The following is a 57,671-nucleotide window of genomic DNA, read 5'->3' as shown; positions in this document are numbered from 1 at the left end:
TGCTAGCGGGAGTGCGGTGAAGAGGGGGTTTCGCCGCGGCCGAACTGGCCACTATGCTTAATGTTGCGTATAGGAACTGGCACGAAACGGAGACTTGCGTGCCGATCGAGAACACACCTGCCGGCGAGCTCGTGCTCATCGTGCCCAATCTGCACCGACGCTATTCGGGTGTCACTGCGACCAACCGCATGGTCGCGCCGAAGCTTGCCAAAATGTTTCGCGCAGGCTGGCTCGGCTCGCACCGGCCGGACGGCATCGACGCGATCGGATTTGTCGATCTGATGCGGCTGTGGCGGCGCGCCTCGCCGCTGATCTGGCATGCGCGGCGCAATGACGAGATGCTTGCCGGGCTTTTGCTGCGCGCGCTCGGCTGGCCGCTGAAGCTGCTGTTCACGTCTGCAGCGCAGCGTCATCACACCTGGCTGACGCGCTGGCTGATCCGCAACATGGACGCTATCATCGCCACCAGCCCGCTGTCGGCCTCCTATCTGAAGCGCGACGCCACCGTGGTGATGCATGGCGTCGACACCATCAGTTATGCGCCGCCGGCCGACCGTGCGAACGCCTTCGCGGAAAGCGGATTGCCGGGGCGCTATGCGATCGGCTGCTTCGGACGGGTGCGCGCGCAGAAGGGCAGCGACGTGTTCGTCGAGGCGATGTGCAGACTGCTGCCGCGCTATCCCGATTTCACCGCCGTCATCGTCGGCGCGGTGGTGCCGGAGCAACTGGCCTTTGCCAATGAGCTGAAGCGGAAGATCGAGGCCGCCGGGCTGCAATCGCGCATCATCATCACCGGTGAATTGCCGATCGAGGATGTCGTGCGCTGGTATCAGCGGCTGACGATCTACGCCTTCACCTCGCGCAATGAAGGTTTTGGCCTGACCTTGATCGAGGCGATGTCGGCAGGCGCGGCGCTGGTGGCCGCGCGCGCCGGCGCTGCCGAGTTCGTGGTCGAGGACGGCACGACCGGCGTGCTGACGCCTACAGGCGATGCCGACGCGCTGGTGGCGGCACTCGAGCCCCTGATGCGCGATCCGGCCGCGGCCGCGGCGATGGGCGCGCGGGCACGCCAACGAGTTGTGGATAAGTTCAGCCTCGATGCGGAGGCGAACGCGATCGCCGCGGTCTATCGCACGCTGATCTGAGCCAACACGCGCTCGGCGATCCCGACGACATCTTCAGCCGCGATGTCGCGCATGCAGCGATGGTCGTTCATGGTGCAGACCGTGCGCTGGCACGGCTGGCACGGCAGCTTGCTCCTGGTCTGCTGCACGGTGGCGGCGAGGCCGTTGAGGGGCGCCCAGAGATAGGGATCGGTCGGGCCGAAGATGCCCATCGTCGGGGTGCCGATCGCGGCTGCGATGTGCATCAGCCCGGAGTCGTTGGTCACAGCGACGCTGGCTGCGGCCATCGCCAGCACGCCGTTGCGCAGATCGGTGCCGGTGAGATCGCGGACCCGCGGACCGCCGACAGCGGCGATCTCCTGCGCCAGCGCCTTCTCGCCGGGGCCGCCGACCACCCAGACGTCGAAGCCGTGTTCGACGAACAGCCGCGCGGCTTCAGGATAATAGGTCCAGCGTTTCGAGACCCCGACCGAGCCGGGTCCGAGTGCGATCGCCGGACCGGTGCCGAGGCCGTTGGCCTGCCGCCATCGGCCGACCTCGTCGGTGGGAACCCGCAGCTGCGGCACCGGCCATTCGGGCGGGCGCGGAGTGCCATCGGGCAGCGCCAGGATGGCGTTCTTGTCGATGAAGCGCGGCTGCTTCTTCTCGCCCCATCGCATCGCGTTGATCAGGCCGAACCGTGCCTCACCGAAGAAGCCGACCCGCTCCGGGATGCCCGCCAGGGCCGGCGCGATGGCAGCCTTCCAGGTGCGCGGCAGCACCAGCGCGGTGGCGTAATTCCGGGCGCGAAACTCGGCTGCCAGCGCCCGCTGTCGGGCCAGCGCCAGCCGGCTGCGCGGCAGGTCGAACACGACACCGGCGCGGACCCCGGGCATATAATCCACCAAAGGGGCGCAAAGCCAGCTGGTCAGGAGGTCGACCGGCCGGTTGGGCCAGCGCTTGCGGAGCACCCTGACCACGGTGTGGCCGCGCACGAAATCGCCGATCCAAACATAGGGCACGACGAGGATCGGTCTGGTATCCTCGGTATCCTGGGTTTCGATGTCAGATATTGAATCAATATTCATTTCTAAACAGGCCAAAGCCGGATCGGCGCGGCCAAGTCGGTAACCGGTTCGCGAAGTGAGGTAAAGCCGTCGTTGCCTGTGGCGCGGGAGTGGGGCAAAGCTGGCGGCTGCAAAGGAATCTGGCGGGATTTCATCATGTTTCTGGTAACCGGGGGCGCCGGTTTTATCGGATCGAACGTCGTGGCCGCGTTGAATGACGCCGGGCGCAGCGACGTGGCGGTCTGCGACCTTCTTGGGGACGACGGCAAGTGGCGGAACCTGGCCAAGCGCCAGATCGCCGATTTCGTGCCGCCGGCCGAGTTGATGGCTTGGCTGCAGGGCCGGCGGCTGGATGCCGTCCTCCATCTCGGTGCGATCTCGGAGACCACCGCGACCGACGGCGATCTGGTGATCGAGACCAATTTCCGTCTCTCGAAGCGGCTGCTCGATTGGTGCACCGCGACCGGAACCCCGCTGATCTATGCCTCCTCGGCCGCCACCTACGGCGACGGCGACCAGGGTTTTGACGACGACGGTTCCGTTGAGGCGCTCAAGCGGCTGCGGCCGATGAACCTGTATGGCTGGAGCAAGAACCTGTTCGATCTCGTCGTCGCCGAGCGCGCTGCGAAAGGCGAACCTCTGCCGCCGCAATGGGCGGGGCTGAAATTCTTCAACGTGTTCGGCCCGAATGAATATCACAAGGGCACGATGATGAGCGTGCTGGCGCGCCGCTTCGACGACATCAAAGCGGGCCGCGTCGTGCAGCTGTTCAAGTCGCATCGCGAGGGCATCGCCGATGGCGATCAGCGCCGCGACTTCATCTATGTCGACGACGTCGTGCGGGTGATGATGTGGCTGGTCGCGACGCCGCGGGTCTCCGGCCTCTTCAACGTCGGCACCGGCAAGGCGCGCAGCTTCAAGGACCTGATCGTCTCGGCCTACGGCGCGCTCGGCCTGCAGCCGAACATTCAGTATGTCGACATGCCCGAGCAGATTCGCGGCAGTTACCAATATTTCACCCAGAGCGTCGTCGATCGTCTCGGGCGCGCCGGATACAATGGCGGTTTTACGCAGTTGGAAGACGCGGTCGGAGCCTATGTGAACGGCTTTCTCGATCGCGCGGATCGCTATCGCTAGAGCGGATGACGGTGACTGATGTTCGATTTTGAAGCGATCTCGCGTGCAATGTCCGGCCAGACCGTGCTCTGCGTCGGCGACCTCATGCTCGACGAGTTCGTCTATGGCGAGGTGTCGCGGATCTCGCCGGAGGCGCCGGCGCCGGTGATCGCGGTCAGGCGCAGCGAAATCAATATCGGCGGCGCCGGCAACGTCGCGCGCAATATCGCCGCGCTTGGCGGCCGCTGCATCTTCGTCGGCCTGATCGGCGAGGATGCCGCCGGGACGGTGTTGACCGAGGCGCTGGCGAAAGAGGCGGGGATCGAAACCGTGCTGGTGCGCGACGCCGCGCGCCCGACCACGCGCAAGGTGCGCTTCGTCTCCGAACAGTTCTCGACCCACATGCTGCGCTCCGATTGGGAGCTGGCCGCGCCGGCCGCGCCCGCCATCGAGCAGCAGCTGATCGACGCGATCCTGCCGCGCCTTGCGCGCGCCGACATCGTGCTGCTGTCCGACTATGCCAAGGGCGTGCTGACCGCGCGCGTGATCCGCAACGTGATCGAGGCTGCCCGCCAGGCGGGCAAGCGCGTGATCGTCGACCCGAAGAGCGCCAATCTCGCGATCTATCGCGGCGCGACCGTGTTGACGCCGAACCGCAAGGAATTCGCCGAGGCGACCCGCAGCCGTGCCGACAGCCAGGACAGCATCGCGCAGGCCGCGCCCGATGCGATGGTCCTCGCCGATTGCGAGGCGATGCTGGTGACGCAGGGCGAGCGCGGCATGACGCTGGTGACGCGGGACGGCGGTTCGATCCATGTGCCGGCGCTGCCGGTCAAGGTGCGCGACGTCTCCGGGGCCGGCGATACCGTCGCAGCGGCGCTCGCGCTGGCGCTGGCTGCTGGTGCCGACTGGGACGGCGCGCTGCGGATCGCGAGTGCCGCAGCCGCGGTCGCGGTCGGCAAGACCGGTACCGCGATCGTCAGATCCGCCGAGTTACGGCGAAAGATTCTGCCGCACGCCTCGCTGGCGGCCGAGGAGAAGATCGTCCCGGCCGGCGGCGATATCGACGCATATCTCGAGGAATGGCGCAGGCAGGATCTGCGGATCGGCTTCACCAATGGCTGTTTCGACATCCTGCATCCGGGCCACGTCAAGGTGCTGACGGCCGCGCGCAGCGCCTGTGATCGCCTGATCGTCGGATTGAACAGCGACGCCTCGGTGAAGCGGCTGAAGGGCGAGGGGCGTCCGGTGCAGGACGAGCGCGCCCGGGCCGAGGTGCTGGCGGCGCTGGAAGCCGTCGACCTCGTCGCAATTTTCGAGGAGGACACGCCGATCAACCTGATCACGAAGGTGCGGCCGAGCGTGCTGGTCAAGGGCGGCGACTATACCCGCGAGCAGGTGGTCGGCCACGAGATCGTCGAGGCCGCCGGCGGCGAGGTGGTGCTGGTCGAGATCCTGCAGGGCCACAGCACGACATCGCTGGTTGCCCGGGCTCGCGAGGGCAAGGCGTGAGCGCGAGCATGGCATCCCCGGCAGGCGCCGCGGCGTGCCCGGCCTGGCGCGATCCGGCGCGCTGGCAGATCACGACCGACGTGGTCGCGGTCCTGATTGCGCTGTCGCTGCCGTGGTCAACCTCGCTGGTCGGCATCTTCGGCGTGGTGCTGCTGATCTCGATTGCGCCGACCGTCGACCTGCGGGCGTTCTGGACGCTGCTGAAGCGGCCGATCTGCGTGGCGCCGATCGCGCTGTTTTGCCTCGCGCTCGCCGGCACGCTCTGGTCGGACGCCGCCTGGGGCGCGAGATTGTACGCGGTCGGGCCGACCGCAAAGCTGCTGGTGCTTCCGGTCCTGCTCTATCACTTCCAGCGCTCGGCCCGCGGGACATGGGTGTTCGTGGCTTTCCTCGTCTCCTGCACGCTGCTGATGCTGATGTCGTGGCTGGTGCTTGCCTGGCCCCACCTCGCGCTGCGGGCGCCAGCCCCCGGCGAGCAGGGCGTCTTCGTCAAGAACTACATCGACCAGAGCCAGGAATTCACGCTGTGCGCGGTCGCGCTGGCTTATCCGATCGTGATGCTGTTGCGGGCCAATCGCGTCCTGCCGGCCGCGTTGCTGGCCGGGATCGCGCTCAGCCTGCTTGCCAACATGGCGTTCGTGGTGGTGTCGCGGACCGCGCTGGTAACCATTCCGATCATGTTCGCGGTGTTTGCGCTGCTGCATCTGCGCTGGCGTAGCATTGCCCTGATCGCGTGTGCGGCCGGCGCGTTGTTCGTGGCGGCGTGGTACGCCTCGCCGCAACTGCGCGCGACGGCCGATTCATTCCAGCGCGACTACAAGCTCTACATGGAGCGTAACGAGCCGACGTCGCTTGGTTTGCGGCTCGAATTCTGGCGCAAGTCGCTCGGCTTCTTTGCCGAGGCTCCGGTCATCGGCCACGGCACCGGCGCGACGCGGGGCCTGTTCGAGCGCGTCGCGGCCGGCGGCGTGAACCAGGCTTCCGCCGAAGTGATCGGAAACCCCCACAATCAAACGTTGAACGTCGCCGTGCAGTGGGGCATTGTGGGTGTAGCGATACTGTACGCGATGTGGCTGCTGCACCTGTTGCTGTTCCGCGGCGACGGTCTCGTCAACTGGATCGGGCTTCTCGTCGTGGTACAGAATATTTCAAGTTCGTTGTTTAATTCACACATCTTCGACTTTCATGAAGGCTGGATGTACGTGCTGGGCGTCGGCGTTGCGGGCGGTATGGCGTTGAAGGGGCGATTGGGGACGGATATGGAACCCGAGCCTCCGATCCGTCCATGATCGCTGGCAAGGGCTCCGCAGATACGCTACAGCCTGCCAATGTCTCGTCGCCAACTCCCAGTTGCCAGCAACCCGTCCGTTAGATGACGCGCCTTTCACAATTCCACCTGCGCAACTTCCTGATTCTGGCACATGACGCACTCGCGACGACGTTTGCGTTGCTGGCGAGCTTTTATCTGCGCTTCGAGGGCAGCCTGCTTACCGATCGGCTGCCGCATTTGCTGCGCATTCTGCCCTGGTTCGTGCTGTTCAGCGTCGTGGTCAGCTATTTCTCCAATCTGACCACGGCGAAATGGCGCTTCACCTCGCTGCCGGACGCGGTGAACATCCTGCGGGTCGCCGCGGTGCTGACGCTGGCACTGGTCGTGGTGGATTACGTCTACTTCTTCACCGGAGCGAATTCGCCAAGTCCGGTGTTCCTCGGCCGCGTCACGATCATCCTGTTCTTCTTCCTTGAGGTGTTCGCGCTGAGCGCGCTGCGCCTCGGCTATCGCTACTTCCGCTATTCGCGCACGCGACTTCATGCCCGATCCGACAATGCCGCGTCGGCGCTGCTGGTCGGACGCACGGCCGACGCGGAAGTCGTGCTGCGCGGCATCGAGAACGGGGCCATCAAGCGGCTCTGGCCGGTCGGCGTGCTCTCGCCGTCGGCCGCGGACCGCGGCCAGATGATCCGCAACATTCCCGTGGTCGGCGGCGTCGATGATATCGAAGCCGTGATTCGGGATTTTGAGAGCCGCCAGCGGCCGATCAAGCGCGTGATCATGACGCCCTCGGCGTTCGAGCCGGATGCGCATCCGGAAAGCGTGCTGATGCGCGCCAAGCGGCTCGGTCTGATGGTCAGCCGCCTGCCGTCGCTGGAGGGCGGCGATACGCCCCGGCTCACCAATGTCGCGGTCGAGGACCTGCTGCTGCGCCCGAGCCAGAAGATCGACTATGCGCGGCTCGAGACGCTGGTGAAGGGCAAGTCCGTCATCGTGACCGGCGGCGGCGGCTCGATCGGTGCGGAAATCTGCGAGAGGGTCGCGACCTTCGGCGCGGCGCGTCTTTTGGTCGTCGAGAACTCGGAGCCGGCGCTCTATGCCGTCACCGAGGCGCTGTCCGCGCGCGACAGCGGCCCCGAGATCGAGGGCCGGATCGCGGACATCAGGGATCGCGAGCGCATCACGCGCCTGATGAGCGAGTTCAAGCCCGACATCGTGTTCCATGCCGCGGCGCTCAAGCATGTGCCGATCCTGGAGCGCGACTGGAGCGAAGGGGTCAAGACCAACATCTTCGGGTCCGTGAACGTCGCCGACGCGGCGCGTGCCGCGGGCGCGAGCGCCATGGTGATGATCTCGACCGACAAGGCGATCGAGCCGGTGTCGATGCTGGGCCTGACCAAGCGGTTCGCCGAGATGTACTGTCAGGCGATGGATCATGACCTGATGGCCGAGGCCAGGGGCAAGTCGCACATGCGGCTGATCTCGGTGCGGTTCGGCAACGTGCTGGCGTCCAACGGATCCGTGGTGCCGAAGTTCAAGGCCCAGATCGAGGCCGGCGGACCGATCACGGTGACCCATCCGGACATGGTCCGTTATTTCATGACGATCCGCGAAGCCTGCGATCTCGTGATCACCGCCGCGACGCACGCCATGACACCGGCGCGACCTGACGTCTCGGTCTATGTGCTGAACATGGGGCAGCCGGTGAAGATCGTCGATCTCGCCGAGCGGATGATCCGCCTGTCGGGCCTGCAACCGGGCGCCGACGTCGAGATCGTGTTCAGCGGCATCCGTCCCGGCGAGCGGCTGAACGAGATCCTGTTCGCAAGCCAGGAGCCGACGCTCGAAATCGGCGTTGCCGGCGTCATGGCCGCCAAGCCGAACCAGCCTCCGATGTCGACGCTGCGCAAGTGGCTCGCGGCGCTGGAAGATGCGATCGAGAGGGATGACCGCGTGACCATCCGTGCCGTCCTTCAGGACGCCGTGCCCGAGTTCGGGTCGAATGCCGCCTGACCGCGCCGTCCTGCGGGTGATCAGGCAGGACCGTTTCGAAAGCCATTGATGCCAAGTTCTCGAAAAGTCGTGGTCGCCAGCCAGCATTATCCGCCGGACCACAGCACGACCGCCGCGATCATGTCCGCGATCGCCGAACGGATCGCGCAGGAGGCCGACGTGGTGGTGGTCTCCGGGATGCCGGGCTCGGCGCGGGCGCCGGCGCCGGGGCGACCCGTCGTCGTCGAGATCAGGAACTGGCTGCCGGGAAAAGCGGCGCTGATCAAGCGCGCGCTGGCCGAGGCGCTGTTCACCGCACGTATGTTCTTTGCGTTGTTGTCGCGGCTGCAGCGCGGCGACGTGGCGCTGACGGTGACCGCTCCCTTCGCGCTGCCTTATGCGGTTGCCGCCGCGGCGCGGCTGAAGGGGGCCAAGTCGGCGTTGATCCTGCACGATTTGTTTCCGGATGTTCTCGTGATGGCCGGGCTGCTGCGGCCGTCCTCGCTGGTTGCGCGGGCGATGCGCGCGATCAACGCGCTGATGTTCCGTGCCTTGAACGCCGTCATCGTGATCGGCCGCGATGCCGAGAAGCTGCTGCTGCGCTATCGCGGAATGACACCGGACAGGATCAGGTTCATCCCGAACTGGGCCACGCTCGACCCCGGCAATCGTCCCGTCAGCCCCGATAATCCGTTTCGCAAGGCGATCGCCGCCCGCTTCGTCGTCGGCCTGTCCGGCAATCTCGGCTTCACCCACGATCCGGACATCGTCTTCGGGGCCGCGCGGCAGTTGCGTGACGAACGCGACATCCATTTCCTGCTGTCGGGATGGGGCATGGGCTTTGCGCGGCTGAAGGAGATGCAGGCCGAGGCGCAGCTCGCCAACGTCACACTGGTCGAGCGCGTCGCGGATGGCGAGCTCCACGCGCTGCTCTCCAGCGCGGACGTCTGGCTCATCCCCTATCGCAAGAACGTTGCCGGTGTATCGGTCCCGAGCCGGTTCTATAATCTGCTTGCAGCCGGCCGGCCCGTCATCCTGGTCTCCGAACCCGAAGCCGAGGCCGCGCTGACCGTCAGCGAGAATCGGCTGGGCTGGGTCGTCACGCCGGGACGGCCCGACCAACTCGCCGATGCGATCAGGATGGCGTCGCAATCGCAGGACGCCGCGATGGCCGAGCGCGCCGTGGCGACCGCGCGAACCTTCAGTCCCGAGCGGGCCCTGTCGAGCTACGCCGCGCTGGTTGCGGAGCTGTTATCCAAAGACGATGTGGAGCGGACAGCATGAATGATCACCGCCCGACGGTTCTTGTGACGGGTGCGAGCGGCTTTGTCGGTCGCCACGTGGTGCCCGAGCTGGAGCAGAATGGCTGGTTGGTGCGGCGCGCGGTGCGCACCCCGCTGCAGGATGCAAACGACGTGGCGATCGGCTCGCTCAGTCCGGCCACCGATTGGCGCGCCGCGCTCGATGGGGTGGACGCCGTCGTTCATCTTGCGGCTCGCGTTCACCAGCAGTCCGATGAACAGGCGATCGAGCTCTACCGCAACGTCAATATCGAAGGCACGCTGCACCTGGCGCGTTCGGCGGTCGCGGCGGGCGTTCGGGATTTCATTTTTGTCAGCACGATCCTGGTGCATGGGCGCAGCAACTACGGCCGCCCGCCGTTTCGCGAGGACGATGTGCTGACACCTCGCGGTCTCTACGGAAACTCGAAGGCGGCCGCCGAGGTCGGTCTGAAGGGGATTGTGCCGGGCAGCGGCATGAGGGTGACCGTGATCAGGCCGCCGCTGATCTACGGCGCCGGTGCGAAAGGAAATTTCGCCCTGCTCAAGCGCGCGGTGATCAATCGCATGCCGCTTCCGCTTGCCTTTGTGAAGAATCGCCGCGCGTTCCTGTCCGCGGAAAATCTGGCGTCGTTCATTCTGTATCGGTTGTCGCGACCGGGAAATGATTTCGACGTGTTTCTGGTGGCCGACCGCGAGCAGGTCTCGACGCGGGAGTTCGTCGAGCGCCTTGCCCGCGCGGCAGAAACCTCGCCGCGTCTGTTCTGGCTGCCGTCGCCGCTCCTGAAAGTGTCGCTCACGGTGGGCGGCCGCAAGGAAGCCTATGACAGCCTGTTCGCCTCGCTTGAACTCGATCTGTCCAAGGTCGCGAGCACCGGATGGCAGCAGCCGATCAGCCTCGACGAGGGGCTGAGACGCGCGCTGAGTCGAACGGACATCTAGATCTTATTTTGACGCGTTTTCTTCACGCGGACCGGTATCAACTTCGCTGGAAAACGCTCTGGCCCGATCAGAACGATCGCGAGAACCGGCGCAGTTGCCAGGCGACGGCGAGCGCGCCGGCCAGCAGCAGGACGATGTCTGCTGCGAGGGAATTGAGGGCGACCGAGGCGAATGCGAGCAGCGCCAACACCACGTTGAGTGCAAAGACCTCGCCGACGACGCGCCACACCACAAATCCGTTGTCGGTCGCGCGCTGATAGAAGTGCGAGCGGTGCGCGGACCAGAACGGCTCGCGCCGCGCGATGCGGCAAAACAGCGTGACGGTCGCATCGGTCAAATAATACAGCGGCAGCAGCAGCGCGGCGGCGAATTGCTGATGCAGGGCAAGCTCGAGCAGGCACCAGCCCAGCAGCAAGCCGATCGGCAGGCTGCCGACATCGCCAAGGAATATCTTTGCCACCGGCCGGTTGAACGGCGCGAAGCCGAGCAACGCGCCGCACAGCGCTGCCGCGACCAGCGCGCAAGCCGCGGGCACATGGCCGAAGCTGCCGAGCAGGGCGACGGCCACCGTGATCGGCACGGCCTCGGCCGCCGTCATCAGGTCGAGCCCGTCCATGAAGTTGACGAGGTTCACGAACCAGAGGCCGGCGATCAGCAGCAGGCCGCGTTCGAGCCAGAGCGGGCAGGCCGGAACGAGCCTGAGATCGACCGGCGCAGCAAACACCACGGCCGCAACGGCGGCCGCCTGCAGCAACAGCCGCGGGACGACGGGTAGCGACCGGATGTCGTCGGCAAAGCCCACCACCGCGATGAACAGGCAGGCCGCGAACACCGTGATCGGTATCGTGAGGTCCGGCGATCCCGCCAGCACGATGACGATCCCGCCCGCCAGCAGCGTGGCTGCGACGACCGCGATGCCGGCGCCCTGCGGCGTTGGAATGCGGTGCGACGAGCGCGCATTCGGCTTCGCCAGTGCCACGCGCAGCAGCAGAGGCCGCGTTGCCCGGATCAGGACGGCCGAGATCGATGCGGCCAGCACCGCTGCGATCAATGACAGGAGGGTCTCGAAACTGCTCATTCTGGTCCGGTCACTGCGATCCCGGGACTCGCGATTGCGATCCCGGGACTTCGATCGGCTCGGCGCCCTTGGCGGCCTTTTCCGGGCTCAGGATCCACACCAGGCCGCCGAACACGCCGACCACGAACGACACCGCACCGAACAGCAGCGAGATGTTGACGCCTTCATTCGCAATCAGGCCGGCATAGCCGAAGGCGAGCGCCATCGTGGCCTCGCGCACGCCCCAGCCCGCGATCGAGATCGGCATCATCGTGATCAGCATGACCGGGGGCAACAATTGGAATATCTCGCCGAAGGTGACCGGAGCCGCGATCGACTTCACCACGCACCAGCCGATCACGACGGTCACCACGTGAATGGCGATCGAAAGGGTCGCGACCCGCAATCCGTGCTTGCGGCTGAACAACACCCGGTTCGCGATGACCGCGCAGGCATGGATGTGGTGCGTTGCCCACCACTGCTTCAGCCACGGCCACGGCAACAGGCCGATCACGAGGAAACCAAATCCGGCCGCAAGCGCGGCGATGTCGAGCAGCAGCAACGCCATCCAGCCATGGGTATCGGAGATCAGCCGATAGCTCCAGGGCAGGGTGGCTGCGATGACGACGGCCAGGGCGATCAGTCCGACCGCGCGATCGACGAAGATCGAGTAGGTGGCTGCGCGCCAGCCCGCACCGGCGCGCGCGACAAGCCAGAGCCGCACGGCGTCGCCGCCGATCGAGGACGGCAGTGTCTGGTTGAAGAAGGTGCCGATCACGTTGAAGCGCATCGCCTGCGCGGTTTCCAGCGGTGCGCCGCACTCCACGCTGATCTCGCGCCAGCGCAGCACCCCGAGAAAGATCTGCAGGAAGGTGACCGCGATCGCGAGGCCGAGCCAGCCCAGGCTCTCGACCTGGATGCGGGAGGCGAGGTCATACAGGTTGACCTTGCGCAGCGAGAAATAGAGCAGCGCAGCCGAGATCAGGATCTTGACGGTCGAAAGCAGGATTCGGCGCATTTCCGTTCGCGCTGCCAGGTTTTCAGGATGTGTCAAAAACAGCGCAAAACGCTTTCGCGCGCCCAAATTCGCCGCCTTGGTATGGTTTCCGCACCGATCTGGCAATACCCGTACTGGTCCCTATTGCGGCAGGCGCGAAGGGGCGGCTAAAGATGCCGGGACGGGGAACGGCCAGCCGTTCGCCGGGAGTTTACGAGACCGGTAAGATCCGACCAGACGCGTGGGGGCGCGTGACTGCCCGGATCGTGCTTCCCAGGCAACAGGGCTGCCGGCCACGGCGGCACCGGGCCATTTTGGTGTGCCGTCCGCGGATGGATACGACAGGACTGGCACGACAGGACTTGAGGCATCGATGGATCGACGAATTATTCCCCTGATCATGTGCGGCGGCGCAGGCACGCGGCTCTGGCCGGCGTCACGCGAGGTGCATCCGAAGCAGTTCCTGTCCCTGTTCGGGGCGCGCTCGACCTTCCAGGAGACGCTGCTGCGGGTCTCCGACGCGGGCCTGTTCGAGCGGCCGATCGTGATCACCAACGAGGCCTATCGCTTCATGGTGCTGGAGCAGCTGGCCGAGATCGGCCGCGAGGCCGATGTGCTGCTGGAGCCGATGCGCCGCGACTCCGGGCCAGCGATCGCGGCCGGTGCGGCATTCGCGCAGAGCCGTGACAGCGAGGCGATCGTGCTGGCGCTCGCCGCCGACCATCTGGTGCGGGATACGCCGGCCTTCGTCGCCGCGTGCCGCGGCGGATTGGTGGCTGCCGAAGCCGGCCGCATCGTGACCTTCGGCGTCAAGCCGGAACGGCCCGCGACCGAATACGGCTATATCAGCCCGGGTGAGGTGGTCGCCGGCGAGGTGCGCGCGGTGGCAAAATTCGTCGAGAAGCCGGATGCCGCGACGGCGGCAGGCTATATCGATGCGGGCTATCTCTGGAACAGCGGCAACTTCATGTTCCGCGCCGGCGTGCTGCTCGACGAGTATCGCAAGGTCGATGCCGACAGCATTGCGTCGGTGGAGCAGTCGGTTGCGTCGGCGACGCGCGATCTCGGCTTCGTCAAGCTCGATGCAGCGGCGTTCGGCGCCGCAAAGGCGATCTCGATCGATTATGCCGTGATGGAGAAGACCGCTCATGCCGCGGTGGTGCCGGTGGCGTGCGGCTGGTCCGACATCGGCTCGTGGCGCCAGGTCTGGGAGCTCTCCGACAAGGACAGCCTGGGCAACGCGGCGCGCGGCGCGGCCGTGTTCGAGGATTCCCGCAATTGCAACGTCTCGACCGACCGGGCGCTGGTTGCGCTCGAAGGCGTCGACGACCTCGTCGTGGTCGCGACCCAGGACGCCGTGCTGGTGTCACGCCAGAAGGACGCCAACGGGCTGAAGCGGCTGGTCGCGAAATTGAAAGTGGCGGCGCCCGAGGTGACCGAGAACCACATCAAGGTGCATCGCCCCTGGGGCTCCTACCAATCGGTCGACAATGGCGACCGCCACCAGGTCAAGCGCATCATCGTCAAGCCCGGCGGGCGGCTGTCCTTGCAGAAGCACCATCACCGCTCCGAGCACTGGATCGTGGTGCGCGGCACCGCGCAGGTCACCGTCAACGAGCTGATCAAGACGGTGCACGAGAACGAGTCGATCTACATCCCGATCGGCGCGGTGCACCGGCTGGAGAATCCCGGCAAGATCCAGCTCGAGCTGATCGAAGTGCAGACCGGCAGCTATCTCGGCGAGGACGACATCATCCGCATCGAGGACGACTACCGGCGCAGCTGAGGCGAGCCGGTTCCCGCGCCAATCGCCGGGCGCGGGACGATGTAACTCTTTGAATCAAAACGTGTCCGGATTTCGTCCTTGGCATTCGCCACATTTGTGACGCCGTGCTATAGCGGCTGCCAACGAAGCGGGGTGATTTGCGCCGGAGGCGCAGATCGGGACGAGGGGCCTTGGTCTGATTCCCTCGGAGCCTGGATGGCTCCCTGAGGAGCCGGGACAACCGCCAGAACGCTACTTGGGGTCTACGATATGAATGCAAAAGTGTCCGCAGCCGGCGCGAGGGCCGATATCGGCCGCGCATTGCGCGTCGGCGTGATCGGCGCCGGCGTGATGGGCAGCAACCATGCCCGCGTACTGGCCGGACTGCCCGGCGTCGTGCTGATCGGCATCGTCGATCCGCTGCCGGAGCACCGCGCACGCGCCATCGACCTGGTCGGTTGCCGCGCCTTCGAAAACCTCGATCAGCTGCTTGCCGAGGGCGTCGATGCGGTGACGATCGCGGCACCCACCCACCTGCATCACGAGATCGCGCTCGCCTGCATCGCGCACAACATCCACATCCTGGTCGAGAAGCCGGTCGCATCCACGGTCCAAGAGGGCCGCGAGATCGTCGCAGCCGCCGAGCGGGCCGGCGTTACGCTGATGGTCGGCCATGTCGAGCGCTTCAATCCGGCGGTCGCCGCGATCAAGCAGGCGATCTCGGGCGAGGATATCCTGTCGATCGGCATCACCCGGGTCGGCCCGTTCCCGCCGCGGATGTCCAATGTCGGCGTCGTGATCGACCTCGCCGTACACGACATCGACCTGATCCGCTGGTTCACCGAGTCCGACATCGTCGAGGTGCAGCCGCAGCTCTCGAGCGCGGTCGCCGAGCGCGAGGACATCGCGCTGCTGCAGTTCCGCACGGCGTCCGGCGTGCTCGCCCACATCAACACCAACTGGCTGACGCCGTTCAAGGCGCGCAACGTGACGGTCGCGACCCGCGGCAAATACGTGATGGGCGACCTGCTCACGCGCCAGGTCACCGAATGCTTCGGCTTCAAGCCGGACGGCAGCTATTCGATGCGCCATCTGCCGGTCGGGCACGACGAGCCGCTGCGCGCCGAGCTGATCGCCTTCCTCGATGCCGTGCGCAGCGGCAAGCTGCCGGCGGTGTCCGGCGACGAGGGCGTGGCGAGCCTCGAGATCGCGATCCGCTGCCTGGAATCGCCCGCCCGGCCCGCCGCCTCGACGATGCGCAAGGGACCGCGCCGCATCGCCGGCTGATTGCCTTCACTGGCTGATTGTAATCCATTCAACACGTGCAAAGAGCTTCCATGAACCAGCATATGCAGCTTGAGCCCATTCCCTTCATCGATATCGCCGCGCAGCGCCGGCGGCTCGGCAAGTCGATCGATGACGCGGTCGCGCGCGTGCTCGACCATTGCCAGTTCATCAACGGCCCGGAAGTCATTGCGCTGGAGAAGGCGCTGGCGGACTATAGCGGCGCCAAGCATGTGGTGAGCTGTGCCAGCGGCACCGACGCGCTCCTGATGGTCCTGATGGCAAAGAATGTCGGGCCGGGCGATGCGGTGCTCTGCCCGACCTTCACGTTCTGCGCGACCGGCGAAGTCGTGACGCTGACCGGCGCGACACCGGTGTTCGTCGATGTCGATGAGGAGACCTTCAACATCGACGTCAATTCGCTGAAGCGCGGCATTGCGACGGCGCGCGCACGCGGGCTGAAGCCGGTTGCCGTGATCCCGGTCGATCTGTTCGGCCAGAGCGCCGATCACGACGCGATTGGCGCGGTCGCCGAGGCCGAGGGCCTGTTCGTGCTCGACGATGCCGCGCAGGGCTTTGGCGCAACCTACAAGAACCGCAAGCTCGGCACCTTCGGGCTTGCGACCGGAACCAGCTTCTTCCCGGCCAAGCCGCTCGGCTGCTTCGGCGATGGCGGCGCGATCTTCACCGACGACGAGGAACTCGCGCGCACGCTGCGCAGCATCCGCGTCCACGGCCAGGGCTCGGACAAGTACGACAACGTGCGGCTCGGCCTCACTGCGCGGCTCGACACCATGCAGGCGGCGATCCTGCTCGAGAAGCTGAAGATCTTCGACGACGAGATCGCCGCGCGCAACAAGGTGGCGGAACGCTATTCGCGGGCGCTCGGTAATCTCGTCGCGGTGCCGCGCGTGGCTCCCGGCTGCACCTCGGTGTGGGCGCAATACACCATCCGTCTGACCAACGGCATCGATCGTGACGCCTTCGCAGCCGCCTTGAAGGCGCAGGGCGTGCCGACCATGATCTACTATCCGAAGTCGGTCCACCAGCAGACGGCCTACAGCCACTATCCGGTTGCCGACGGTGGCCTGCCGGTCAGCGAGCGCCTGTCGAAGGACGTCATCGCCCTGCCGATGCACCCCTATCTCGACGAGGCGGCACAGGACCGCGTCATCGCGGCTGTGCGCAGCGCGCTTTCTGCCTGATACGTCATTTTGACGTAGGGTGATGATGCGCTAGAAGCAGCGCATGCTTGGGCGCATCTTCACCGTCGGCGGCTATACCCTGCTATCGCGGGTCACCGGGTTCGCGCGCGACATCATGCTCGCGGCGATCCTCGGCGCCGGGCCGGTCGCCGACGCCTTCTTCGTGGCGCTGCGGCTGCCCAATCATTTCCGCGCGATCTTTGCCGAAGGCGCCTTCAACGCCGCCTTCGTGCCGGCCTATGCCCACGTCCATGGCGAGCGGGGCGAAGCGTCGGCGCGGCTGTTCGCCGACCGCATCTTTACGCTGCTGTTCGCCTCGCAGGTGATCCTGCTGGTGGTGGCGATGGCGTTCATGCCGCAGGCGATGAGCATTCTCGCGCCGGGCTTCACCGAGGACGCATCCCAGCGCAAGCTTGCGATCGAGCTGACGCGGATCACCTTTCCTTATCTCTTGCTGATCACGCTGGTGACGCTCTATGGCGGCATGCTCAACGTGATGCATCGCTTCGCCAGCGCCGCCGCGGCGCCGATCTTCCTCAACCTCGCCATGATGATGACGCTGGCGCTGGCGGCGTTCTTCCCGAGTGCCGGTCACGCCGCGGCCTGGGGCGTCCTGATCTCGGGCTTCCTGCAGTTCTTCCTGCTCGCCGGCGACCTCGGGCGCCACGGCGGCCTGCCGCGATTCGCGCCGCTGAGGCTCGACGAGGATGTCCGCGCCTTCTTCCGCGCGCTGGGACCGGCGACCTTGGGCTCGATGGGAACGCAGGTCGCGCTGTTCGCCGACACCATCATCGCGACCTTCCTGCCCGCCGGCGCGCTGTCGGCGTTGTATTATGCCGACCGCCTCAATCAACTGCCGATCGGCGTCATCGGGATCGCGATCGGCACCGTGCTGCTGCCGGAGATGTCGCGGCGCCTGACCGCCGACGATCACACAGGCGCCATGGCCGCGCAGCGCCGCGCCTTCGATTTCACGCTGCTGTTCTCGGTGCCGTTCGTGGCGGCGTTTCTGACGGTTGCTGATCCGATCATGCGCGCGATGTTCGCCCGCGGCGCGTTCTCGAAGGCCGATGCCGCCAGCGCCGGCGCCACGCTTGCGGCCTATGCGGTTGGGCTGATTCCCTTCGTGATGATCCGCAGCGCGGTTGCGACTTTCTATGCCCGCAAGGATACCGCAACCCCTGTCAAGGCGGCGCTGACCGGGGTCGCGGTCAATGTCGCGCTGAAGATCGCGCTGGTCGGCTCACTGGCGCAGGTCGGGCTCGCGCTGGCGACCGCGGTCGGGGCCTGGGTCAATCTGCTGCTGGTGCTGCTGTTCGCCGTGCGCCGCGGCTACCTCGCGTTCGATCGCACACTGATCCGCTCGTTCGGCACTTTTGCACTGTGCGGGGTGCTGCTCGCGCTTGCGCTGTGGCTGACCTCGCATTTCGCCTATGTGTGGTTCGCGCCGATGCAGATCTTTCGCGATGAGATGATCCTGCTGTTGCTGATCACGGTCGGCGCCTTCGTCTACGCGCTGCTGATCCTCACGCTGTTCGGTCGTGGCTGGCTGTTCGCGCTGCGGCGCGTATAGTTTTACCTGTCAAATCAAATGCATAGGAGTTGGCCGTGGGACAGCGCCGCGTGCGGCGGAAAGCGGTTTGCGCTTCGCTGACAACCACGCCAATATGCGCGCAAACAACCAAGGAAATTGGAGAGACGATGGCAGCTCCCATCAAGTTCGGCGTCGGACAAAGTGTGCGGCGCAAGGAGGATGACGCTCTGATTCGCGGCAAGGGCCGCTATACCGACGACGTCGCCCCGTCTCCCGCATTGCACGCGCTGATGCTGCGCTCGCCGCATGCGCACGCGACCTACACGATCGATGCTGGCAAGGCCCGCGGCATGCCCGGCGTGGCGCTGATTCTGACCGCGGCCGATGTCGCCGAGCTCGGCGGCCTGCCGTGCCTGTTCAATCTCGAAACCGATCCGTTCACCGCACCGCCTTATCCGATCCTCGCCAAGGATGAGGTACGCCATGTCGGCGACGCGATCGCCTTCGTGGTCGCCGATACCGTCGATCACGCCCGCGACGCGATCGAGGCGATCGACGTCAAGTGGACGCCACTGCCGGCGGTGGCCGGCCTGATCAATGCGGTGAAGAAGGGCGCGCCGCAGGTGTGGCCGGACAAGCCCGGCAATCTGCTGTTCGACGTCTCGATCGGCGACAAGGGCGCCGCCGAGGCCGCGTTCGCCAAGGCGCATGCGGTGGCCGAGATCACCATCGTCAATCCGCGCGTCATCACCAATTTCATGGAGACCCGCGCCGCGGTCGCCGAATACGACGCCAGGAAGGATCACCTGACGCTGACGATCGGCAGCCAGGGCAGCCACCGTCTGCGCGAGATCCTCTGCGACATGATCCTGAAGATGCCGAAGGAGAACATGCGGGTGATCTGCCCGGATGTCGGCGGCGGCTTCGGCACCAAGCTGTTTCCTTATCGCGAATATGCGCTGATCTCGGTCGCGGCGCGCAAGCTCAAGAAGTCCGTCAAATGGACCGCCGAGCGCTCCGACCATTTCATGGGCGACGCGCAGGGCCGCGACAACCTCACCACCGCGAAGATGGCGCTCGCCGAGGACGGCAAATTCCTCGGCATGGATGTCGATCTGATGGGTGACATGGGTGCCTATCTCTCGACGTTCGCGCCCTACATTCCGCATGGCGGCGCCGGCATGCTGCCGGGTCTCTATGACATCAAGGCCTTCCACTGCCGCGTCCGCACCGTGTTCACCAACACGGTGCCGGTCGATGCCTATCGCGGCGCCGGCCGCCCGGAGGCCGCCTACGTGATCGAGCGGCTGGTCGATGCTGCTGCGCGAAAGCTCGGCATGACGCCGGATGCCATCCGGCGGAAGAATTTCATTCCGCCGAAGTCGCTGCCCTACACGACCGCAACCGGCAAGGTCTACGACTCCGGCGACTTCGTCGCGCATATGAAGCGCGCGATGGAGATCGCCAACTGGAAGGAGTTTCCGAAGCGCGCCAAGGCCGCCAAGAAGGACGGCCTGGTGCGGGGCATCGGCATGGCGAGCTATGTCGAGGTCTGCGGCACCATGGGCGAGGAGACCGCCAATGTGGCGCTCGATCCCAACGGCGACATCTCGATCCTGATCGGCACGCAGTCGAGCGGGCAGGGCCACCAGACCGCCTATGCGCAGATCGTCGCCGAGCAGTTCGGCGTACCGCCGGAGCGCGTCCATGTCCTGCAGGGCGACACCGACAAGATCGCGACCGGCCTCGGCACCGGCGGTTCGGCATCGATTCCGTCCGGTGGCGTCAGCGTGCAGCGGGCGACGCACGAGCTCGGCAACAAGCTGAAGGAGCTTGCGGCGCAGGCGCTGGAGGCCGGCGCCGGCGACCTCGAAATCGCCGACGGCCGCATCCGCATCGCCGGCACCGACCGCTCGGTCAGCTTTGCCGATCTCGCCAAGCGTCCCGGCGGCGATACGTCGAAGATGAACTCGAGCGCGACCTTCGCCAGCGCCGACGGCACCTATCCGAACGGCACGCATCTCGCCGAGGTCGAGATCGATCCCGCCACCGGCATCATCAAGATCGTCAGCTACGTCATCGTCGACGATTTCGGCGTCACGCTCAATCCGCTGATGCTCGCAGGCCAGGTTCATGGCGGCGCGATGCAGGGCATCGGGCAGGCGCTGATGGAGCAGGCGGTCTACAGCCCAACCGACGGTCAGCTCGTCACCGGCACCTTCATGGACTATGCGATGCCGCGCGCCGCCGACGGGCCGTCCTTCGTGTTCGAGACCCACAACGTGCCGTGCACGACCAACCCGCTTGGCGTCAAGGGCGCAGGCGAGGCCGGCGCGATCGGCTCGTGCCCGGCGGTCGTCAACGCGATCGTCGAGGGGCTGCATCGCGAGTTCGGGATCGACCATATCGACATGCCGGCCACGCCGGAGCGGGTCTGGATCGCGATCCGCGAGGCGCAGCGCCGCCATAATCTCTGATAAATTGTCGCAGGCGGAATGAAGATTCCGCCTGCGGTGTTTGCAAACCAGGCCGGCCGCGTACCTGCGGACCGGGACAGAGCAGGATTGAGGGGTTTTGCCGATGAAGCGGATTGTCGTCGTTGCAGCGATGCTTGCGTTGAGTGCGGGTGCGGTCGTGGCCGACCAGAATCAGGTCAAGCAGACCCAGGCCCAGATGAAGGAAACCGGCAAGAACGCCGGTGCGCTCGGCGCCATCATCAAGGGCGAGAAGCCCTACGACCAGGCAACGGTCGAGGCCGCGCTGGCGAAGTTCGAGGACACCGCCACGAAGCTGCCGACGCTGTTCCCTGAAAGCAGCAAGGGCCTCAAGACGGAAGGCGATTACTCCGCCGGGCCCAAGATCTGGGAAGACAAGGCCGGCTTCGAGCAGCACATCGCGAGCTTTGCCAAATCCGTCGCTGACGCCAAGGGCAAGATCAAGGATGTCGACACGCTGAAGGCCGAGCTGACCGTGATCGGCAAGCAGTGCGGCGGCTGCCACGAGACCTATCGCCTCAAGAAGGGCTGATCGCCATTCGGTCGATCAAAGGGCGGATGCCGTGAAGCATCCGCCCTTTGTTGTGTCGGCCGTTTCTTGTTGAAGTTTACTTCGTGAGGTCTACTTCGTCACTTGGCCGCGGATCTCACCGCCCGGGTTGGCTGCGGTGTGGACGTTGACATAGTACTTGCCGGCGAGAAGATCGGCGGCCTGCGCGTCGGTCAACGTCGCGCTGCCCTCGACCGGGCTCGACGTCGCGTTCGGGATGGCAACCGCGACACCGGAATTCTTGCCGGCCTCGGCGGGGCCGTGGAAATGCGCTGCGGTCGCCGGGCCCGAGAGGCCGGAATAGGTCAGCTTCCAGCTGAGCTTCTTGGTGGCCGCGTCGTAGTCGATGTCGGCGGTGCCGGTGCCGGCGCTGGTGGTCGCAGGCACTTCGGACTTGCCGTCCAATTTGGCCTGCAGCTTCTCGGCAAAGGCCGGACCGGCGAGCGCGATTGCGGCGCCCAATGTTAGTGTGGCAAGCAAGGTCTTGTTTGGCATGGTTCTCTCCCCTTTGACGTCACACGATGGTTGCAAATCTTCAAACCGCGGCTCTCCGGATTTATTCCCAAAATGATCGTGAGTGCGGCAAATTTGATGCGAGCTTGTGCGATCGGTTGCCATCATACTGGTTGATGAACTGACGCGACCAATGACGGATCGGTGAATGTTGCGACGAATTCTCCTCCTGGCCGCTTTGGCCGGCTTGATCGGCTTCGGTGTGTTCTGGTGGCTGACGATCCCCGCGACCGTTGCCGCGAGCGCGCTGCCCGCCTACCAGCCCAATCTGGCCAACGGGCTCACAACGTTCAATGCGGGAGGATGTTCCTCCTGCCATGCGGTGCCGAAGCAGGACGATCGCACCAGGCTCGGCGGCGGCCTCGCGATACCGTCGCCGTTCGGTACCTTCTATGCGCCGAACATCTCGCCCGACCCGAACGACGGCATCGGCCGCTGGAGCGAGGCTGATTTCGTCACCGCGGTCATGAAGGGCACCTCGCCGTCGGGGACGCACTATTTTCCGGCGTTTCCCTACACATCCTATCAGCACGCCAGGCTCAATGACGTGCGCGACCTGTTCGCCTATCTGAGGACCTTGCCGCCGGTCGCCGGCAAGGTGCGCGACCACGATCTGCCGTTTCCCTTCAACATCCGGCGCAATGTCGGTGTCTGGAAATTCCTGTTCATGGACGGCAAGCCGTTCGTCGCGGATGCGAGCCGCTCGGCGCATTGGTATCGCGGCGCCTATCTCGTCAACAGCTTCGGCCATTGCGCCGAGTGTCACAGCCCGCGCAATTTGCTCGGCGGCATCATCACTTCGCAGCGCTTCGCCGGTGGCCCGAATCCCGAAGGCGAAGGCTGGGTGCCCAACATCACGCCGCGGGGGATCGCCGACTGGAGCGCGAAGGATATCGCCTATTTCCTCGAGAGCGGACAGACGCCGGACGGCGACAGCGCCGGCGGATCGATGGTGCGCGTGATCCGCAACACCTCGCAGCTCTCGCCGACCGATCGCGACGCGATCGCCGAATACATCAAGTCGCTGCCGCCGGTCGAGGGACCGCCGAAGCCGGTGAAGAAGGAGAAGGAGTCGTAGTCCTGCGCCTCGGCTCCTCATGGTGAGGAGCATGGAGCGTGCGTCTCGAACCATGAGGCCCAGGTCTATGGCCTGCATCCTTCGAGACGCCCGCCATGCGGGCTCCTCCAGCGACAAAGGCGAAACCTTTGCGCGGGGATGACGGGTGATTGCTCAGCTTGCTCGGTGTCATCACCCGCGCATGCGGGTGATCCAGTATTCCAGAGAGCGCAGTGCTAGAGCCGAGAGGCTGCGGTGTACTGGATCGCCCGGTCCATGTGCGCAATTGCGCACAGCCGGGCGATGACAGCGGTGGACGAGGATATAGCCTCACATCCTCTCAGGTTGAGGAGTTTACAGCACGCTTGTGTTGGGCCGTCCTACTTCGTGCCGAACGCCTTGAAGGTGATGATGGTGAGGGTGTCCTGGATGCCCGGGATCACCTGAACCTTCTCGTTGATGAAATGGCCGATGTCGGTGTCGTGGTCGACGTAGAACTTGACCAGCAGATCGTAATTGCCCGCGGTGGAATAGATCTCGGACGCAATCTCGGCTTCCGCCAGCGCATTGGCGACGGTGTAGGACTGGCCGAGCTTGCATTTGATCTGGACGAAGAAAGGAACCATCAAAGTCGTCTCCGGGGATTTCCGTGACTATAGGCCAAAAACGGGCGGCCAAGGCAAGGGGGCAAGGCAACGGGGCAACAAGGCCAACTCGCGGGTAAGTCAGGCGAACTTGCTGCCGATGGGCGGCCGGGCTAGGACAGGCCATGATCTTGTTCGTCATGATCTCATTCGTCCCAACCGCCGGTACCGCGCAATGACGCCGGTTGCGCTCACTATTGCCGGTTCGGATTCCTCGGGCGGGGCGGGCATCCAGGCCGACCTCAAGAGCTTTGCCGCGTTCGGGGTGTACGGCGCCTCCGCGATCACGGCGTTGACGGCGCAGAACACCACGGGGGTCAGCGGCATCCATCCGGTGCCCGCTTCGTTCGTCACGGCGCAGATCGATGCGGTGTTCTCCGACCTCGAAATCGGCGCGGTCAAGATCGGCATGGTGGCGCAGGTCGAGACCATCGCGGCGATTGCCGACGGGCTGAAGCGCTGGGCGCCGCGGCATGTCGTGCTGGATCCGGTGATGGTCGCAACCTCGGGCGATCGGCTGCTGGCGGCCGAGGCGGTCGATGCGCTGAAGACCATGCTGTTTCCGCTGGCCTCGCTGATCACGCCGAACCTGCCGGAAGCGGCGGCGCTGCTGAACGAGCCGGTCGCCTCGAACGAGGCCGACGTCGAGCGACAGGGCAGGCAATTGCTGGCGATGGGATGTCGCGCGGTGCTGGTCAAGGGCGGCCATGGGCACGGCGCGGAGAGCATCGACTATCTGATCGATGGCGAGCAAAGCATCGCGCTCGCGGCGCCGCGCATCGCAACCGCCAACACGCACGGCACTGGCTGCTCGCTGTCATCGGCGATCGCCGCCGGACTGGCGAAAGGCGAGGCGATGGAGACCGCCGTGCGCAACGGCAAGGCCTGGATCACGGATGCGATCGCCGCCGCCGATCGCTTCGCCGTCGGCCACGGCCACGGGCCGGTGCACCACTTCCACAAATATTACTGACGCTCTTGTAGCCCGGCTGAAGTTTGTAGCCCGGATGAAGCGCAGCGAGATCCGGGAACAGATCATCCGCGGACGCAAGACCCCGCATTACGCTGCGCTTCATCCGGGCTACGCATCCATCGCCTCTTTGAATGCGCATTGTTCCCCCCGCGATATGCAGGCAACACAACGCCTGTTCCGCACAGCCGCGTCCATCTATGTCGCCAGATTGTCGTACGCCGCTGTTATCCGCACTGGAGGGGCGTGCTGCTGATTCTCGTTAACTGTTAGTGAGGCCTTGGGTCGCGGGGATCGTCATCGCCTTGTCACAGGAATCTGTTAGGTGCACAGGCATGGGAAGTGACTCCTTGAGTGAAGAAAGCCCCGAGCGGCGCTTTCGCACTTTGTTTATCTCCGATGTACATCTCGGAGCCCGCGGTTCGCAAGCCGACCGCCTGTTGGACTTCCTCCGCTCCCACGATGCCGACACGATCTACCTCGTTGGTGATATTGTCGACGGCTGGGCGCTGAAGTCGAACTGGTACTGGCCGCAGACCCACAACGATTTCGTGCAGAAGATGCTGCGCAAGGCCCGCAAGGGCGCCAAGGTGATCTACGTCCCAGGCAACCACGACGAGTTCCTGCGCAAATATTATGGCACGCATTTCGGCGGCATCGACGTGGTGGAGAACACCGTTCACACCGGCGCCGACGGCAAGCGCTACCTCGTGATCCACGGCGACATCTTCGATCTCGTGGTGCAGAACGCGCGCTGGCTCGCCCATCTCGGCGACAAGGCCTACGACTTCGCGATCCAGATGAATCGCTTCGTCAACTTCTTCCGCAAGATGTTCGGCGTTCCCTACTGGTCGCTGTCGCAATGGGCCAAGCTGAAGGTCAAGAAGGCCGTGAACTATATCGGCGCGTTCGAGGCGACGCTGGCCGGCGAGGCGCGGCGTCATGGCTGTGACGGCGTGATCTGCGGCCACATCCACTACGCGACGATCCATGACGAGCACGGCATCCGCTACATGAATTGCGGCGACTGGGTGGAGAGCTGCACGGCGCTCGCCGAGCACGAGGACGGCCATTTCGAGATCATCACCTGGACCGACCCGGTGCGCCGGATCGCGCCAGTTCCGCGAGTGACGGCACGCGCTGCATGACGCATATCCTGGTCGCGACCGATGCGTGGCATCCCCAGGTCAACGGGGTTGTCCGCACGCTGACCATGATGGCAGAGGCGGCGAAATCGCTCGGCGTCGAGGTGAGCTTCCTGACGCCGGACGAGTTCCGCACCTTCGCGATGCCGAGCTATCGCGATCTCCGGCTGGCGCTGCCCTATCAGGCCAAGGTCGCAAGCCTGATCGAGGCTGCCAGGCCCGACAGCATCCATATCGCGACCGAAGGCCCGATCGGGCTGTCGGTTCGCCGCTATTGCCGCAAGCACGGCCTGCCGTTCACGACGAGCTTCCACACCCGCTTTCCCGAATACGTCTCGGCACGCACGCCGGTCCCGGAGGCCTGGGTGTGGCGTGCGCTGCGCTGGTTCCACAGGCCGAGCCGGGCAGTGATGGCCGCGACCCCGGCGCTGGCCGCCGAACTGCGCCAGCGCGGCTTCCGCAACGTGGTGCTGTGGTCGCGCGGCGTCGATACCGCGCTGTTCCACCCGCGCGATGTCGATCTCTGCCTGCCGCAGCCGGTCTATCTCAGCGTCGGCCGGGTGGCGGTGGAGAAGAACCTCGAGGCGTTCCTCGATCTCGATCTGCCCGGCACCAAGGTCGTGGTCGGCGACGGCCCGGCGCGGGCGGCGCTGGAGCGGAAATATCCGGAAGCCCTCTTCCTCGGTGCCCGCCATGGGGAAGAATTGGCCGAAATCTATGCCGCGGCCGATGTGTTCGTTTTCCCCAGCCGCACCGATACGTTCGGTTTGGTGCTGCTTGAAGCGCTGGCCAGCGGCCTGCCGGTTGCCGCTTTTCCGGTCACCGGTCCCCGCGACGTGATCGGCGCGGCGCCGGTCGGCGTGCTCGACGAGGATCTGCGCCACGCCTGTCTGGAGGCGCTCAGCATCCCGCGGCAGGCCTGCGTCGATTTCGCCGCGCTCCACACCTGGCAGGCGTCGGCCCGGGTGTTCATCGACCGCTGCATGAACGTCCGCCCCGCGGCGCCCGACGGCGAGGGCGAGGCGCTCGAATTCGGCGCCGAAGAGCACCATTTCGCCGCCCTGCCGGCGCCTCAGCCAAACTCACGCTAAAGCGTCTTGCCGGGTTACCCGCCGCCGCGATACAAATCGTGGATGACGGACATCACTCTCAATCCACTCGTCGCTGCCGCGGACATCGATGCCGCTGCAAGGGTGGTCGCGCCGTTCGCGGTGCGCACGCCGCTCCTGACTTTCCCCGTTCTCAACGAACGCGTCGGCACCCAGGTCTTCCTCAAGCCCGAGATGCTGCAACGGACCGGATCGTTCAAGTTCCGCGGCGCCTTCAACAAGCTCGCCTCGATTCCGCAGGACAAGCGGAGCGGGGGCGTCGTCGCGTTCTCCTCGGGCAACCACGCCCAGGGCGTCGCCGCGGCGGCAAAGATCCTCAACATGCAGGCGACCATCGTGATGCCTGCGGACTCGCCGATCACCAAGCGTGAGCGGACCAAGTCCTACGGCGCCGAGGTCGTGCTGTACGATCGCGATCGCGACGACCGCGAGGCGATCGCCAATGGCATCGCCAGCAAGCGTGGTGCGACATTGGTGCGCCCCTATGACGATCCCTTCGTGATCGCAGGCCAGGGTACTGCGGGCCGCGAGATCGCCGAGGACATGGCCGCGCTCGGGCTTGTGCCCGACATCGTGGTCGCGCCGGCTTCGGGCGGCGGGTTGATCGCAGGTGTCGCCACCGCCGTGAAGGCGAAGTATCCGCAGGCCCAGGTGATCGTCGCCGAGCCCGCGGGCTATGACGATCACGCTTTGTCGCTCAAGGTCGGCCATCGCGAGGCGCATCCGGTCGCGGCGCGCACCATCTGCGATGCACTGATGGCGATGATGCCGGGCGAGCTCACGTTTGCCATCAACAGCAAGCTGCTCGCGAATGGCGTCAGCGTCTCCGACGACGAGGTCGGTGCTGCCGTCGCCTTCGCCTATCGCGAGCTGAAGCTCGTGGTCGAGCCCGGCGGCGCGGTCGGGCTCGCGGCGCTGCTGGCGGGACGGATCGACGCCAAGGGCAAGAATGTCGTCATCGTGCTCTCGGGCGGCAATGTCGATGCCGACCTGTTTGCGAAGCTCGTCGCCTGAGACCAGCATCTTGAAACGAAACAGGGGCAGGACGGTCGTCGCTCTGCCCCCGTTTCGTTGTGGAGCGCGTCGGATCAGTGCCTGAAGCCGCCACGGTGGCTGCCGCCCATTCCGCCGAGATGTGAGCCGGACGGACTTGGGTGGAACGCTGTATGGCTACCACCCGATCCCGTCCGGTTGACTTGCATGCTCTGCCGCTCGGCGCGAAAGTGCTGCCCGCTGTTATCCTTCATGATCCGGTTCGATGTGGTGTTGCCGGCGTTGGCTCCAGGAAGGCTCGCAACCTTGCCCTTGCCGATTAAGCTCGGCATGCCGACCGGCTTCGCTCCTGACGCGGGCATGGTCACGATCTTGCCGACCGAGCCTTGCGCGCCGGCATTGACCGGCCGGAAGGCCGGACGGTTTGACAGCCGTGTGAACTGCATCAGCGGAATTGCTTTCGGCTGCGCCTGCAGCTTCAACGCCGACTGCGCGTAGGGGCTGTTGCCGAAATTGTCGTGGAAGGTCTTGTAGGCGAACGGCGTGTTGGCAAGCACCGCCTTGTGCCAGGCCGCGACCTGCAGCCAGTTCGTCAGCAGGAAGCGAATGCGATCGCAGAGCGGATCGCGCGGATAGAGCCGGATGAATTCCTCATAGTATTCCGGCCGCCCCTCCGACAGCACGAAGTCATAGGCCTGGCGCACCGACCGGTTCGGCAGGTTCGATGCCATCTGCACGACCGGGCCATTCGCCGGTGCACGCGCCGACGCGACCGCGGTGTCGCCGAAGAAATAGAAATCGGAGGTCAGCGACGAGCTTTCCCACGGCGTCTGCCGGCCGTCGGTCGTAGAGTTGACGTCGAGGCGAATGCGCTTGAACAGCTGCTCGATCGGCAGGTTGGGCTCGCGGGCCAGGCGCAGGAAGGCGTTGGTGTATGGGCTGTGGCCATTGCTGCCATCCTGCGCTTCCATGCCGGGCGCGGTCGAATAGCCGACGATCGAGCCGCTCGGGGCGTCGACGACGGCAAGGCCGCGGCCGGCGTCGTTGACGTTGGGAAACGGGTTGTTGCGGCAGGCATCGAGCACCACGATGCGCATCCGGCTCGGGATGTTCTCGAGCGTGCCCATCACGTCGACGAGGCGCACCGCATTGCCGTCGAGGTCGGACGGCGTTGCGATCCTGGCATCGATCGGAATCAGATAGTTCTCGCCGGCGAGCTGCACGCCGTGGCCGGCGTAGTAGATCATCGCGACTGTGCCGGGGCCGCGCGCCGCGACCTTGTCGGAGAAATCCTGCAACACCTTCACCATGTCGCCTTGCCTGAGGTCGGTCGCGGCGATCACCTCGAAGCCGGCAGCGTTCAACAGCTCGGCCATCGATTGCGCGTCGTTGCCGGGATTGGCGAGCTTTGGCGCATTCTCGTAGTTCGCATTGCCGATCACGAGCGCGACGCGCTGCTCGGGGCCGCGTAGCGCGCCCGGCGTTGCCACAGCAGGCGTCGTCGGCGAAGCGGCTTGATCGATCGGTTGCGCCGGCGCCTGCGTGGCATTGCCGACGGTGATGCCGCCGGTCTCGGCAGATGCTGTGCCCGATACACCGAGGCTCAACAGGCCGAGCAATGCGGCCGATATCATGATGGATGTCAGGCGGACCATCGCGCGCTCCCAAAAGCTGGTCCCGGTGCTGGACCGGTCGCGGCGAAGCTAGGCGCGGACGCGTCCGCCGTACGTGAGCTGGGTCACGCTGCGCGGGTGGTCAATGGGAGGTGAGTGCGCAGCGCGCACACGTCGCGTCTACGAGAAGAACGCTATTCTCTCGACCTGGCTCATGCGGCGGATCGGCGCGAGAGGATCGTTGGCCGCGACGCTCGGCTTTTTCAGGAGGCCGCTCGCGATGATGGTCGAGCCGAGTGACACTTCCGATGCGGGAGCTGCGGCAGCCTCGACGGCGGGCGGGAGAGGCCGCGGCACGGCTGCCGGAGCCACGACAACCGGTGCTGCAGCAATCGGTGCTGCAGCAATCGGTGGCGGCTCGACCTTGACCTCGACCTTCGGCTCGGGCGCCGGTGCGGGCTCGGGCTGAATGGCCGGTGCAACCATCTCGGGCTCGTCAGCCATCGCCTCGGCGACGCGCATCTCCTCGGCAAGGTGCATCTCTTCGGCGATCGCTTCTTCGTCGATCGGATCGGGGGCGCCCATCTCCATCGCGATGAGGTCGAGCACCGCTTCGTCCTGGGCGTCAGCGGCGGCCTCGGTGACGCGGGCGAGCTCTGCGGCTTCGGCTTCGGCCAGCGCGGCCTCCGCCTTGAGCCACGCTTCGCTCGGCTCCGGCGTCGCGGCCGTGCCACCCTCAGTGCTCGGCGTTGCAACGGCCTCCTGAGGCGGCACCGACGGCGTGGCGGCCATGGTGGCATCGGGCGCAGCGCTCTCGGCGGCAGCGCTTTCGGCCACCGGTTGCGGCGAGGGGGCAGCAGCGGGCGGTTCCGCAACCGGTGCTTCGGCCACATCCGGCTCGGCCGCAGGCGTTTGCGCCTTGTCCGGATCGAATTCGCTGAGCCGGCGGGCCAGCGCCGCGAAGGCGGCATCCAGCACGGCCTTGGCGTCGTCCATCGAAACCTGGGTTGCACCGGCCTCGATCGCGCTGGCCTGCGAATCGATGATGTCGCAGATCCGGCCGTCATTGCCGATCTCGCGCAGCCGCCAGGAGATTTCCCGAATCACCCGCACGCCCTTGCGCACCGGCGCGAGGTTTGGTTCGAAGCTGATGCCGTCGAGCGCCGCGATGGCGGAGGCCTGGGCGGCCTCGATCGCGCCGCGCAGGGCGCCCAGCGCCTGCGCCAGCTGCTCGTCCCTGATGGCCGCTGCGGCGGCTTGCCGCTGCGCGCTGAGGCTGTCCTCGATCCGCGCCACGGCATCGAGCACCATGCGGGTATCGGCATTGCGGTTGCGCTTGGCGTATTCGCCAAGGAACCAGCGGCCCCGCGAGGTCTCCATGAAGGCCGCGCTGATCGCAGCATAGTCCTCCTCGCTCGGCAGGGCCGCGCGGGCGGAAATCGGCGACAGGGCGAATGCTTCTTCGGCCATCACAATCTCTCCGCGCAAATCACTGCGCGTTACGCTAACGATCACCACGATATCGCGCGAATCGCAATTGAATTGATGTCTTCCGAATCACAAATCCCCATCGCAGCAAAAGTTGCGCCGCGGCGATTCGCGCGCAGCCTCGCGGCATTCTACGCCACGACGTTCGGGATGACCGGGGTCCACCTGCCATTTTTCACGGTGTGGCTGAAGGCGATCGGGATCGATGCCACCTGGATCGGCCTCATCACGGCGGTGCCGCCGGTGACGCGCTTCACCGTCCTGCCGCTGGTCACCGCGGCCGCGGAGCGCCGCCAGATGCTGCGCGGTGCGATGATCGCCACGGGATTCGCCACCGCGGTGGGCTTTGCCGTGATCGGTACCCAGCACCAGCCGTTTGTGTTGCTCGCGGTCTATGCGCTGACCTGCTGCGTCTGGACGCCGATGGTGCCGCTCACCGACGCCTACGCGCTGCGCAGCGTCAGGCAATTCGGCCTGAGCTACGGACCGCTGCGGCTCTGGGGCTCGGCCGCCTTCGCGGTCTGCGCACTGATCAGCGGGTTCTTGCTCCGCTATGTCGCCGAGGTCGATCTGATCTGGATCATCACGGCCGTGACCGTGCTCGGCGCGCTGGTCGGGCTGACGCTGCGGCCGCTCGGCCGCCCAGCGGCCGCAGCCGCGCCGGCGGCCGGCGCGCCGCGGCTGCTGCGCAATCCGACCTTCCTCGCCATCATCGTGTCCTCGGCGCTGATCCAGGGCAGCCACGGCGCCTATTACATCTTCGCATCGATTGCCTGGCAGCAGGCCGGCTTCAGCGGCCTGACGATCGCGGCCCTCTGGGTGCTCGGTGTGATCGCCGAGATCGTGCTGTTTGCGGCCTCGCCGCGCTTCACGCTGCCATCGGCCGTCCTGGTGATGATCGCGGCCGCCAGCGCCGCGGCGCGCTGGGCGATCACCGCGCAGGATCCGCCGCTTGCCGTACTGGCCGCGGTCCAGCTCGGACACGGGCTGAGCTTCGGCCTGACCCAGGTCGGCATCATGGGGCTGATGGTGCATCACGTGCCGGTTCACGTGATGGCGCGCGCGCAGGGCTATCTCACTGCCTGCGGCGGCATTGTCGCGAGCACCACGGCAATCGTCAGCGGCATGGTCTATGCGCGCTTCGGGCTCGGCGTTTACGACATGATGGCCGCGATGGCAGCGACGGGCGGGTTCGTGATGTGGCTGGCACGCAAGCGGCTAACCCATCATCCCCAGAGTGCGGCGTCGGGCGGATAGACCAGGCTGCCCTCGTAGCGCAGCCCGTTGTCGCGATCCTTGGCCAGCAGCAGTGGGCCGTCGAGATCGACGAAGTGTGCGGCTTGCGCGATCAGCATCGCCGGCGCCATCGCGAGCGAGGTCGCGACCATGCAGCCGATCATGATCTCGAATCCGAGCGCGCGGGCGGCGTCCGCCATCGCGAGCGCTTCGGTCAGCCCGCCGGTCTTGTCGAGCTTGATGTTGACGGCGTCATAGCGGCCGCGCAGGCCCTCGAGAGAGGCGCGGTCATGCACGCTCTCGTCGGCACAGACCGCAACCGGGCGCTTGATCCGCATCAGCGCGTCGTCCTTGCCCGCCGGCAGCGGCTGCTCGATCAGCGTGACGCCGGCATCGGCGCAGGCCGCAAGGTTGGCGGCGAGGTTGTCCTCGGTCCAGGCTTCATTGGCATCGACGATGAGTTCGGATGCCGGCGCCGCCTTGCGCACGGCGGCGATCCGCGCGACGTCACCATCGCCGCCCAGCTTGATCTTGAGCAGCGCGCGATGCGCGGCCTTCGCGGTGGCCTCCGCCATCGCCTCTGATGTCCCGAGCGAGATCGTATAGGCGGTGGTGCGCGGTTCGGGCGCGGGACGGCCGAGCAGGTTCCAGATCCGCCTGCCGGCGCGTTTGGCCTCAAGGTCCGCCAGCGCACAATCCAGCCCATTGCGGGCCGCGCCGGCGGGCATGCTGGCCTGCAAGGCGATGCGGTCCATGCCATTGGCGAGCGGCTCCTGCATCGCCTGGATCGCCTGCAGCGTCGCCTCGGGCGTTTCGCCATAGCGCGGGTAGGGCACGCATTCGCCGCGGCCGGTGAGGCCACCCTGGCTCACCTCGGCCACCACGACGACAGCCTCGGTCTTGGCGCCACGGCTGATCGTGAAGGTCCCGGCGATCGGCCAGCGCTCGATCCGCGTGGTCAGGGAAATAGCTCCGGGAGGGGTGGAAGTCATTTTAAAGTCTACTATTTCCTGAACCGTAGCTTGCGACGCGCAGCCAACTATGGCTGGTTAGCGGCAGATTCGACAAGCCGATCCGGCAAGCCGCCGGAGATCAACGGCCAGCCGGCTTGAGGGGTAGGCAAAAGGTGAGCGGCGACCCGACACTGGAGCGGATAGCCCAAGGCGAAGGACTGGCGTTGTGCGCGGCGGGCAACTGGACAGCCCGCTTTGCTCCCGCGCTCGAGCGGATCGTCTCCGACGCTGAGAAACTGCGCGGCAGCCGTTCCCACATCTTCATCGACGTGTCGCAGGTCGCGAGCCTCGACACGTTCGGCGCGTGGCTGATCGAGCGGCTGCGCCGCAGCCTCAGCGACGCCAGCGCCGAAGCGGAGATCGCGGGCCTCTCCGCCAATTATTCCAGCCTGGTCGACGAGGTGCGCCGCGTGGGTCCTGCGCCCAGGGTCGTCAGCGACCGGCTGTCGATCACGGGCATGCTGGAGCAGATCGGCCGCACCGTGGCCGGGGTCGGCGGCACGATCATCGGCCTCGTCGACATGCTCGGCGCGGTGCTGGCCGCCGCCGGCAAGGTGCTGATCCATCCGCGCAGCTTCCGCCTGACCTCGACGGTGCATCACCTCGAGCAGGTGTGCTGGCGTGCGGTGCCGATCGTGGTGCTGATCACCTTCCTGATCGGCTGTATCATCTCGCAGCAGGGCATCTTCCATTTCCGCAGGTTCGGCGCCGACATCTTCGTGGTCGACATGCTGGGCGTGCTGGTGCTGCGCGAGATCGGCGTGCTGCTGGTCGCGATCATGGTCGCCGGCCGCTCCGGCTCAGCCTATACCGCCGAGCTCGGCTCGATGAAGATGCGCGAGGAGATCGACGCGCTGCGCACCATGGGCTTCGATCCGATCGAGGTCTTGATCCTGCCGCGCATGCTGGCGCTGGTATTGGCGCTGCCGATCCTGGCCTTCCTCGGCGCGATGGCCGCGCTCTATGGCGGCGGCCTGGTGGCCTGGCTCTACGGCGGCGTCGATCCGGAGGCCTTCCTGCTCCGCCTTCGTGATGCCATATCGATCGACCATTTCATCGTCGGCATGGTCAAGGCGCCGGTCATGGCCGCGGTGATCGGCATCGTCGCCTGCGTCGAGGGACTTGCGGTGCAGGGCTCGGCGGAGTCGCTCGGACAGCACACCACCGCGTCGGTGGTGAAAGGGATCTTCTTCGTGATCGTGATGGACGGCGTGTTCGCGATCTTCTTCGCCTCGATCGGGATGTGATCATGGCGGAGCAGGACATCGACGCCATCATCCGGGTCCGCGACATCACGGTCCAGTTCGGCACCACGCGTGTGCTCGACGGCCTCGATCTCGACGTCAAGCGCGGCGAGATTCTCGGCTTCGTCGGCCCGTCCGGTGCCGGCAAATCGGTGCTGACGCGCACCATCATCGGCCTCGTGCCGAAGGTCTCCGGCCGCATCGAAGTATTCGGCGTCGATCTCGATGCCGCGAGCTCGGCGCAGCGCCGCGCCGTCGAGCGGCGCTGGGGCGTCCTGTTCCAGCAGGGCGCGCTGTTCTCCTCGCTCACGGTGCGCCAGAACATCCAGTTTCCGGCGCGCGAATATCTGCGGGTCTCGCAGCGGCTGCTCGACGAGATCGTGGTGGCGAAGCTGGTGATGGTCGGGCTGAAGCCTGAAGTCGCGGATCGCTATCCGTCGGAACTGTCCGGCGGCATGATCAAGCGCGTCGCGCTGGCACGCGCACTCGCGCTCGATCCCGAGCTGGTGTTTCTCGACGAGCCGACGTCGGGCCTCGATCCGATCGGCGCCGGCGATTTCGACGAGCTGGTGCGCACCCTGCAGCGCACTTTGGGGCTGACCGTTTTCATGGTAACCCACGATCTCGACAGTCTATACACCGCGTGCGACCGTATCGCCGTTTTAGGGAACGGTAAGATCATTGCTGCAGGATCGATCGCCGACATGAAGGCATCGCAGCATCCTTGGCTGCAGCAATATTTCAACGGCAAGCGCGCCCGAGCCGTTGTGGCCTAGCCCATGATCCCGAAACGAAAAGGCCGGTTTTCGGTCGAGATCATGCGCCAACAGGGAATTCGACGGGCTCGAACGCAGGCCGACTGCGCGAGCGCCCAAGAGCAATGAACGCGAGCAATTGATGGAAACGCGGGCGAACTACGTCTTGATCGGGGCTTTCACGCTGGCGGTAATCGCCGCGGCGTTCGGCTTCGTGCTGTGGTTCCAGAGCCTGCACACCACCAAGCAGCGCAGCCCCTTGCGGGTGATCTTCGAGGGGCCGGCGTCGGGCCTGCGCAATGGCGGCAATGTCAATTTTAACGGTATTCGGATAGGGGAGGTGGTCTCGGTCAAGCTCGACAACCCGCGACGCGTGGTCGCGCTGGCGATGATCGAGAACAACGCACCGCTCCGCAAGGACACCCTGGTCGGCCTCGAATTCCAGGGCCTGACCGGCGTCGCCGCGATCTCGCTGAAGGGCGGCGAGGAGGCCGCCCCGCCGGTGCCGCTGGATGAGGACGGCATCCCGGTTCTGACCGCCGACCCGAATGCGCTGCAGGACGTCACCGAGGCGATCCGCGCCACCCTGCAAAACGTCAACCGCATCGTCGCCGACAATCAGCAGTCGGTGAAGAATTCGCTGAAGAATCTCGAGGTCTTCACCCAGGCCTTGGCGCGCAATTCCGAGAAGATCGACAACGTCATGCTCAAGGTCGACGGCGTGATGGGCAAGGCCGACAATCTGATGCTGGGCCTCAATGCGATCGCGGGCGGCAACAATGGCAGCGAGCTGAACCTGATGGTGAAGTCGATCCGCGAGCTCGCCGACAACGTCGACAAGCGGTCCAATCTCCTGATCAACGACGGCCGCCGCACGCTGTCCGACATCAGCCGCGCCGTGAACAATTTCGACCGCAACCCGAGCCGGGTGATTTTCGGCGGCAGCAACAACGCCGCACCCGAGCCCGCGCCGGCTCCGGCCGCAGCACCGGCCGGGCCGCGGCGCCGGCAGCAATAGGCTACGCGCCCTCCGTTCGTCCTGACGATCGTCGAGTCCTACTGGGGCGCTGCCCCAGATGGCTCGGCTGCTTCAGGAACGAAGCGGCGATAGCGGTCGTCCGGATACGTCTGCTCGGAGTGAATCGTCAGGCTGCGCACGCGGTGGGGATCGGATGCCGCATCGACGACGCCGTTCGTCGCCGGCCATTCGCGACCGGACGCATCGCGAGTCTCACCGCCGGCCGGCCGGACGGGCGTCGTTCGAACGAGGGGCGTGTCGGCTGCCGGCTTGTTCGGCTCCTGTATTTTGATGGTCCGGATTTTGGACGGCTGGATCGGGTCCGCCGTCGCAATCGCGGCCACCCCGATCGTCCCGAGCATCGTCAGCGCGACGATGGGGCACCAGCGTGCGAGCACCATCTGAACCCTCCCCGCTCGTTCTCCCGCAAAACTTAGTCTTGCGTCGGTCAAAAGCAAAACGGAGGCATCGCTGCCTCCGTCTCGTGTTCTGCGATGGTTCGAACGCTTACCCCAGCCGTCCCGCGGCGTGGGCGAGCAGGGTGTAGACCAGCCCGGTTTCCGAGGTCAGGTGGCTGCTCAGCTCCTGCTGGCCGCGGCCTTCGCGGGCGACTTCGTCGAGCAGGCGCTCGAACTCCGCGATGTAGCGGTCGACCGTCTGCTTGAAGCCGCGGTCGGCGCGGTACTTGCGGGCCACCTCATCGAAGGCCTTCTGGCCGGCCGGCGTGTAGAGGCGCTTGGAGAACGCCTTGTTCTCGCCGCGCTGGTAGCGATCCCACATCTCGGCCGCAAGCGTGCGGTCCATCAGCCGGCCGATGTCGAGCGACAGCGATTCCAGCGGATTGGCGGCCGGCTGCTGCTGCGGACGCGGGCGCTGCTGGGCGTCGCGGTTCTGCGGGGCGGGCGGCGGCGCGTCACTGCGGTTGAGCAGGTCGGACAGCCAGCCATCGCCGTTGTTGGGGCCGGCCGGGCTGACCGGCGGGGCCTCGGTGCGGCGCGAGGTCGCCATGCCGAGATCCGGCGGCGGCAGCGTCGAGGCGCTGTTGCCATTGTCGCGCACGCTGTCGCGCATGCGCACGTCGCCGCGGCCGCCGGCGGCAGCCATCACCGGCTCCTCGTGGCGGACGCTGGCGCGGTTGGACGAGACCACGTCGAGCCCGCGGCCGTGATGGGCGACGATGCGGTTCAGCTCGGCCAGGGCCTCGATCTGGTCGACGATCACCTTGCGCATCTGCGCAGTGTTTTCGGCGGCCTCCTGAGGCATTTCCAGCACGCCGCGGCGCAGCTCGTTGCGGGTGGCCTCGAGCTCGCTGTGCATCTCGCTCGCCATCTGCTTCATCGCCGTGACCATCGCGGAGAACTTCTCCGTCGATTCCTTGAACATCGCGTCGGTCTCGGCGTTGCTCTGCTGGTAGAGTTCGCTCATGGCGTCGACGGTCTGCTGACGCTCGTTCTCGGCGGCCATGCGCACCGCCTCGAACTGCTTGCTGATCGCAGCCGAACCGGCGCCTGCGGTCTCCGCCACCACGCGTGCGATGTCGCGGGCGCGTTCCTCGGCAGCGCCGAGCGATTCATCGAGCAGACCGGTGAAGCGCGACAGCCGCTGGTCGAGATCGGTGGTGCGCAGGTCGATGGTGGTGACCAGCGATTCCAGCGCCGACTTGCGCTCGCTGACGGAGGCCGTCGTCGAGCGGTTGGCCTGCTCGACCACGGCAGCCGCCTCGATCAGCGCCTTGCCATGGGTCTCGAACTGGCTCGACAGCGCGCCGAGATCTTCCAGCGCCTTGCCGGTCTTGCTGTTGAACACCGTGAGCTGGTCTTCCAGCGTCTGGGTCGCCACGCCGTTGCGCGAGGTGACGTCGTTCATGGCGGACACGAAGTCGGCCACGCGGGTCACCAGCGCGCGCTCCAGCGAGTTGAGGTTGTCGTGGGCGCCGGTCAACACTTCCTGCAGCAGGATGTTGCCCTCGCGCAGCCGCTCGAACAGCGCCACCGTATCGGTGCGCAGGATCTTGCTGGTCTCCTGCATCTCCGTGACGGCCGAGATCGAGACCTGGCGCGACTGGTCGATCGCCGCGCGCGAGGCCTGCTCGAGCTCCTTGAGCGACTTCGCCACCGCGCCGGTCGCCTGATCGCCGGCCGAGGTGATGTTGCGCGCGACATCGCCGCCGTGCGCCGCCATCGACTGCGAGAAGGCGAGGCCGCGGGTTTCGATCGCCTTCAGCGCGTCCGCGGTGGCGCGATCCATGTCGTTCGACAGCTGCGTGGTCTTGGCGGTCAGCGCCTCGACCAGCGAGCCGCGGCGGCCATCGACCATCTGCGACAGCCGCTCGGTCTGCTGCTGCACATAGGTGACGATCTCGTCGGTCTTGCCGGTCATCGCCGAGCCGAATGCGCTGGAAGCGGACAGCACCGAACGTTCGATGTCGGCGGAGGTCGTCTTGACCTTGGTCGTGACCTCATTGGACATGTTGACCAGCGCAGCCTGTGCGTTCTGCGCAGAGGTCTGGATGTTGTCGGTGGTCTTGGCCGTGACTGAACCCAGCGCGCGCTCGATGTCGGTCGAGAGCGTGCGGATCTGGGCGGCGGCATCGGCGGAGGTCGCCGCAAACGAGCTCTGGGCCTCGCGGGCGCTGCCCAGGATGGTCTGTGCAGTCTCCGCGCTGGTCGTGGTCAGCGAGCGCTCGATCTCGACGGAGATCGCGCGGATCTGGGTTGCGGCCTCGTTGGACGTTGCCACGAACGAGTTCTGGGCATCGCGGGCGCTGCCGAGGATCGTCTGCGCGGTGTTGGTGCCGACCGACGTCAGGGTGCGCTCGACATCGGCTGCCAGCGACTTGACGTGGTTGGCCGCTTCGGTCGACGCGGTGACGAGGGTGTTCTGCGCCTCGCGAGCGCCGGCCGTCAGCACCTCGACGGTGCCGGAACCGGCCATCGACAGCGCGCGCTGGATATCGGCGGCAAGCGCCGTCACCTTTGTCGCAGACTCGGTCGATGCATTGACCAGCATGCTCTGGGCTTCACGCGCGCCTGATGTGATCGATTCCGCGGTGGCGGAGCCTGCCATCGACAGCGAGCGCTCCATGTCGGCCGCGAGCGTGCGGACCAGATCGGTGGCCTCGGTGGATGCGCCGGCCAGCGTGCTCTGGGCCTCGCGCGCGGCGGCGACGACGGCTTCCGCGGTGGCGGAGCCCGCCATCGACAGCGAGCGCTCGATGTCGGCCGACAGGGTGCGGACCAGATTGGTGGCGTCGGTCGACGCACCAGCCAGCGTGTTCTGGGCCTCGCGGGCGGAGGCGACGACGGCTTCCGCGGTCGCGGTGCCGGCGGTCGAGAGCGAGTGCTGCATGTCGGCCGCGAGCGTGCGGACGAGATTGGTGGCTTCGGTCGACGCGCCGGCCAGCGTGCTCTGGGCTTCGCGGGCAGAGGCGACGACGGCTTCCGCGGTCGCGGAGCCGGCCATCGAGAGCGAGCGCTCGACGTCGCTGGCGAGCGACTTCACCTGACCCGTGATGTCGGCTGACGTCGCGATCAGCGTGGTCTGGGCCTCGCGGGCACCGGTCATGATCGCTTCGGCGGCCGCCGAGCCGGACATCGACAGCGATTGCTCGACGTCAGCGGCCAGCGACTTGACCTGGCTTGCGGCTTCGATCGAGGCCGAGACCAGCGTGGTCTGCGCGTCGCGGGCGCCGGACAGCACCGAGGCTGCGGTGGCGCTACCGGCCGCCTGCAGCGTGCGCTCGACGTCCTCCGACAGCGCCTTGATCTGCGAGGCGACGTCGCCGGATGCGGAGACCAGCGAGACCTGGGCGTCGCGGGCACTGGTGAGGATCGAGTTAGCGGCGCTGGTGCCGACCGCGGTCAGCACGCTCTCGACCTCGGCGGAGCTCTGCTTGAGCTGGTTGCCGACATCCGCGGACACGGTGAGCAGCGCCTGCTGCGCGGTGCGCGCGCCGGTCTGGATGGTTTCGCTGGTGTTGACCACGAGGTTGGTCAGCGAGCGCTCGGCGTCCTCGACATGGGACTTGATGCTCGACGACAACATTTCGGCGCGGGACATCAGGTCCTCGCTCGCCTGGCGGCCGCTGCTCTCGATGCGGCCGGCGACGGCCTCGACGCGCGAGCCCAGCAGGTCCTCGAACTGCGCGACGCGGGTGTCGATGTCTCCGGCGATGACGCCGACGCGGCTCTCGATGCCCTGCTGGATATCGGCGAAGCGCGCCGAGATGGTGTCGGTCACGTTCGAACTATGGCCACTGATGGTCTCGACGAGGCGGCTGTTGTGACCGTTGATGGTATCGGCGAGGCGAGTGCTGTGGCCGTTGATGGTGTCGACCAGGCGGTTGCTATGGCCGTCGATGGTTTCGGTGACGCCGTTGATGCGATGGTCGACCGCGGCGATCGCCTGCACGGTGCCCTCGGTCAGGGTGGTGGTGAGCAGGCCGAGGCGCGAGTCGATCGAGTGGATCGCCTGGGTGGCGCCTTCGGTCAGCTGGGTCGCGAGCGTGCCGAGATGGCCGTCGATGGTGTCGGTGACCGACTTGGCGCGGCTCTCGAAGGTGACTTCGAGCGTCCGCATGCGGCCGTCGATCGCGTCATCCAGCGACTGCAGGCGGCCGTCGAACGTGCCGATCTTGGTGGCGAGCGAATTGTCGAACGACGACAGCTTGTCGGTCAGCGAGGCGTCGAGATGGGTGACGCGGCTGCCGAGCGTGGTTTCGAACTGCAGCAGGCGCTGGTCGAGCGAAGCGGTGATCTCGCCGCTATTCGTGGTGACGCGATTGTCGAAGGTGTCGACATAGGTCTTCAGGCTGTCGGCGATGTCCTGGGTCCGCTGGCCCATGCGCTCGACGATGTCGCCGCCGAACGTCTTCACGGTGCGGTCGAATTCCGAGATGTGGCGGGTGATCAGCGCGCCCAGCGTGCCGGAGTCGCGGGCGAACTTCTCGGCGAGCTCGCTGCCGTGGTTCTTCACCAGGTCGTCGAACGCGCTCATCTGCAGCGACAGCGAGTCGTGCGCGGTCTCGGTCTGGCCCACCACCTTGGCGACCAGCGAATTGACGGTGACGTCGAGCGCCTCGCTCGCCCTGTCGCCGGACGTCATGATCTGGCCGGCGAGGCGGTTGCCGGCGTCGTCGATCTTGCTGACGAGGTCGTTGCTGCGCAGCTCGAGCTCGAGCAGCAGCGAGTCGGCGGAATTCTTCAGGGAGTCGTGAACCTCTTCGGTGCGGTCGGAGATGCCGTCGACGATCGCAGACGAACGCTGCTCGAACTCGCCGGTGATGCGGTCGACGCGTTCGTTCAGCATCTCGTGGACGCGATCGGCGAGATCGACGAACTCGTCATGGACGTGGCCGGTCTTGAAGTTGAGGCTGGTGGTGAGCCGCTCGGAGGCGTCCATCACCGCGCGCGTGGTCTCGGCGCTGGCTTCCTCGAGGCGGTCGAGCAGGTCGCCGCCGCGCTCGCCGAGCGCGAGGATCATGTTGTCGCCGGCATGGCTCAGTGCGGTCGTGATGTGCTGGCCGCGCTCTTCCAGCGCGCCGGTGATGCTCTTGGCGACCTCGTCGACGCGCGAGGCAATCGCGTCCGAGATCAGCGCGATGTCGTGGCGCAGGTCGATCTGCACGCCGGAGATCGCGCTGCGCACCTGCTCGGCCTGGCCGACCAGATTGTCGCGCTGGTGGGCGATGTCCTGCAGCAGCGCGCGGATGCGCACTTCATTGTCGGAATAGGCGCGTTCCAGCGCCGCCACCTCGTTGGCAACCAGGGTCTCGAGTTCGCCGGCGCGCGCGATCGCGCGTTCGACACCGTCGCCCATCGCCGCGACCTCGCGGCGGATCGCCTGGCCGACCGTCACCATGGAATCGGCGGCGGCGTTTTCCGGCTCGGAGAATCGCATCGCGACCTGCGCCATCGATTGCGCGATCATCTGCATGCGCTGACCGTGCGAGGCGAGGCTGGCGAGATAATAGAACAGCAGCACCGGAACGGCGAACAGCGCGGCGAGGCCGGCGAGCACCAGGACGCCGGTGCCTTGGGCCATCGAAGCCTGTAGGGCCGGCCAGAACGCGACGGTGAGGATGACGCCGCCGAGCAGCCAAGCGCCGGAGCAGACGAAGAACAGCGTAAAGGCGTTGCGGGCGCGCCCTCCCTGCAGCGTCTGCAGCATCTGGCCGATGGTCTCGCGATCATCATTGGCGGCGCGGCGCGGCGCGCGCGGTTCCTCGATCGGCTCGAACACCGAACGATCGGTATTCGTACGGGACTCGAACGATGCGGCTGAAAAATCCGGAGCTGAAGGCGGCAGGCTCGGCGCCGCGGCGCCTTCGTTGAGGGAGCTGCGGCTCTCCGCGCCTTGCTCGCCGATGTTGAGGGCTTCCTGGATGGCAGAAAGCGCGACTTCGGTGGGATCTTTGACCTTCTTGGGAGTGTTCGCCATGTTCAGTCTGAGCCCTCTCACTACTTTACGCGTCGGCGAGCCTGCGAAACGTCCCCGCGCAAGCTCGAAGCCGGTGCCCACAAGCGGAGCGCAAGCGCCCCCTCGGCGGCTTGTCCGCTACATCCGCAAACATCCTATTGGGAGAGCGATGCGAATGAAATGCTTGCGATTAATACTTTCTTAATCATCGTTAACAGCTTTGCGCCATAAGGCCTTATGGGTACTCGAAATTCCTGCCGCAGAGGGCCGATTGTGTCCGGAAATTGTCCAGAATCGGGCGGTTTTGCCGATCATCCCGACAACAATTCGTTAACCAGTTTCGTGATTGGCTGGGCGAACGGTCCGCCGGTGAAGCCCGGCAGAGACGACAGGGACAGGCCATGCCGCTTCATCTCGAACGGGTTGAATGGACGCAATCGCCGCCGCTCGCGCCGGGCGACGGGCCGATCGACGTCGATCACCTTCGACGGATGACGCTGGGCGACCCGGGCCTGGAGCGGGAGGTGTTGGCGATGTTCTCGACCCAGTCGGCCCGGATCCTCGGCGAACTGGCTGCCCTGCCGCCCGAGGCTCCGACCCACGCCCACACCCTGAAAGGATCGGCGCGGGCGATTGGCGCCTTCGGCGTCGCCGAGGCGGCCGCCAACCTGGAAACCGCGCTCACCGCCGGTTCCGACCCGGCCCAGCCGCTCGCCGCGCTCGGGGCCGCGATTGCCGAAGCGCGCACGGCGATTGAGCTGATTCTGGGCCGCTCCTAAGCCTTATCGGCCCTCTCCACGGCCTGCGGCAACGGGTAGGGCGCCGCCCTGGCCGGCCGGCAGGTTTTCGGTCTCCGCGCTAGCGCTGTACGGATCGACCCGTTATACGACTGCCGGGACCTTTCCAACCATCGTCCGGCGCATTCCGGCAGCACGAGCAATCATGGCCAAAATACACTTTATCGACCATTCCGGAGAGAAACGCTCCATTGATATCGAGAACGGCGCGACGGTGATGGAAGGTGCGATCCGCAACGCCATTCCCGGCATTGAAGCCGAATGCGGTGGCGCCTGCGCCTGTGCGACCTGCCATGTCTATGTCGATGACGCGTGGCGCGAGAAGGTCGGCGCGCCGTCGCCGATGGAAGAGGACATGCTGGATTTCGGCTTCGACGTGCGTCCGAATTCGCGGCTGTCCTGCCAGATCAAGGTGACCGACGATCTCGACGGACTGGTCGTGTCGACGCCGGAGCGGCAGGCCTAGAGCCCTTCGTTCCGACTGAATCGGAGCGGGGCTCTAGATTTTGTTTTGACGCGTTTTCTTCACGCGAACCGGTATCCACTTCGCTCGAAAGCGCTCTGTCGTCCCCTATTCGCCGTCCGGGTTCACCCCGCGACGGACCCAGCGGCGGAAGTTCTGCTTGACCTCCGCCGGCAGCGGCGTCGGTCTGCGCGTGGCCTCATCGATCATCACGGTGACCGCCTTCGCCGATGCCACGCATCTCCCTTCCGAAAATACCACCTGATCGAAAGTGGTCGACGTCCGTCCGAACTTGACGAGACCGAGCCCGAGCTCGATCTGTCCCGGCCAGTGCAGCTCGGCGCGGAAATGGATGTCGAGCCGCACCATGATCCAGCCAAGCCCGGCCGGCATCAGCCCCATGCTGAGGTCCTTCACCAGCGTGACGCGGCCGGTCTCAAAATAGCTCGCATAGACGGCGTTGTTGACGTGCCCGTTCGGGTCGAGATCGGCAAAGCGCACATTGTCGGACAGGCGATAGGGAAACTCTTCCAGGCGCGGTGCATCGTCGGCGCGGACAGGGGCATTCACGAGGGGGATCTCCATCGGTTTCCCGCCCATACAGCCGAGTTGCGCAGGCTCGGCAAGGGGTTGCCGCGCCAGCCGCTGTCCCTATTATGCATGTCCCGATCCGGCCATACTTGGCTGGGCAGGCGAAAGCCGTCCAGTCGATCTCAACTGAAAAGAAGCGGATATGAGCGAAGCGATCAAAACCGATGTGCTGATAATTGGCGCGGGCCCCTGCGGACTGTTCGCCGTGTTCGAACTGGGCCTGCTCGACATGAAGGTGCATCTGGTCGACATCCTCGACAAAATCGGCGGGCAGTGCGCCGAGCTTTATCCGGAGAAGCCGATCTACGACATTCCCGGGATTCCCTTTGTCACCGGCCAGGGCCTGACCGAGCAGCTGCTGGAGCAGATCAAGCCGTTCGGCGCGACCTTCCACCTCAACGAGATGGTGGAGAGCATCGAGAAGATCGGCGATCCCCTGTTCCGCGTGAAGACCGATGCCGGCAAGGAGTTCGAGGTCAAGGTCGTCGTGATCTCCGCGGGCGGCGGTTCGTTCCAGCCGAAGCGTCCGCCGGTGCCGGGCATCGAGGCCTATGAAGGCACATCGGTGTTCTATGCCGTGCGCAAGATGGAGCAGTTCCGCGACAAGAACATCCTGATCGTCGGCGGCGGCGACTCCGCGCTCGACTGGACGCTCAATCTGCATCCGATCGCCAAGCGCATCACGCTGCTGCACCGGCGCGACGATTTCCGCGCAGCGCCGCACAGCGTCGAGCAGATGCGCTCGCTGGTTGCCGACGGCAAGATGGATCTGAAGATCGGCCAGGTCACCGGGCTCGAAGGCGCCAACGGTCAGCTCTCGGGCGCCGCGCTGAAGGGCAACGACAATGCGATGTCGACGATCACCTGCGATACGATGCTGCCGTTCTTCGGGCTCACCATGAAGCTCGGTCCGGTCGCGAACTGGGGCGTGGCGCTGGAGAACAATCTGGTGCCGGTCGACACCGCAGCGTTCGAGACCAACGTTTCAGGCATCTTCGCGATCGGCGACATCAACACCTATCCGGGCAAGCTGAAGCTCATTCTCTCCGGCTTCCACGAAGGCGCGTTGATGGCGCAGAAGGCGCACCGCTACGTGTATCCCGACAAGCGGCTGGTGTTCCAGTACACAACCTCGTCATCAAGTTTGCAGAAGAAGCTTGGGGTGAACTGATTCCACTCCAGCAGCGACCAATGCCGGGGGCATGGGCCATTGCCCGTGCGGCGCGGGTACTGGAACACTCCGCGAAATGGCCGTAGTCTGCTCGTAATCGAGTTTGTCGATTGATCAGGTGATGATGATGCGGAACACGCTATCCAGACTTCGGCTGATCCTGGCGATCGCTACGGCCTTTGCGCTAGCTGCTCCGCTTGCAGCTTCCGCGGCCGAGCTATCGGCGGCCGGACTCTGGCAGAAGATCGAAGACGGCAAGCCCGAAGGCTGGTTCCTGGTGATCGAGCGCAACGGCCTGTTCGAAGGCATGATCGCAAAGATGTTCTCAGCGCCCGGCGATCCGCCCAATCCGGTCTGCACGAAATGCACGGACGATCGCAAGGACATGCCGTGGCTTGGCATTCCCCTGATCCGCGACATGAAGCGCAACGGGCTCGCCTATGAAGGCGGCAACGTGCTCGATCCGCGCAACGGCAAGGTCTACAAGGCCAAGATGACGCTGAGCGCCGATGGACAGACGCTGACCATGCGCGGCTATCTCGGCATCTCGCTGTTCGGCAAGGACGAGGTCTGGACCCGGCTGCCGGACACGGCGATGGCGCAGCTCGATCCCACAATCGTCGCCAAATATCTGCCGGCGCAAGCCGCAGCGATGAAGCCGCCGCCGCCACCGGCGCCCTTGCCCGCGACGAAGCGGCACTAGACACCCTCATTGGGATCACGTTGGTTCGCGGCCGCACGCGTGCGGCGTCGCGAGCGTGCAGCGTTCAGCGTTGCACCGGTGCCATCGGCAATGGCGCGACCGGCTCGGAGATCACCTCAGGCACTGTCGTGTTCAACTGAAGCACGGTGGCGGCTGCGGGGACCGCGGCATCGGCCATCGCCGCATGTCCTTCGGCGCTCGGATGCACCGCGCCGCCATACACAGCCGACAGGATGCCCCATGTCGCATCGTGGATGTCGGTTGGCTGCATCGAGGACGGCAGGCCCTGCGGGTAGGTCATCGCCGCGAAATAGCTGTCATTGGCGTCGCGGATCCAGCGCGCCCGCGGCAGATAGGCGCGGTATTCGCCGGCGCTGCGGCCGCATTTGAGCGGCTGGTTGGCCGCGGCGACGATGTCGGAGACGAAGCTGTCGCCGTTGGCGGCGAAGCAGTCGCGGTCGAACTCCGGATCGGTCGACGCGCGTGCGCAGAAGCCGTGGCTTGCAAACGCATCCTGATGCGCATCGACGAAGGTCATGCGGTCGGCCTGCGGATTGCGGCAGATGATGCCGGACTGGCACTGCGCGATCGCCTTGAGCTGCGGCAGGAACTCGTTCTGCACGAAGCCCGAGACCGCCGCGAGCCGCTTCGGATCGGCGTTGAACGAGGGATGGATCTCGAAGCCGGCGCGGCCGCCGGGGCAGGGCGCGCCGCCATTGGCCAGCGCCGGATTGGCGTAGGCCGTGTAGACCACGTGCGAGAGGTCGCCGCCGACCAACGGCTTCAGCGCATCGCGCAGCTTGGCGAAGTCGGCCGGCAGGTCGCGCGCCAGTGCCGAACGGGCATCGTCGACGCTGGCCATCGAGCCGCCCTGGCTGAACAGCGCGCGTTCGGTCGGCGTGTCGACGATCACGTTGGCGACGAGGCCGGAGAAGTAGATGTCGTTGGCGCCGACCGACAGCAGCACGAGATCGAGCGTGCGGTCCGGCTGCCGGCGCTTGGCGGCTGCGAGTGCCGTGCGCAGCTCCGCGATCTGGCCATTGACGGTGCCCGAGCAGGTGTTGGCGGTTTTCGTCGGCAGACATTCCCGCGCCTGCTGCGAGCCGAGCAGGCCGTCGGCGATGGTGGCGCCGGTGCAGGCCAGCGGCAGATAGGTCACCGCGATGTGCGGATATTGCACGGCGAGCGCAAGCGCGGTGCGGGTCTGGTAGCTGTACAGCGAACGGTGACAGGCCGAGTTGAGCCACAGCGCGCTCTGGCGCTGCCAGTTGGTCAGGGTGTCGGGCGCTTCGCAGGCGCGGCCGCCTTTGTAGCCGGCGCGGCTCGGCCGGTAGTATTGCGCGCCGCCGAGATAGGAGCGGAAGCAGAACCCCTCGTCGGAAAGTGCGATCGCACGATCGGGATTGCCTTCGCCGGATGCGATGCTGTCGCCGAGGCCGGCGATCAGCAAATCGCGCACCGCGATCTGGGTCGTCACGCGCTGGTTGGCATCCGAGCCGCTGGCGACATCGACGGTCGCGACCGTGGTGCGGCCGTAGCGGACGCGCAGATTGACCGGCTCGGCGCAATCGAATGTCGAGGATTGCGGCCCGTCGCCGTCGTCGAACGACCAGGCGCAGGTCGCGCCGACCGGAACCGGACCCGTGAGCCGCACCACGATCGGGTGATCGATCGGCGTCAGATAGCTTTCCTTGACGTTGTCGCGGGTGCAAGGCTCGCTGACGCGGCCCTGCAGGTCGATGCAGAGCCGGTTGACCGTGTTGCGCGCCCAGCCGCGGCCGTCGCTTTGCAGTTCCAGCGCCTGCTCCGAGGCCAGCACGCTGCGGCCGAGCCCGCTTTCGACATGCAGACGGAAGTCGCGTTCCTCGCGGAACAGTCGGAAGCGGTTGCGGACCTCCCAGGAGATCGAGAGCTGGGTATCCTGCGCGTCGGCGGTTGACGCCAATACCGCCGCGAGCGCGCTGCCGAGCAGCACGCTGCAGACCGTGACACGAAACGAAAATCGAACCAGAAAGCCAATCATGGCGCGGTTTGACGCGAGTGGTACGGCGAAAATAAGAGAAGCGGCTGCAGAGACCAACAATCCGGGATCGAAACACCGGGACTGAAAGCAGGGGACCTTGGGGCCGATAACGTTCGCTGTTACCGTCTCAGCCGCCTGATCTGCTGCTGCCGGCTTTCGATCGGTTGCCGCACGGTCGCCGAAGCCGTGCAGGCTTGGCTGAGTCTTTTTCGTTCCTGCCAGGGCCGCACCACGTTGAGCCACAGCTCGCGCATGCCCATGATCGAGATCGAAATCCCGAACGGGATCAGGAAATAGAGGATACGGAACACGACCAGCGTCGCCAGCAATTGCTCCTTGCTGAACTCCGGCAGCGCCACCAGCATCGCAGCGTCGAACACGCCGATCGAGCCGGGGGCGTGGCTCGCAAAGCCGAGCAGCGTCGCCAGGATGAACACCACCGCCAGCGAGACGAAGTCGATATGCGGCTCGGTCGGCATCAGGAGATACATGGCGAGCGCGCAGAAGCCGAGATCGACCACGCCGATGACGATCTGCAGCAGCGTCAGCTTGGCCGAGGGCAGCACCACCTTCCAGCCGTTCTGGCCGAGCTCGCGGCGCTTCTCGCCGGTCAGGAGCCAGACGAAATAGGCGCCGATGCCGGCAAGGCAGCCGAGCGCGATCAGCCGGTTCATCGCCGGCGGCAGCAGGTCCATCGCCGACGCCGCCGCGGGGTGCCAGGCCATGCCGAAGCCGAGCACGAACAGATTGCCGAGCCAGAAGGTCAGGCCCGAGAGAAAGCAGATCTTGGCGACGTCGATCGCGGAGAGGCCGTAATCGGAATAGATCCGGAAGCGGATCGCGCCGCCGGTAAAGACGGTGGCGCCGATATTGTGGCCGATCGTGTAGCTGGTGAAGCTCGACAGCGCTGCGATCCGGTAGGGGACGTGGGTCTTGCCGATCGTGCGCAGCGCGAAGAAGTCATAGAAGGTCAGCGTGCAGAACGCCCCGACCACGCAGAGCGCCGCCAGCGCGATCCGGTGCGGCGCGATGTCGGTCAGCGCGGTGAGGATGATACCGGTATCGACGCCCTTCAGGGTGTGGACAAGCGTCGCGACCGCGAACGCGATGATGAGCACGCTCGCAGCGATCCCGAGCCGTTTCCAGCCGATCTTTTCCTTGAAGCCACGCCCAAGCGTGGTCAGCAGCCGAAGCATTCATCCTCCCGGCAGGGACAATTTCAGTGGGACCCAGTCACGGACGGCGACGGGTGACGGGCAAACGCACCGTACGCGATGACCCATAAGGCAAAACCGATGCGTTGTGCAGCCCTTGACAAGCCAACCTTCGGCTCCCGTCCAGCGTTGTTGTCATACTGGCTACATATGTTCTCGCGCTGCGGAATGTGAGTCGCAGCCATATCATCGTCCACGACGGGACCACTGCATGTTCCGCCATCCTTCAGCCGTTCCAGGCGATTTCGTCGATATTTCTGCCGTTTTGCCGCCGTCGCAGCGCAACTGCGGGGCCGTCGGAGCGGAGCGAATAGACGATATGCATCAGCGTGGGGGAGGTCCGGGCCGGCTGCGGCGTTTACCAAAGCGTGAAGTCGACGTGCGCATCTGCGTGATCCGGCTGTGGACCGCGGTTCGGGCCGGAATGAGGCGCCCTGTGGGCGGTCCGTAGGTCTATTGAGGCAAAACGCCGCGCAACAGCGCGCGGCGACGCGGCCCCGGCCAGCATGGCGATAGAACACTTCGATCCACAGCGAAGTATCATTGAGAAACGAAGACCTATCTATCGCATTGGTTGCGCAGAGCGAGGTCAAGACCATGCAACAGACATCCCTGAACCTCCGGCGCGTGCCGGATCAGCGCGCGGCGTCGCATCAGCAGCCGACCGGGCTTGCGGCGACGTTGACGCTCGCCGCAATGAGCCTCGGGTACGGCGTCGTGCAGCTCGACGTCACCATCGTCAATACGGCGCTCAACGCCATCGGCGGCTCGCTCGGCGGCGGCGTTGCCGAGCTGCAATGGGTGGTCAGCGCCTACACCATCGCTTTTGCCGCCTTCATCCTGACCGCGGGCGCGCTCGGCGACCGGATCGGCGCCAAGCGCGTTTTCATGGCCGGCTTTGCCATCTTCACCGCGGCGTCGGTTGGGTGCGCCGTCGCGCCTGATGCCGTGACGCTGATCGCCGCGCGCTGCGTGCAGGGGCTGGCCGCGGCCATCCTGGTGCCGAACTCGCTCGCGCTGCTCCGCCACGCCTATACGGACGACAAGGAGCGCGGACGCGCGGTCGGCGTCTGGGCCGCCGGAGCGAGCCTTGCGCTGACCGCCGGCCCGTTCGTCGGCGGCGGGCTGATCACGCTGGTCGGCTGGCGCGCGATCTTCCTGGTCAATCTGCCGATCGGCCTGGCCGGGCTGTGGCTTGCCTGGCGCTTTGCCGGCGAAACCACGCGCCATCTCCAGCACCGGCTCGATCTGCCAGGACAAATTGCGGCGATCGCCGCGCTCGGCACGCTGGCCGGCGCGCTCATCGAGGGCGGCGCGCTCGGCTGGGACAGCCCGTTCGTGGTCGCAGGCTTCGCTCTGGGGGCCGTCTTCTCCGTGCTGTTCATCTGGCATGAGGCGCGCACCGCGCAGCCGATGCTGCCGCTCTCGCTGTTCAGCAACAGGATGTTTGCCCTGACCTCGCTGGTCGGCCTGCTGGTGAACGTTGCGTTCTACGGGCTGATCTTCGTGCTCAGCCTCTACTTCCAGCAAGTCAACGGGCTGTCGGCGTTCGCCACCGGCCTCGCGTTCGTGCCGATGCTCGGCGCCGTGCTGCCCGTCAACCTGATCGCGCCGCATGTCGCGGAGCGGATTGGCGCGCCGGGGACGATCGCGCTCGGCGCCGCGATCTCGGCCGCCGGATGTCTGGCGATGCTGTTCATCGGTCCCGGTACCAGCTATTTCGCGATCTGCCTGCAACTGCTGGCAATCAGCGGCGGCCTCGGCCTGCTGGTGCCGCCCCTGACATCGGCGCTGCTCGGCAGTGCCGAGCCACAGCATGCCGGGATCGCGGCCGGGGTGCTGAATGCGACCCGGCAGACCGGCAGCGTGCTGGGTGTCGCGCTGTTCGGCTCGATGGTCGGCCGGTCCGCGGCCTTCATTTCCGGCCTGCATGCGGCACTCGTGATCTCCGCCGGCGTATTGCTTGCCGCCGCTGCGCTGATCTGGATCGGCGCATCATCACAAGCGCGGCAATGAGCGAGGCGGTCGTTGCGCGGTCGCGGCGCGGCATCTAACCTTGCGCCGTCGGGGACTGTCGCCGAGGGGGCTGATCAGATGCCTGCGCCAATCGACCGTCGTCTGTTGCTGCGCCGCGCCGCCATGCTCGGCGCCTCGCTGCCATTTGCCAACCTGATCGGTCCGGCCCGCGGCGAGGCGCCCGGCCTGATCGCGCGCAGGGTGTTCTTCGACAATCCTGACTACATCAACGTCCGCCTCAGCCCGGATGGGACGCAGCTGTCCTATGTCGCGCCGCTCGACGGCGTGAACAACCTCTGGGTCGCCCCGCTGTCCGATCTCAAGGCGGCGCGGCCGGTGACCCGCGTCACCGATCGCAACATCTCGGGCGGCTATCGCTGGGCGCATACCAACCGCCATGTGGTGTTCTTCCGCGAGCGCGACGGCGATGAAAACTGGCGCGCCGCCAGCGTCGACATCACCGACGGGAAGATTGTGCCGTTGACGCCGGAGACCGGCGTCAAGGCCTTCCTGCAGGAGTCCGATCGCAAATTCCCCGAGGAGATGCTGCTGCGGCACAACCAGCGCGACAAGCGCTACTTCGACATGTACCGCGTCAACATCGTGACCGGCGCCAGCGAACTCGTCTACGAGAACCACGACTATATCGCGCTGATTACCGACAGCACATTCCAGCTCCGCCTGGCGTCGCGCCTGATCGCCGACGGCTCCGCCGAGATGTTCGAGCGCGGTCCGGACGGCAGCTGGACGCCGTTCATGACGGTGCCGATCGCCGAGACCGATACGACCCAGCTGCTGGATTTCAGCGCCGACGGCAAGACGCTGTACCTGATCGACTCGCGCGGCCGCGACAAGGCGGCGTTGTTCGCCCTCGACATGGCGACGCGCCAGACCACGCTGCTTGCCGCCGATGACGATGCCGACATCGTGCGCGCGGTCTTCGACGAGAATCGCCGGCCACTGGCGGCGCTGGCGATCACAGACCGGATGCGCTGGCACGCCGTCGATCAAAGCGTCGCCAACGACCTCGCCGATCTCAGCCGCTATGGCGCCGGCGACATCAGCTTTGTCAGCAACAGCGACGATCTTCGGCTGGGCACGATCCATTTCGAGCGCGACACCGAGAGCGGTGAATATGCGCTGCTCGACCGCAAGACGCGCGAGGTGCGCAAGCTCTACACCCAGCACCGTGCGCTCGACGGTCTCGCGTTGCGCAAGCTCGAGCCGGTCGTGATCCCCTCGCGCGATGGCCTGCGTCTCAACTGCTACCTGACCCGGCCGGCCGAGGCCGCGGCCGGGGTGGTGCCGCTGGTGCTGGTGATCCATGGCGGGCCGTATTACCGCGACACCTGGGGTTTCAGCCCGGTCCATCAATGGCTCGCCAACCGGGGTTATGCGGTGCTTGCCGTCAACTACCGCGGCTCGACCGGCTTCGGCAAAGCCTTCATCACGGCCGCCGACCACGAATGGGGCGGCAAGATGCATGACGACCTGATCGATGCGGTCGATTGGGCGATCGCGCAAGGCATCGCCGATCCGAAGCGGGTCGGCTTCTTCGGCGGCAGCTATGGCGGCTATTCGGCGCTGGTCGCCGCGACCAAGACGCCCGACGTTTTCGCCTGCATCGTCGATCTGTTCGGCATCTCCAATCTCGTCACCTTCATGGCGACGATCCCGCCCTATTGGGGTCCGTGGATCAGCGTCTGGAAAAATCGGCTCGGCGATCCCGCCACCGAGTCCGGTCGCGCGTTCCTGGTCGAACGTTCGCCGCTGACCCACATCGAGCGTGCCGTGAAACCGATCCTGATCGCGCAGGGCATGCGTGACGTGAGGGTTGTGGCGGCCGAGTCCGAGCAGATGGTCAATGCGCTCAAGCAGCGTGGCGTGCCCGTGACCTACATCACATTCGCCGACGAGGGGCACGGCTTTGTGCGGCCGGAAAATCGGCTTGCCTTCTACGGCGTCACCGAAGCGTTCCTCGCCAAGCATCTCGGCGGTGGTTGCCAGCCGATCGGAAACGATTTCGCCGGCTCGTCGCTCAAGGTCGAGACTGGGGCCGAACTGGTGCCCGGGTTGCGCGGCTAAGACGAACTGCGCCAGCGGATTGCGGTTTTCCCCGATCGTCTCGCGTGCATTCAAGGCTTTTTCACCATGCGTGAAGCCTTGTTGCGGTGCGGTTACCGTTCGTACACGAATGCGCTTGTTTTTATGGGTCCATAAATGGGGCCTATAATGTATCGCGTTCTAACCTGTCTCACCCTGGAACATGACTGGCGGTTGGTCGTCCTCGGTGGCGTGATCTGTCTGCTCGCCAGCGCCGTCGCGATCAGCCTGTTTCACCGCGCTCGCGCCGCAGAAGGCCGAGCCCGCGAGATCTGGATCGGTCTCGATGCGGCAGTCGGCGGTTGCGGCATCTGGGCCACCCATTTCGTCGCCATGCTGGCGTACGATCCCGGCATCGAGGCCGGATACAACATTCCGATCACGCTGCTGTCGCTGGTGCTCGCGGTTGCGATCCTGGCCGTCGGCCTGGCGGTCGCAACGCTCAACGAACGCTGGCAGACGGTCGCGGCCGGCGGCGCGATCGTCGGCGTCGGTGTCGCGGCGATGCATTACACCGGCATGCTGGGGCTGGAACTGCCCGCGCGCATCGTCTGGGCGCCCGGCATCGTCATCGCATCGATCGTATTCGGAAGCCTGTTTGGCGCGCTTGCGCTGGTCGTTGCCACGCGCGGCGAACGCCTTGGCACCACAGCGGCTGCGACCGGTCTTCTGACGGTTGCGATCGTCTCGCATCATTTCACCGGGATGGGTGCGGTGACGCTGGTCCCGGATCCGACGATCGTTCCCGACGGACTCTCGGTCTCGCCGCGCGTGCTCTCCTTCATGACCGCGGTTGCGGCCTTCGCGATCCTCGGCCTCTCGCTGATCGCCTCCATCCTCGATCGTCGCGCCAAGACCGAACTTCACAAGCAGAAGGTGGTGCTGGATACCGCGCTCGAGAACATGTCGCAGGGACTGTGCATGTTCGATGCCGATGGCCGCATCATGCTGTTCAACGAGCGCTACACCGAGATCATGGGGCGCAATCGCGTGCCGCTGCAAGGGCGTCTCTTGATCGACGTCCTGCAGGACCTCCATTGCATCGGCGAGTGGGACGGCGATCCCGAGGAATTCTGCAACGCGCTCCTCGCCGAGGCAAAGGCCGGCCACAGCGCGACGCGGATCGTCAGCCGCAACGAGCGCGCGATTCGTGTCGTCGATCAGCCGATGAAGGGTGGCGGCTGGGTCGCGACCTTCGAGGACATCACCGAATGGCAGCAGGCCCAGGAACAGATTTCACACATGGCGCGGCATGACGCGCTGACCAATCTGCCGAACCGGACGCTGTTCCGTGAGCAGCTCGAGAAGGCTTCGAGACTGGCCAAGCGCTCCGACCAGTTGGCGGTGCTCTGCCTCGATCTTGATCATTTCAAGGAGATCAACGACACGCTCGGACATCCGATCGGCGACGCGCTGCTGCGAGAGGTTGCGCGCCGGCTGGGCGAATGCGTGACCGAGCACGACACCGTGGCGCGGCTCGGCGGCGACGAATTCGCCATCGTGCAGTTCTGCAGCAACTGCGAGCCGTCCGTGGTGGCGTCGTTGGCAAGTGCGGTGGTCGAGCGGATCGCCGCACCCTATGAGATCGGGGGCCATCAGCTCGTGATCGGCGTCAGCATCGGCATCTCGCTCGCGCCCGAGGACGGCAAGGATCCCGACGAGCTGCTGCAAAAGGCCGATCTGGCGCTATATCGCGCCAAGGCCGACGGCCGCGGCACCTATCGGTTCTTCGAGACCGGGATGGATGCGCGTGCGCAGGCGCGCCGCCTGCTCGAGCGCGACCTGCGGCTCGCGCTCCAGCGCGACGAGTTCGAGGTGTATTATCAACCGATCCGCGATGTCGTGGGCGATCGGGTCGTCGCCTTCGAGGCGCTGGTGCGCTGGAATCATTCGCTGCGCGGGCTGATCGCACCGAACAATTTCATTCCGGTCGCCGAAGAAACCGGGCTGATCGTGCCGCTGGGCGAGATCGTGCTGCGCAAGGCTTGCGCCGAGGCGGTGAGATGGCCTGCGGACGTCGCGGTCGCCGTCAACCTGTCTCCAGTGCAGTTCAAGAACCCGAATCTGGTGCCGTCGGTGAAGGCGGCGCTGGAGGCGTCGGGCCTGTCGGCGGATCGGCTCGAGCTCGAGATTACCGAATCGGTGCTGCTGCAGAACAGCGAGGCGACGCTCGCGGTGCTGCACGAGCTGCGCGGTTTCGGCGTCCGGATCTCGCTGGACGATTTCGGCACCGGCTATTCCTCGCTGAGCTATCTGCGCAGCTTCCCGTTCGACAAGATCAAGATCGACCGTTCCTTCGTGACCGACCTTGCGACGCGCGAGGACTCGATGGCGATCGTGCGCGCCGTCACCGGTCTTGGCAAAAGCCTCGGCATCGTCACCACCGCCGAGGGGGTCGAGACCGATACCCAGTTCGACCTGCTGCGTCAGGAAGGCTGCACGCAGGCGCAGGGCTACCTGTTCAGCCCGCCGCGGCCGGCGGCTGACGTCGCCAAGATGCTGCGCCGGGCGCCGGAACGGTCGGTCGCCTAGCTCCTGCGCTGGGCAAAATAGGCGCCGCAAAACGCCATCACGGCGCCGAGGCACAGCGCGGCGAGACCGGCGAGCACGGCGGAAATGGTCGAGACCGTGCTTGGCGCTGCCGCGGCCTGGCCGGCGCCGGCCAGCATCAGCACGCCGACGACGATCAGGAACTGGCGCATCCGCTGCGGGATCTGGCCGGCCACCGCGCTGTGCATCAGATTGGCGGTGAAGTAGCCGCCCGAAAACCCGACGCTCGCGATCAGCCACCACGCGATCGCCGCGCCTGCCGGCATGAACTCGTGGGTATCGGATCGCCACAGGCCGCCGAGATCGAGCCCATACCGCGCGCCGAGCATGTGCACGGCAAGCGCCAGCAGCACGCCGGATATCATCGCGCCGCCGAGAATGAGGTAACGCGGAAAATAGGTCGTCTCGGGCATGGCTCGCTTGTAGGATAGGCGTGACATCCCATGCAAGCGCGCGGATGTGTCTGAACAGGTGGAACGGCGGATTGCCAACAACGTTGCAGGACCGGCCGGAGGCAGGCGAGGGCGCAGCGGTGCGCTATGCCTACAAGGCCTCATTGATCGGCTCGGCGCACCAGTTCGAGCTGACCGACGACGGATTGTCGTGGCGGATCGCCGGCAGGTCGGGCGTGTGGGATTACAAGGACATCTCCGCCGTCAAACTGTCCTACCGCCCGGTCTCGATGCAGCAGCAGCGGTTTCGCGCCGATATCGACAATGCCAAAGGCGGGCGGATCGCGATCCTGTCGACCACCTGGCAGACCGCGACGCTGGTCGCGCCGCAAGGCCATCTCTACCGCGACTTCATCGTCGAGCTGCATCGCCGGATGCAGGCGGCGGGCAGCACGGCCAGGCTGGTCGGAGGCCTCGGGCCGAAGACATACACCGCGGCGCTGGCGCTGCTGGCGTGTCTTGCGGTGGCAATGACCGGATTGCTGGTGATGGCGCTGCTGGCTGCGAACTGGATGGGCGCGCTGTTCCTGGTCGGCTTTGCCGCGCTGTTCACCTGGCAGGTCGGCGGCTTCGTCACCCGCAACCGCCCGCGGCGCTACAACTTCGATCAATTGCCTGATGGGCTTTTGCCGAAGGCGGTTCGCAATCAGTGAGACGGCCGCTCTCGCGACCGGACTGTAAGCGGGCTGTAAGCAACACGCTGTAAGCTCCGCAACCGATTTGCTTCAAGCTGGAGTGTCAGATGACAATCCGGACCCCCTTTCTGGCTCTATGCCTTGTGCTCTTGAGCATCTCCCCGGCGCTTTCCAAGGGCAGCGTAGGCAACAAGCATGATCCGCTTGATCACAATCACGTCGACAATCTGCCGCCCGACGTGCGGCAATACGTTGCCGGAATTTGCAAGGGAACGCCGGTCGCGCAGCACGACTTTGCGACCTACTCACCGCAAGAAAAGCGCTGGCGGATCAACCTCGAGTATCTGCAATGCGGCGTGATCGGGGAATATCGCCGAGGCAACCAGTGCCTGGATGTGGATTTCGTAGCCGACCGCGCGCATTTTCGTCTCGTGAGAAAGACGTATGCGGCCTGTGGCTTTTGATGCTCTGGCGCTCGGATCAACGAGAATAGGCCGCTGCGAGTGCAGCGATCGCGAGTGCTATTCGATTCTGGACTACTGCGCCGCTTCGGAGTGAGCGTGCGA

At 65.9% G+C, this 57,671-nt stretch carries 45 protein-coding genes; 31 read left to right on the top strand and 14 right to left on the bottom strand.

The genetic code is table 11. The features are described from left to right. The first annotated feature begins 104 nt into the window (after nt 1-104). Entirely contained in the window at nt 105-1,145 is a 1,041-nt protein-coding gene (locus JQ573_RS12240) for a glycosyltransferase family 4 protein (protein WP_212310757.1), read from the top strand. On the opposite strand, the gene waaF is transcribed toward JQ573_RS12240, so the two are convergent. Next, nucleotides 1,127-2,191, bottom strand: a complete 1,065-nt coding sequence (gene waaF, locus JQ573_RS12235) for a lipopolysaccharide heptosyltransferase II (protein ID WP_212310128.1) — start codon at nt 2,189-2,191, stop codon at nt 1,127-1,129. The genes JQ573_RS12240 and waaF overlap by 19 nt on opposite strands. 135 nt (nt 2,192-2,326) lie before the next feature. Here waaF and rfaD point away from each other — a divergent pair, with 135 nt between their 5' ends. The 6 genes from rfaD (at nt 2,327) to JQ573_RS12205 (ending at nt 10,285) form a co-directional block, all read left to right on the top strand. Further along, the gene (gene rfaD, locus JQ573_RS12230; RefSeq protein WP_212310127.1) at nt 2,327-3,307 is read left to right on the top strand and encodes an ADP-glyceromanno-heptose 6-epimerase; all 981 of its coding nucleotides are present in this window, start codon (nt 2,327-2,329) and stop codon (nt 3,305-3,307) included. Between the two features lie 18 nt (nt 3,308-3,325). Continuing rightward, a complete protein-coding gene (gene rfaE1, locus JQ573_RS12225) occupies nt 3,326-4,798 on the top strand; it encodes a D-glycero-beta-D-manno-heptose-7-phosphate kinase (protein WP_212310126.1) in 1,473 nt (490 codons plus the stop codon). Between the two features lie 8 nt (nt 4,799-4,806). Next, nucleotides 4,807-6,087, top strand: a complete 1,281-nt coding sequence (locus JQ573_RS12220) for an O-antigen ligase (protein ID WP_212310125.1) — start codon at nt 4,807-4,809, stop codon at nt 6,085-6,087. An 83-nt stretch (nt 6,088-6,170) separates the two neighbouring features. Continuing rightward, entirely contained in the window at nt 6,171-8,084 is a 1,914-nt protein-coding gene (locus JQ573_RS12215) for a nucleoside-diphosphate sugar epimerase/dehydratase (protein WP_212310124.1), read from the top strand. 48 nt (nt 8,085-8,132) lie between these two features. Further along, complete coding sequence (locus JQ573_RS12210) at nt 8,133-9,347, top strand: glycosyltransferase family 4 protein (protein WP_212310123.1); 1,215 nt, start codon at nt 8,133-8,135, stop codon at nt 9,345-9,347. After that, on the top strand, nt 9,344-10,285 hold the full coding sequence (locus JQ573_RS12205; RefSeq protein ID WP_212310122.1) for an NAD-dependent epimerase/dehydratase family protein: 942 nt from the start codon (nt 9,344-9,346) through the stop codon (nt 10,283-10,285). Before JQ573_RS12210 ends, JQ573_RS12205 begins: the two co-directional genes overlap by 4 nt. Before the next feature lie 67 nt (nt 10,286-10,352). Here JQ573_RS12205 and JQ573_RS12200 read toward each other — a convergent pair whose 3' ends face one another. Further along, the gene (locus JQ573_RS12200) at nt 10,353-11,363 is read right to left on the bottom strand and encodes a glycosyl transferase (RefSeq protein WP_212310121.1); all 1,011 of its coding nucleotides are present in this window, start codon (nt 11,361-11,363) and stop codon (nt 10,353-10,355) included. Nucleotides 11,364-11,373: 10 nt separating this feature from the next. Next, on the bottom strand, nt 11,374-12,360 hold the full coding sequence (locus tag JQ573_RS12195; RefSeq protein ID WP_212310120.1) for a lysylphosphatidylglycerol synthase transmembrane domain-containing protein: 987 nt from the start codon (nt 12,358-12,360) through the stop codon (nt 11,374-11,376). A 352-nt stretch (nt 12,361-12,712) separates the two neighbouring features. Between JQ573_RS12195 and JQ573_RS12190 the strand changes: the two genes are divergently transcribed. The 6 genes from JQ573_RS12190 to JQ573_RS12165 all read left to right on the top strand — a co-directional run bounded on the left by JQ573_RS12190 (nt 12,713) and on the right by JQ573_RS12165 (nt 21,154). Next, entirely contained in the window at nt 12,713-14,125 is a 1,413-nt protein-coding gene (locus JQ573_RS12190; RefSeq protein WP_212310119.1) for a mannose-1-phosphate guanylyltransferase/mannose-6-phosphate isomerase, read from the top strand. Between the two features lie 249 nt (nt 14,126-14,374). Beyond that, complete coding sequence (locus JQ573_RS12185) at nt 14,375-15,391, top strand: Gfo/Idh/MocA family protein (protein WP_212310118.1); 1,017 nt, start codon at nt 14,375-14,377, stop codon at nt 15,389-15,391. A 50-nt stretch (nt 15,392-15,441) separates the two neighbouring features. Further along, nucleotides 15,442-16,593 carry a DegT/DnrJ/EryC1/StrS aminotransferase family protein gene (locus JQ573_RS12180; RefSeq protein WP_212310117.1) on the top strand — a complete coding sequence of 384 codons (1,152 nt, stop codon included), beginning with the start codon at nt 15,442-15,444 and terminating at the stop codon, nt 16,591-16,593. Nucleotides 16,594-16,636: 43 nt separating this feature from the next. Continuing rightward, nucleotides 16,637-18,166 (top strand): murein biosynthesis integral membrane protein MurJ, encoded by a 1,530-nt coding sequence (murJ, locus tag JQ573_RS12175; RefSeq protein WP_212310116.1) that lies wholly within the window; start codon nt 16,637-16,639, stop codon nt 18,164-18,166. A gap of 128 nt (nt 18,167-18,294) precedes the next feature. Beyond that, nucleotides 18,295-20,604: a xanthine dehydrogenase family protein molybdopterin-binding subunit gene (locus tag JQ573_RS12170; RefSeq protein ID WP_212310115.1), complete on the top strand. Its 2,310-nt coding sequence runs from the start codon at nt 18,295-18,297 to the stop codon at nt 20,602-20,604. Nucleotides 20,605-20,707: 103 nt separating this feature from the next. Then, nucleotides 20,708-21,154, top strand: coding sequence for a cytochrome c (locus JQ573_RS12165; RefSeq protein ID WP_212310114.1), 447 nt, complete (start codon nt 20,708-20,710; stop codon nt 21,152-21,154). A 90-nt stretch (nt 21,155-21,244) separates the two neighbouring features. On the opposite strand, the gene JQ573_RS12160 is transcribed toward JQ573_RS12165, so the two are convergent. Beyond that, nucleotides 21,245-21,667 (bottom strand): CHRD domain-containing protein, encoded by a 423-nt coding sequence (locus tag JQ573_RS12160; protein ID WP_173637616.1) that lies wholly within the window; start codon nt 21,665-21,667, stop codon nt 21,245-21,247. A 166-nt stretch (nt 21,668-21,833) separates the two neighbouring features. On the opposite strand from JQ573_RS12160, the gene JQ573_RS12155 reads away from it, so the two are divergent. After that, nucleotides 21,834-22,763 (top strand): cytochrome c, encoded by a 930-nt coding sequence (locus tag JQ573_RS12155; protein WP_212310113.1) that lies wholly within the window; start codon nt 21,834-21,836, stop codon nt 22,761-22,763. A gap of 359 nt (nt 22,764-23,122) precedes the next feature. Here the strand turns inward: JQ573_RS12155 and JQ573_RS12150 are convergent, their stop codons facing one another. Beyond that, the gene (locus JQ573_RS12150) at nt 23,123-23,368 is read right to left on the bottom strand and encodes an Lrp/AsnC ligand binding domain-containing protein (protein ID WP_066501746.1); all 246 of its coding nucleotides are present in this window, start codon (nt 23,366-23,368) and stop codon (nt 23,123-23,125) included. A gap of 193 nt (nt 23,369-23,561) precedes the next feature. Here JQ573_RS12150 and thiD point away from each other — a divergent pair, with 193 nt between their 5' ends. The 4 genes from thiD (at nt 23,562) to JQ573_RS12130 (ending at nt 27,624) form a co-directional block, all read left to right on the top strand. Continuing rightward, nucleotides 23,562-24,359 (top strand): bifunctional hydroxymethylpyrimidine kinase/phosphomethylpyrimidine kinase, encoded by a 798-nt coding sequence (gene thiD, locus JQ573_RS12145; protein WP_212310112.1) that lies wholly within the window; start codon nt 23,562-23,564, stop codon nt 24,357-24,359. A gap of 332 nt (nt 24,360-24,691) precedes the next feature. Next, nucleotides 24,692-25,504 carry a UDP-2,3-diacylglucosamine diphosphatase gene (locus JQ573_RS12140; RefSeq protein WP_050403538.1) on the top strand — a complete coding sequence of 271 codons (813 nt, stop codon included), beginning with the start codon at nt 24,692-24,694 and terminating at the stop codon, nt 25,502-25,504. Then, nucleotides 25,501-26,592, top strand: coding sequence for a glycosyltransferase family 1 protein (locus JQ573_RS12135; protein ID WP_212310111.1), 1,092 nt, complete (start codon nt 25,501-25,503; stop codon nt 26,590-26,592). The genes JQ573_RS12140 and JQ573_RS12135 overlap by 4 nt, the downstream gene beginning before the upstream one ends. A gap of 42 nt (nt 26,593-26,634) precedes the next feature. Beyond that, entirely contained in the window at nt 26,635-27,624 is a 990-nt protein-coding gene (locus JQ573_RS12130; RefSeq protein ID WP_212310110.1) for a threonine/serine dehydratase, read from the top strand. 74 nt (nt 27,625-27,698) lie between these two features. Here the strand turns inward: JQ573_RS12130 and JQ573_RS12125 are convergent, their stop codons facing one another. Together JQ573_RS12125 and JQ573_RS12120 are read right to left on the bottom strand one after the other, a co-directional pair. Next, nucleotides 27,699-29,258 (bottom strand): caspase family protein, encoded by a 1,560-nt coding sequence (locus JQ573_RS12125; RefSeq protein ID WP_212310109.1) that lies wholly within the window; start codon nt 29,256-29,258, stop codon nt 27,699-27,701. 138 nt (nt 29,259-29,396) lie between these two features. Beyond that, complete coding sequence (locus tag JQ573_RS12120; protein ID WP_212310108.1) at nt 29,397-30,686, bottom strand: hypothetical protein; 1,290 nt, start codon at nt 30,684-30,686, stop codon at nt 29,397-29,399. A 75-nt stretch (nt 30,687-30,761) separates the two neighbouring features. Between JQ573_RS12120 and JQ573_RS12115 the strand changes: the two genes are divergently transcribed. Next, on the top strand, nt 30,762-31,961 hold the full coding sequence (locus JQ573_RS12115) for an MFS transporter (RefSeq protein ID WP_212310107.1): 1,200 nt from the start codon (nt 30,762-30,764) through the stop codon (nt 31,959-31,961). Here JQ573_RS12115 and dgcA read toward each other — a convergent pair. After that, nucleotides 31,931-32,932, bottom strand: a complete 1,002-nt coding sequence (gene dgcA, locus JQ573_RS12110) for an N-acetyl-D-Glu racemase DgcA (RefSeq protein WP_212310106.1) — start codon at nt 32,930-32,932, stop codon at nt 31,931-31,933. The genes JQ573_RS12115 and dgcA overlap by 31 nt on opposite strands. Before the next feature lie 134 nt (nt 32,933-33,066). On the opposite strand from dgcA, the gene JQ573_RS12105 reads away from it, so the two are divergent. The 3 genes from JQ573_RS12105 to JQ573_RS12095 all read left to right on the top strand — a co-directional run bounded on the left by JQ573_RS12105 (nt 33,067) and on the right by JQ573_RS12095 (nt 35,970). Continuing rightward, a complete protein-coding gene (locus JQ573_RS12105; protein WP_212310105.1) occupies nt 33,067-34,200 on the top strand; it encodes an ABC transporter permease in 1,134 nt (377 codons plus the stop codon). A gap of 2 nt (nt 34,201-34,202) precedes the next feature. After that, nucleotides 34,203-34,973 carry an ABC transporter ATP-binding protein gene (locus JQ573_RS12100; protein WP_212310104.1) on the top strand — a complete coding sequence of 257 codons (771 nt, stop codon included), beginning with the start codon at nt 34,203-34,205 and terminating at the stop codon, nt 34,971-34,973. A 121-nt stretch (nt 34,974-35,094) separates the two neighbouring features. Continuing rightward, nucleotides 35,095-35,970, top strand: coding sequence for an MlaD family protein (locus tag JQ573_RS12095; RefSeq protein WP_176530188.1), 876 nt, complete (start codon nt 35,095-35,097; stop codon nt 35,968-35,970). Between the two features lie 38 nt (nt 35,971-36,008). Here the strand turns inward: JQ573_RS12095 and JQ573_RS12090 are convergent, their stop codons facing one another. Together JQ573_RS12090 and JQ573_RS12085 are read right to left on the bottom strand one after the other, a co-directional pair. Then, entirely contained in the window at nt 36,009-36,371 is a 363-nt protein-coding gene (locus tag JQ573_RS12090; RefSeq protein WP_212310103.1) for a hypothetical protein, read from the bottom strand. 106 nt (nt 36,372-36,477) lie between these two features. After that, nucleotides 36,478-42,408 carry a negative regulator of septation ring formation gene (locus tag JQ573_RS12085; protein ID WP_212310102.1) on the bottom strand — a complete coding sequence of 1,977 codons (5,931 nt, stop codon included), beginning with the start codon at nt 42,406-42,408 and terminating at the stop codon, nt 36,478-36,480. Nucleotides 42,409-42,788: 380 nt separating this feature from the next. Here JQ573_RS12085 and JQ573_RS12080 point away from each other — a divergent pair, with 380 nt between their 5' ends. Both JQ573_RS12080 and JQ573_RS12075 read left to right on the top strand, forming a co-directional pair. Beyond that, nucleotides 42,789-43,166 (top strand): Hpt domain-containing protein, encoded by a 378-nt coding sequence (locus tag JQ573_RS12080; protein ID WP_092115455.1) that lies wholly within the window; start codon nt 42,789-42,791, stop codon nt 43,164-43,166. A 163-nt stretch (nt 43,167-43,329) separates the two neighbouring features. Continuing rightward, nucleotides 43,330-43,650 (top strand): 2Fe-2S iron-sulfur cluster-binding protein, encoded by a 321-nt coding sequence (locus JQ573_RS12075; RefSeq protein ID WP_092115454.1) that lies wholly within the window; start codon nt 43,330-43,332, stop codon nt 43,648-43,650. A 105-nt stretch (nt 43,651-43,755) separates the two neighbouring features. Here the strand turns inward: JQ573_RS12075 and JQ573_RS12070 are convergent, their stop codons facing one another. After that, complete coding sequence (locus JQ573_RS12070; RefSeq protein ID WP_212310101.1) at nt 43,756-44,217, bottom strand: thioesterase family protein; 462 nt, start codon at nt 44,215-44,217, stop codon at nt 43,756-43,758. A 163-nt stretch (nt 44,218-44,380) separates the two neighbouring features. On the opposite strand from JQ573_RS12070, the gene JQ573_RS12065 reads away from it, so the two are divergent. Continuing rightward, nucleotides 44,381-45,409 (top strand): NAD(P)/FAD-dependent oxidoreductase, encoded by a 1,029-nt coding sequence (locus tag JQ573_RS12065; RefSeq protein WP_212310100.1) that lies wholly within the window; start codon nt 44,381-44,383, stop codon nt 45,407-45,409. A gap of 127 nt (nt 45,410-45,536) precedes the next feature. Continuing rightward, nucleotides 45,537-46,112: a DUF2147 domain-containing protein gene (locus tag JQ573_RS12060; protein ID WP_212310099.1), complete on the top strand. Its 576-nt coding sequence runs from the start codon at nt 45,537-45,539 to the stop codon at nt 46,110-46,112. 64 nt (nt 46,113-46,176) lie between these two features. Here the strand turns inward: JQ573_RS12060 and JQ573_RS12055 are convergent, their stop codons facing one another. Both JQ573_RS12055 and JQ573_RS12050 read right to left on the bottom strand, forming a co-directional pair. After that, nucleotides 46,177-48,135, bottom strand: a complete 1,959-nt coding sequence (locus JQ573_RS12055) for a hypothetical protein (protein ID WP_212310098.1) — start codon at nt 48,133-48,135, stop codon at nt 46,177-46,179. 119 nt (nt 48,136-48,254) lie between these two features. Further along, a complete protein-coding gene (locus JQ573_RS12050) occupies nt 48,255-49,331 on the bottom strand; it encodes a YbhN family protein (RefSeq protein WP_212310097.1) in 1,077 nt (358 codons plus the stop codon). Between the two features lie 615 nt (nt 49,332-49,946). On the opposite strand from JQ573_RS12050, the gene JQ573_RS12045 reads away from it, so the two are divergent. The 3 genes from JQ573_RS12045 (at nt 49,947) to JQ573_RS12035 (ending at nt 56,000) form a co-directional block, all read left to right on the top strand. Beyond that, on the top strand, nt 49,947-51,365 hold the full coding sequence (locus JQ573_RS12045) for an MFS transporter (RefSeq protein WP_212310096.1): 1,419 nt from the start codon (nt 49,947-49,949) through the stop codon (nt 51,363-51,365). Between the two features lie 78 nt (nt 51,366-51,443). Further along, entirely contained in the window at nt 51,444-53,450 is a 2,007-nt protein-coding gene (locus JQ573_RS12040) for a S9 family peptidase (protein ID WP_212310095.1), read from the top strand. A gap of 147 nt (nt 53,451-53,597) precedes the next feature. After that, entirely contained in the window at nt 53,598-56,000 is a 2,403-nt protein-coding gene (locus tag JQ573_RS12035) for an EAL domain-containing protein (protein WP_212310094.1), read from the top strand. Here the strand turns inward: JQ573_RS12035 and JQ573_RS12030 are convergent. Further along, the gene (locus JQ573_RS12030) at nt 55,997-56,431 is read right to left on the bottom strand and encodes a hypothetical protein (RefSeq protein WP_212310093.1); all 435 of its coding nucleotides are present in this window, start codon (nt 56,429-56,431) and stop codon (nt 55,997-55,999) included. The two genes, JQ573_RS12035 and JQ573_RS12030, sit on opposite strands and share 4 nt — an antisense overlap. A gap of 83 nt (nt 56,432-56,514) precedes the next feature. Here JQ573_RS12030 and JQ573_RS12025 point away from each other — a divergent pair, with 83 nt between their 5' ends. Then, nucleotides 56,515-57,123 carry a hypothetical protein gene (locus JQ573_RS12025; RefSeq protein WP_212310756.1) on the top strand — a complete coding sequence of 203 codons (609 nt, stop codon included), beginning with the start codon at nt 56,515-56,517 and terminating at the stop codon, nt 57,121-57,123. Between the two features lie 89 nt (nt 57,124-57,212). Continuing rightward, on the top strand, nt 57,213-57,569 hold the full coding sequence (locus tag JQ573_RS12020) for a hypothetical protein (protein ID WP_212310092.1): 357 nt from the start codon (nt 57,213-57,215) through the stop codon (nt 57,567-57,569). Nucleotides 57,570-57,671: the final 102 nt, after the last annotated feature.

Origin of the sequence: Bradyrhizobium sp. AUGA SZCCT0105 (genome assembly GCF_018129565.1) — a bacterium.
Lineage (GTDB): Bacteria > Pseudomonadota > Alphaproteobacteria > Rhizobiales > Xanthobacteraceae > Bradyrhizobium.
The sequence above is the reverse complement of the archived record's forward strand: the minus strand, read 5'-3'. Positions and strand labels throughout refer to the sequence as shown.

Coding starts and splice junctions, on each gene's coding strand:
- JQ573_RS12140 (WP_050403538.1), top strand. CDS start 24,692: ATGGGAAGTGACTCCTTGAGTGAAGAAAGCCCCGAGCGGCGCTTTCGC.
- JQ573_RS12075 (WP_092115454.1), top strand. CDS start 43,330: ATGGCCAAAATACACTTTATCGACCATTCCGGAGAGAAACGCTCCATT.
- JQ573_RS12130 (WP_212310110.1), top strand. CDS start 26,635: ATGACGGACATCACTCTCAATCCACTCGTCGCTGCCGCGGACATCGAT.
- JQ573_RS12045 (WP_212310096.1), top strand. CDS start 49,947: ATGCAACAGACATCCCTGAACCTCCGGCGCGTGCCGGATCAGCGCGCG.
- JQ573_RS12200 (WP_212310121.1), bottom strand. CDS start 11,363: ATGAGCAGTTTCGAGACCCTCCTGTCATTGATCGCAGCGGTGCTGGCC.
- waaF (WP_212310128.1), bottom strand. CDS start 2,191: ATGAATATTGATTCAATATCTGACATCGAAACCCAGGATACCGAGGAT.
- JQ573_RS12095 (WP_176530188.1), top strand. CDS start 35,095: ATGGAAACGCGGGCGAACTACGTCTTGATCGGGGCTTTCACGCTGGCG.
- JQ573_RS12115 (WP_212310107.1), top strand. CDS start 30,762: ATGTCTTCCGAATCACAAATCCCCATCGCAGCAAAAGTTGCGCCGCGG.
- JQ573_RS12040 (WP_212310095.1), top strand. CDS start 51,444: ATGCCTGCGCCAATCGACCGTCGTCTGTTGCTGCGCCGCGCCGCCATG.
- JQ573_RS12205 (WP_212310122.1), top strand. CDS start 9,344: ATGAATGATCACCGCCCGACGGTTCTTGTGACGGGTGCGAGCGGCTTT.
- JQ573_RS12220 (WP_212310125.1), top strand. CDS start 4,807: ATGGCATCCCCGGCAGGCGCCGCGGCGTGCCCGGCCTGGCGCGATCCG.
- thiD (WP_212310112.1), top strand. CDS start 23,562: ATGACGCCGGTTGCGCTCACTATTGCCGGTTCGGATTCCTCGGGCGGG.
- JQ573_RS12020 (WP_212310092.1), top strand. CDS start 57,213: ATGACAATCCGGACCCCCTTTCTGGCTCTATGCCTTGTGCTCTTGAGC.
- JQ573_RS12125 (WP_212310109.1), bottom strand. CDS start 29,258: ATGGTCCGCCTGACATCCATCATGATATCGGCCGCATTGCTCGGCCTG.
- JQ573_RS12185 (WP_212310118.1), top strand. CDS start 14,375: ATGAATGCAAAAGTGTCCGCAGCCGGCGCGAGGGCCGATATCGGCCGC.
- JQ573_RS12215 (WP_212310124.1), top strand. CDS start 6,171: ATGACGCGCCTTTCACAATTCCACCTGCGCAACTTCCTGATTCTGGCA.
- JQ573_RS12050 (WP_212310097.1), bottom strand. CDS start 49,331: ATGCTTCGGCTGCTGACCACGCTTGGGCGTGGCTTCAAGGAAAAGATC.
- rfaE1 (WP_212310126.1), top strand. CDS start 3,326: ATGTTCGATTTTGAAGCGATCTCGCGTGCAATGTCCGGCCAGACCGTG.
- JQ573_RS12065 (WP_212310100.1), top strand. CDS start 44,381: ATGAGCGAAGCGATCAAAACCGATGTGCTGATAATTGGCGCGGGCCCC.
- JQ573_RS12170 (WP_212310115.1), top strand. CDS start 18,295: ATGGCAGCTCCCATCAAGTTCGGCGTCGGACAAAGTGTGCGGCGCAAG.
- JQ573_RS12080 (WP_092115455.1), top strand. CDS start 42,789: ATGCCGCTTCATCTCGAACGGGTTGAATGGACGCAATCGCCGCCGCTC.
- JQ573_RS12210 (WP_212310123.1), top strand. CDS start 8,133: ATGCCAAGTTCTCGAAAAGTCGTGGTCGCCAGCCAGCATTATCCGCCG.
- dgcA (WP_212310106.1), bottom strand. CDS start 32,932: ATGACTTCCACCCCTCCCGGAGCTATTTCCCTGACCACGCGGATCGAG.
- rfaD (WP_212310127.1), top strand. CDS start 2,327: ATGTTTCTGGTAACCGGGGGCGCCGGTTTTATCGGATCGAACGTCGTG.
- JQ573_RS12055 (WP_212310098.1), bottom strand. CDS start 48,135: ATGATTGGCTTTCTGGTTCGATTTTCGTTTCGTGTCACGGTCTGCAGC.
- JQ573_RS12090 (WP_212310103.1), bottom strand. CDS start 36,371: ATGGTGCTCGCACGCTGGTGCCCCATCGTCGCGCTGACGATGCTCGGG.
- JQ573_RS12135 (WP_212310111.1), top strand. CDS start 25,501: ATGACGCATATCCTGGTCGCGACCGATGCGTGGCATCCCCAGGTCAAC.
- JQ573_RS12085 (WP_212310102.1), bottom strand. CDS start 42,408: ATGGCGAACACTCCCAAGAAGGTCAAAGATCCCACCGAAGTCGCGCTT.
- JQ573_RS12190 (WP_212310119.1), top strand. CDS start 12,713: ATGGATCGACGAATTATTCCCCTGATCATGTGCGGCGGCGCAGGCACG.
- JQ573_RS12100 (WP_212310104.1), top strand. CDS start 34,203: ATGGCGGAGCAGGACATCGACGCCATCATCCGGGTCCGCGACATCACG.
- JQ573_RS12030 (WP_212310093.1), bottom strand. CDS start 56,431: ATGCCCGAGACGACCTATTTTCCGCGTTACCTCATTCTCGGCGGCGCG.
- JQ573_RS12155 (WP_212310113.1), top strand. CDS start 21,834: ATGTTGCGACGAATTCTCCTCCTGGCCGCTTTGGCCGGCTTGATCGGC.
- JQ573_RS12120 (WP_212310108.1), bottom strand. CDS start 30,686: ATGGCCGAAGAAGCATTCGCCCTGTCGCCGATTTCCGCCCGCGCGGCC.
- JQ573_RS12035 (WP_212310094.1), top strand. CDS start 53,598: ATGTATCGCGTTCTAACCTGTCTCACCCTGGAACATGACTGGCGGTTG.
- JQ573_RS12180 (WP_212310117.1), top strand. CDS start 15,442: ATGAACCAGCATATGCAGCTTGAGCCCATTCCCTTCATCGATATCGCC.
- JQ573_RS12195 (WP_212310120.1), bottom strand. CDS start 12,360: ATGCGCCGAATCCTGCTTTCGACCGTCAAGATCCTGATCTCGGCTGCG.
- JQ573_RS12160 (WP_173637616.1), bottom strand. CDS start 21,667: ATGCCAAACAAGACCTTGCTTGCCACACTAACATTGGGCGCCGCAATC.
- JQ573_RS12150 (WP_066501746.1), bottom strand. CDS start 23,368: ATGGTTCCTTTCTTCGTCCAGATCAAATGCAAGCTCGGCCAGTCCTAC.
- murJ (WP_212310116.1), top strand. CDS start 16,637: ATGCTTGGGCGCATCTTCACCGTCGGCGGCTATACCCTGCTATCGCGG.
- JQ573_RS12165 (WP_212310114.1), top strand. CDS start 20,708: ATGAAGCGGATTGTCGTCGTTGCAGCGATGCTTGCGTTGAGTGCGGGT.
- JQ573_RS12060 (WP_212310099.1), top strand. CDS start 45,537: ATGCGGAACACGCTATCCAGACTTCGGCTGATCCTGGCGATCGCTACG.